Origin of the sequence: Pseudomonas sp. 8 R 14 (assembly GCF_900005955.1) — a bacterium.
Lineage (GTDB): Bacteria > Pseudomonadota > Gammaproteobacteria > Pseudomonadales > Pseudomonadaceae > Aquipseudomonas > Aquipseudomonas marginalis.
In genome coordinates, this window is record NZ_CVTH01000058.1 from 170,848 (window position 1) to 227,677 (window position 56,830).

General features: G+C 61.8%; 52 protein-coding genes and 1 riboswitch (2 of these 53 running past the window's edge). Of the genes, 17 read left to right on the forward strand and 35 right to left on the reverse strand.

All coding sequences use genetic code 11. The annotated features are described in order from the left end of the window. The 11 genes from BFQ01_RS13260 to BFQ01_RS13310 all read right to left on the reverse strand — a co-directional run. Positions 1 to 331, reverse strand: the beginning of a protein-coding gene (locus tag BFQ01_RS13260; RefSeq protein ID WP_027604896.1) for an adenylosuccinate synthase. It extends 959 nt beyond the left edge of the window; 331 of the gene's 1,290 nt are visible here — the first part of the coding sequence; the start codon lies at positions 329 to 331; its stop codon lies off the left edge, out of view. Between the two features lie 54 nt (positions 332 to 385). After that, the gene (locus BFQ01_RS13265) at positions 386 to 1,573 is read right to left on the reverse strand and encodes an ATP phosphoribosyltransferase regulatory subunit (RefSeq protein ID WP_065925624.1); all 1,188 of its coding nucleotides are present in this window, start codon (positions 1,571 to 1,573) and stop codon (positions 386 to 388) included. Positions 1,574 to 1,866: 293 nt separating this feature from the next. Then, positions 1,867 to 2,733: a protease modulator HflC gene (gene hflC / locus BFQ01_RS13270; RefSeq protein WP_010213607.1), complete on the reverse strand. Its 867-nt coding sequence runs from the start codon at positions 2,731 to 2,733 to the stop codon at positions 1,867 to 1,869. Then, positions 2,733 to 3,908, reverse strand: coding sequence for an FtsH protease activity modulator HflK (gene hflK, locus BFQ01_RS13275; RefSeq protein WP_065925625.1), 1,176 nt, complete (start codon positions 3,906 to 3,908; stop codon positions 2,733 to 2,735). Before hflK ends, hflC begins: the two co-directional genes overlap by 1 nt. 96 nt (positions 3,909 to 4,004) lie before the next feature. Continuing rightward, positions 4,005 to 5,306 carry a ribosome rescue GTPase HflX gene (gene hflX, locus BFQ01_RS13280; RefSeq protein WP_027604899.1) on the reverse strand — a complete coding sequence of 434 codons (1,302 nt, stop codon included), beginning with the start codon at positions 5,304 to 5,306 and terminating at the stop codon, positions 4,005 to 4,007. A 12-nt stretch (positions 5,307 to 5,318) separates the two neighbouring features. Further along, positions 5,319 to 5,579 (reverse strand): RNA chaperone Hfq, encoded by a 261-nt coding sequence (hfq, locus tag BFQ01_RS13285; RefSeq protein WP_003171355.1) that lies wholly within the window; start codon positions 5,577 to 5,579, stop codon positions 5,319 to 5,321. 94 nt (positions 5,580 to 5,673) lie between these two features. Continuing rightward, a complete protein-coding gene (gene miaA / locus BFQ01_RS13290; protein WP_065925626.1) occupies positions 5,674 to 6,645 on the reverse strand; it encodes a tRNA (adenosine(37)-N6)-dimethylallyltransferase MiaA in 972 nt (323 codons plus the stop codon). Continuing rightward, complete coding sequence (gene mutL, locus BFQ01_RS13295; RefSeq protein WP_065925627.1) at positions 6,645 to 8,558, reverse strand: DNA mismatch repair endonuclease MutL; 1,914 nt, start codon at positions 8,556 to 8,558, stop codon at positions 6,645 to 6,647. Before mutL ends, miaA begins: the two co-directional genes overlap by 1 nt. Beyond that, on the reverse strand, positions 8,558 to 9,979 hold the full coding sequence (locus BFQ01_RS13300) for an N-acetylmuramoyl-L-alanine amidase (RefSeq protein ID WP_027604902.1): 1,422 nt from the start codon (positions 9,977 to 9,979) through the stop codon (positions 8,558 to 8,560). The genes mutL and BFQ01_RS13300 overlap by 1 nt, the downstream gene beginning before the upstream one ends. 15 nt (positions 9,980 to 9,994) lie before the next feature. Beyond that, positions 9,995 to 10,465, reverse strand: a complete 471-nt coding sequence (tsaE, locus tag BFQ01_RS13305; RefSeq protein ID WP_065925628.1) for a tRNA (adenosine(37)-N6)-threonylcarbamoyltransferase complex ATPase subunit type 1 TsaE — start codon at positions 10,463 to 10,465, stop codon at positions 9,995 to 9,997. After that, the gene (locus tag BFQ01_RS13310; protein ID WP_065925629.1) at positions 10,453 to 11,313 is read right to left on the reverse strand and encodes an NAD(P)H-hydrate dehydratase; all 861 of its coding nucleotides are present in this window, start codon (positions 11,311 to 11,313) and stop codon (positions 10,453 to 10,455) included. Before BFQ01_RS13310 ends, tsaE begins: the two co-directional genes overlap by 13 nt. A gap of 63 nt (positions 11,314 to 11,376) precedes the next feature. On the opposite strand from BFQ01_RS13310, the gene queG reads away from it, so the two are divergent. Next, a complete protein-coding gene (gene queG, locus BFQ01_RS13315; RefSeq protein ID WP_065925630.1) occupies positions 11,377 to 12,441 on the forward strand; it encodes a tRNA epoxyqueuosine(34) reductase QueG in 1,065 nt (354 codons plus the stop codon). Here the strand turns inward: queG and BFQ01_RS13320 are convergent. Together BFQ01_RS13320 and orn are read right to left on the reverse strand one after the other, a co-directional pair. Then, a complete protein-coding gene (locus tag BFQ01_RS13320) occupies positions 12,438 to 13,055 on the reverse strand; it encodes a trimeric intracellular cation channel family protein (protein WP_175403002.1) in 618 nt (205 codons plus the stop codon). The genes queG and BFQ01_RS13320 overlap by 4 nt on opposite strands. A gap of 172 nt (positions 13,056 to 13,227) precedes the next feature. Then, on the reverse strand, positions 13,228 to 13,770 hold the full coding sequence (orn, locus tag BFQ01_RS13325) for an oligoribonuclease (RefSeq protein ID WP_010213620.1): 543 nt from the start codon (positions 13,768 to 13,770) through the stop codon (positions 13,228 to 13,230). Between the two features lie 108 nt (positions 13,771 to 13,878). Here orn and rsgA point away from each other — a divergent pair, with 108 nt between their 5' ends. Further along, positions 13,879 to 14,910 carry a small ribosomal subunit biogenesis GTPase RsgA gene (gene rsgA / locus BFQ01_RS13330; protein WP_065925631.1) on the forward strand — a complete coding sequence of 344 codons (1,032 nt, stop codon included), beginning with the start codon at positions 13,879 to 13,881 and terminating at the stop codon, positions 14,908 to 14,910. 286 nt (positions 14,911 to 15,196) lie between these two features. After that, on the forward strand, positions 15,197 to 15,592 hold the full coding sequence (locus BFQ01_RS13335; RefSeq protein ID WP_065925632.1) for a type II toxin-antitoxin system PemK/MazF family toxin: 396 nt from the start codon (positions 15,197 to 15,199) through the stop codon (positions 15,590 to 15,592). 62 nt (positions 15,593 to 15,654) lie between these two features. Here BFQ01_RS13335 and motB read toward each other — a convergent pair whose 3' ends face one another. Together motB and motA are read right to left on the reverse strand one after the other, a co-directional pair. Further along, positions 15,655 to 16,671 (reverse strand): flagellar motor protein MotB, encoded by a 1,017-nt coding sequence (gene motB / locus BFQ01_RS13340; protein ID WP_065925633.1) that lies wholly within the window; start codon positions 16,669 to 16,671, stop codon positions 15,655 to 15,657. Between the two features lie 3 nt (positions 16,672 to 16,674). Then, entirely contained in the window at positions 16,675 to 17,526 is an 852-nt protein-coding gene (motA, locus tag BFQ01_RS13345) for a flagellar motor stator protein MotA (protein WP_053139364.1), read from the reverse strand. 167 nt (positions 17,527 to 17,693) lie between these two features. Between motA and BFQ01_RS13350 the strand changes: the two genes are divergently transcribed. Genes BFQ01_RS13350 through asd form a run of 3 tightly spaced genes read left to right on the forward strand, consistent with a single transcriptional unit; the run spans position 17,694 to position 20,980 of the window. Beyond that, the gene (locus BFQ01_RS13350; protein ID WP_065925634.1) at positions 17,694 to 19,229 is read left to right on the forward strand and encodes an HDOD domain-containing protein; all 1,536 of its coding nucleotides are present in this window, start codon (positions 17,694 to 17,696) and stop codon (positions 19,227 to 19,229) included. A 58-nt stretch (positions 19,230 to 19,287) separates the two neighbouring features. Further along, complete coding sequence (locus BFQ01_RS13355; protein WP_065925635.1) at positions 19,288 to 20,103, forward strand: rhodanese-like domain-containing protein; 816 nt, start codon at positions 19,288 to 19,290, stop codon at positions 20,101 to 20,103. 16 nt (positions 20,104 to 20,119) lie between these two features. Then, a complete protein-coding gene (gene asd / locus BFQ01_RS13360) occupies positions 20,120 to 20,980 on the forward strand; it encodes an archaetidylserine decarboxylase (protein WP_003171334.1) in 861 nt (286 codons plus the stop codon). A 49-nt stretch (positions 20,981 to 21,029) separates the two neighbouring features. Here the strand turns inward: asd and serB are convergent, their stop codons facing one another. Continuing rightward, on the reverse strand, positions 21,030 to 22,244 hold the full coding sequence (serB, locus tag BFQ01_RS13365; RefSeq protein ID WP_065925636.1) for a phosphoserine phosphatase SerB: 1,215 nt from the start codon (positions 22,242 to 22,244) through the stop codon (positions 21,030 to 21,032). Positions 22,245 to 22,377: 133 nt separating this feature from the next. Here serB and BFQ01_RS13370 point away from each other — a divergent pair, with 133 nt between their 5' ends. After that, positions 22,378 to 23,910 carry an AhpA/YtjB family protein gene (locus tag BFQ01_RS13370; RefSeq protein ID WP_027604913.1) on the forward strand — a complete coding sequence of 511 codons (1,533 nt, stop codon included), beginning with the start codon at positions 22,378 to 22,380 and terminating at the stop codon, positions 23,908 to 23,910. 118 nt (positions 23,911 to 24,028) lie between these two features. Here the strand turns inward: BFQ01_RS13370 and BFQ01_RS13375 are convergent, their stop codons facing one another. From BFQ01_RS13375 to BFQ01_RS13395, 5 genes are all read right to left on the reverse strand, one after another. Further along, complete coding sequence (locus tag BFQ01_RS13375; protein ID WP_027604914.1) at positions 24,029 to 24,739, reverse strand: PqiC family protein; 711 nt, start codon at positions 24,737 to 24,739, stop codon at positions 24,029 to 24,031. A gap of 173 nt (positions 24,740 to 24,912) precedes the next feature. Then, the gene (parC, locus tag BFQ01_RS13380; RefSeq protein WP_065925637.1) at positions 24,913 to 27,177 is read right to left on the reverse strand and encodes a DNA topoisomerase IV subunit A; all 2,265 of its coding nucleotides are present in this window, start codon (positions 27,175 to 27,177) and stop codon (positions 24,913 to 24,915) included. 73 nt (positions 27,178 to 27,250) lie between these two features. Continuing rightward, a complete protein-coding gene (locus BFQ01_RS13385; RefSeq protein WP_065925638.1) occupies positions 27,251 to 28,246 on the reverse strand; it encodes an esterase-like activity of phytase family protein in 996 nt (331 codons plus the stop codon). After that, positions 28,246 to 30,150 carry a DNA topoisomerase IV subunit B gene (parE, locus tag BFQ01_RS13390; RefSeq protein WP_027604917.1) on the reverse strand — a complete coding sequence of 635 codons (1,905 nt, stop codon included), beginning with the start codon at positions 30,148 to 30,150 and terminating at the stop codon, positions 28,246 to 28,248. Before parE ends, BFQ01_RS13385 begins: the two co-directional genes overlap by 1 nt. 54 nt (positions 30,151 to 30,204) lie before the next feature. Then, positions 30,205 to 30,813, reverse strand: coding sequence for a YqiA/YcfP family alpha/beta fold hydrolase (locus BFQ01_RS13395; protein WP_065925639.1), 609 nt, complete (start codon positions 30,811 to 30,813; stop codon positions 30,205 to 30,207). 154 nt (positions 30,814 to 30,967) lie between these two features. Here BFQ01_RS13395 and BFQ01_RS13400 point away from each other — a divergent pair, with 154 nt between their 5' ends. The 3 genes from BFQ01_RS13400 (at position 30,968) to BFQ01_RS13410 (ending at position 34,470) form a co-directional block, all read left to right on the forward strand. Further along, entirely contained in the window at positions 30,968 to 31,876 is a 909-nt protein-coding gene (locus tag BFQ01_RS13400) for a LysR family transcriptional regulator (RefSeq protein WP_065925844.1), read from the forward strand. Positions 31,877 to 32,094: 218 nt separating this feature from the next. Beyond that, positions 32,095 to 33,411 carry an MFS transporter gene (locus BFQ01_RS13405; RefSeq protein ID WP_065925640.1) on the forward strand — a complete coding sequence of 439 codons (1,317 nt, stop codon included), beginning with the start codon at positions 32,095 to 32,097 and terminating at the stop codon, positions 33,409 to 33,411. A gap of 75 nt (positions 33,412 to 33,486) precedes the next feature. After that, positions 33,487 to 34,470 (forward strand): M14 family metallopeptidase, encoded by a 984-nt coding sequence (locus tag BFQ01_RS13410; RefSeq protein ID WP_065925641.1) that lies wholly within the window; start codon positions 33,487 to 33,489, stop codon positions 34,468 to 34,470. A 10-nt stretch (positions 34,471 to 34,480) separates the two neighbouring features. On the opposite strand, the gene cpdA is transcribed toward BFQ01_RS13410, so the two are convergent. The 3 genes from cpdA to BFQ01_RS13425 form a co-directional block, all read right to left on the reverse strand. After that, positions 34,481 to 35,293: a 3',5'-cyclic-AMP phosphodiesterase gene (gene cpdA, locus BFQ01_RS13415; protein ID WP_065925642.1), complete on the reverse strand. Its 813-nt coding sequence runs from the start codon at positions 35,291 to 35,293 to the stop codon at positions 34,481 to 34,483. Between the two features lie 97 nt (positions 35,294 to 35,390). Next, entirely contained in the window at positions 35,391 to 35,840 is a 450-nt protein-coding gene (locus BFQ01_RS13420; protein WP_017526444.1) for a DUF1249 domain-containing protein, read from the reverse strand. After that, on the reverse strand, positions 35,831 to 36,448 hold the full coding sequence (locus BFQ01_RS13425) for an NUDIX domain-containing protein (RefSeq protein ID WP_027604920.1): 618 nt from the start codon (positions 36,446 to 36,448) through the stop codon (positions 35,831 to 35,833). The genes BFQ01_RS13420 and BFQ01_RS13425 overlap by 10 nt, the downstream gene beginning before the upstream one ends. 193 nt (positions 36,449 to 36,641) lie before the next feature. Here BFQ01_RS13425 and BFQ01_RS13430 point away from each other — a divergent pair, with 193 nt between their 5' ends. Beyond that, the gene (locus tag BFQ01_RS13430; protein ID WP_027604921.1) at positions 36,642 to 37,388 is read left to right on the forward strand and encodes an RsiV family protein; all 747 of its coding nucleotides are present in this window, start codon (positions 36,642 to 36,644) and stop codon (positions 37,386 to 37,388) included. Here BFQ01_RS13430 and cytX read toward each other — a convergent pair. Continuing rightward, on the reverse strand, positions 37,357 to 38,634 hold the full coding sequence (gene cytX / locus BFQ01_RS13435; protein ID WP_065925643.1) for a putative hydroxymethylpyrimidine transporter CytX: 1,278 nt from the start codon (positions 38,632 to 38,634) through the stop codon (positions 37,357 to 37,359). The two genes, BFQ01_RS13430 and cytX, sit on opposite strands and share 32 nt — an antisense overlap. Positions 38,635 to 38,723: 89 nt before the next feature. Next, the gene (gene thiC / locus BFQ01_RS13440) at positions 38,724 to 40,628 is read right to left on the reverse strand and encodes a phosphomethylpyrimidine synthase ThiC (protein ID WP_065925644.1); all 1,905 of its coding nucleotides are present in this window, start codon (positions 40,626 to 40,628) and stop codon (positions 38,724 to 38,726) included. A gap of 149 nt (positions 40,629 to 40,777) precedes the next feature. Then, a riboswitch (TPP riboswitch) is annotated at positions 40,778 to 40,883 on the reverse strand. A 196-nt stretch (positions 40,884 to 41,079) separates the two neighbouring features. Here thiC and BFQ01_RS13445 point away from each other — a divergent pair. Continuing rightward, entirely contained in the window at positions 41,080 to 42,519 is a 1,440-nt protein-coding gene (locus BFQ01_RS13445) for a TolC family outer membrane protein (RefSeq protein ID WP_027604924.1), read from the forward strand. Positions 42,520 to 42,580: 61 nt separating this feature from the next. Here the strand turns inward: BFQ01_RS13445 and waaA are convergent, their stop codons facing one another. Both waaA and BFQ01_RS13455 read right to left on the reverse strand, forming a co-directional pair. Then, positions 42,581 to 43,858 carry a lipid IV(A) 3-deoxy-D-manno-octulosonic acid transferase gene (waaA, locus tag BFQ01_RS13450; RefSeq protein WP_065925645.1) on the reverse strand — a complete coding sequence of 426 codons (1,278 nt, stop codon included), beginning with the start codon at positions 43,856 to 43,858 and terminating at the stop codon, positions 42,581 to 42,583. A 23-nt stretch (positions 43,859 to 43,881) separates the two neighbouring features. After that, positions 43,882 to 44,772, reverse strand: a complete 891-nt coding sequence (locus tag BFQ01_RS13455) for a LysR family transcriptional regulator (protein WP_065925646.1) — start codon at positions 44,770 to 44,772, stop codon at positions 43,882 to 43,884. Between the two features lie 102 nt (positions 44,773 to 44,874). Between BFQ01_RS13455 and BFQ01_RS13460 the strand changes: the two genes are divergently transcribed. The 4 genes from BFQ01_RS13460 (at position 44,875) to BFQ01_RS13475 (ending at position 48,334) form a co-directional block, all read left to right on the forward strand. Further along, positions 44,875 to 45,210, forward strand: coding sequence for a DMT family transporter (locus BFQ01_RS13460; protein WP_027604927.1), 336 nt, complete (start codon positions 44,875 to 44,877; stop codon positions 45,208 to 45,210). Positions 45,211 to 45,345: 135 nt separating this feature from the next. Further along, positions 45,346 to 46,515 (forward strand): NAD(P)/FAD-dependent oxidoreductase, encoded by a 1,170-nt coding sequence (locus tag BFQ01_RS13465; protein ID WP_065925647.1) that lies wholly within the window; start codon positions 45,346 to 45,348, stop codon positions 46,513 to 46,515. Further along, complete coding sequence (locus tag BFQ01_RS13470; protein ID WP_065925648.1) at positions 46,512 to 47,324, forward strand: aldo/keto reductase; 813 nt, start codon at positions 46,512 to 46,514, stop codon at positions 47,322 to 47,324. Before BFQ01_RS13465 ends, BFQ01_RS13470 begins: the two co-directional genes overlap by 4 nt. A 41-nt stretch (positions 47,325 to 47,365) precedes the next feature. Then, positions 47,366 to 48,334: a metal ABC transporter ATPase gene (locus BFQ01_RS13475; protein ID WP_065925649.1), complete on the forward strand. Its 969-nt coding sequence runs from the start codon at positions 47,366 to 47,368 to the stop codon at positions 48,332 to 48,334. 126 nt (positions 48,335 to 48,460) lie between these two features. Here the strand turns inward: BFQ01_RS13475 and BFQ01_RS13480 are convergent, their stop codons facing one another. The 6 genes from BFQ01_RS13480 to BFQ01_RS13505 form a co-directional block, all read right to left on the reverse strand. Continuing rightward, positions 48,461 to 49,396 carry an NAD-dependent epimerase/dehydratase family protein gene (locus BFQ01_RS13480; protein WP_065925650.1) on the reverse strand — a complete coding sequence of 312 codons (936 nt, stop codon included), beginning with the start codon at positions 49,394 to 49,396 and terminating at the stop codon, positions 48,461 to 48,463. Further along, on the reverse strand, positions 49,389 to 50,813 hold the full coding sequence (gene hldE / locus BFQ01_RS13485) for a bifunctional D-glycero-beta-D-manno-heptose-7-phosphate kinase/D-glycero-beta-D-manno-heptose 1-phosphate adenylyltransferase HldE (protein ID WP_065925651.1): 1,425 nt from the start codon (positions 50,811 to 50,813) through the stop codon (positions 49,389 to 49,391). The genes BFQ01_RS13480 and hldE overlap by 8 nt, the downstream gene beginning before the upstream one ends. A gap of 103 nt (positions 50,814 to 50,916) precedes the next feature. Further along, positions 50,917 to 51,525, reverse strand: a complete 609-nt coding sequence (cysC, locus tag BFQ01_RS13490) for an adenylyl-sulfate kinase (protein WP_065925652.1) — start codon at positions 51,523 to 51,525, stop codon at positions 50,917 to 50,919. Further along, a complete protein-coding gene (locus tag BFQ01_RS13495; protein ID WP_065925653.1) occupies positions 51,518 to 52,222 on the reverse strand; it encodes a sulfotransferase family 2 domain-containing protein in 705 nt (234 codons plus the stop codon). Before BFQ01_RS13495 ends, cysC begins: the two co-directional genes overlap by 8 nt. A 153-nt stretch (positions 52,223 to 52,375) precedes the next feature. Beyond that, a complete protein-coding gene (gene msbA / locus BFQ01_RS13500; RefSeq protein WP_065925654.1) occupies positions 52,376 to 54,184 on the reverse strand; it encodes a lipid A export permease/ATP-binding protein MsbA in 1,809 nt (602 codons plus the stop codon). Positions 54,185 to 54,193: 9 nt separating this feature from the next. Continuing rightward, positions 54,194 to 55,372: an O-antigen ligase family protein gene (locus BFQ01_RS13505; protein ID WP_027604936.1), complete on the reverse strand. Its 1,179-nt coding sequence runs from the start codon at positions 55,370 to 55,372 to the stop codon at positions 54,194 to 54,196. A gap of 148 nt (positions 55,373 to 55,520) precedes the next feature. Between BFQ01_RS13505 and BFQ01_RS13510 the strand changes: the two genes are divergently transcribed. After that, positions 55,521 to 56,087: a hypothetical protein gene (locus BFQ01_RS13510; protein WP_027604937.1), complete on the forward strand. Its 567-nt coding sequence runs from the start codon at positions 55,521 to 55,523 to the stop codon at positions 56,085 to 56,087. On the opposite strand, the gene BFQ01_RS13515 is transcribed toward BFQ01_RS13510, so the two are convergent. Then, positions 56,076 to 56,830: the 3' portion of a glycosyltransferase gene (locus BFQ01_RS13515; protein ID WP_065925655.1), read on the reverse strand. The gene runs 343 nt beyond the window's last position; only the last 755 of its 1,098 coding nucleotides appear in the window; its start codon lies beyond the right edge, outside the window — the gene reads right to left on this strand; its stop codon occupies positions 56,076 to 56,078. The genes BFQ01_RS13510 and BFQ01_RS13515 overlap by 12 nt on opposite strands.

Genomic DNA, 56,830 nt, shown 5'->3' on the forward strand with positions numbered 1-56,830 from the left:
GGAAGGACAGGATCAGCGGGCAGGACGGGCTGATACGCAGGCGCTCGCGCACCGGTACGCCTTTCTCTTCCAGCTTGGTGATCTCGCGCAGCAGGGCATCCGGTGCAACCACGACGCCGTTACCGATCAGGCACTGCACGCCTTCGCGCAGGACACCCGACGGGATCAGGTGCAAGACGGTTTTTTCGCCGTCGATGACCAGGGTGTGGCCAGCGTTGTGACCGCCTTGGTAGCGCACTACGGCGGCAGCATGTTCGGTCAGCAGATCAACGATCTTGCCTTTGCCCTCATCACCCCATTGGGTGCCCAGGACTACGACATTCTTACCCATAACACTTGTCCTCATTCGCGCAAACTTGGTGCCGGCGATGGCCGGCAGGAAAACTCAAGAAGCCAGTGGCGATACTTGCCAAAGCCCGTTCTGCAGAATCAATTGCCGGTCGCAGTCCGCTTCACGGGCGGCGGCCAATGGCTGCCCAGGCAATGCCTGGACAACACGCTGACCCTCACTGCGCAACTGGCAAACCTGCTGCCAGAGTGCTGCGTCCGTACTGTCGGGCATCCAGATGCCGCCAGACGGCAGCTCGACCTCAGCACGCCCCAGGGTCACCAGGGTTTTCAAATCGGTGGAAAAGCCGGTGGCCGGACGCGCACGACCGAAGTCGGCGCCGATGTCGTCGTAACGTCCACCTTGGGCGATGGCCTGACCAACACCCGGTACAAACACCGCGAACACCACACCGGTGTGGTAGTGGTAACCGCGCAACTCGCCCAGATCAAAATACAGCGGCAACTGCGGGAACCGCGCCGACAACCGCTCAGCAATCGCCAGCACGTCATCCAGTGCAGCCAATACCGGCGCCGGCGCCTTGACCAGGCGTTCACGTGCAGCCACCAGCACTTCACGGCCACCACACAGGTTGACCAGTGCACGCAGCATCTCGGCCAGATCCGCAGGCACGCCAGCGGTCAAGGCGATGACTTCATCGATCGCCTTGCGCTGCAGGGCATCGAACAGCTGTTGCTCGGCCTCACCGGACAAACCGGCCGCACGGGCCAGGCCACGGTAGATACCCACGTGACCGAGGTCCATGTGGACATCTGGTACATCAGCCAGTTGCAGCATGGCCAGCATCAGGCTGATCACTTCAACGTCGCTGCTCGGGCTGGCATCACCGTACAACTCCGCGCCCAACTGGATCGGGCTGCGGGAAGACGACAAGGCACGCGGTTGAGCATGCAGCACGCTGCCGGCGTAGCACAGGCGGCTCGGGCCTTCGCGGCGCAGGGTGTGCGCATCGATGCGCGCCACTTGCGGCGTGATGTCGGCACGGAACCCCATTTGCCGGCCCGATTGCGGGTCGATGACCTTGAAGGTGCGCAGATCCAGGTCCTGGCCCGCGCCGGTCAGCAGGGATTCCAGGTACTCGATATGGGGGGTCACGACAAACTCGTAACCCCAGCTCTGGAACAGATCCAACACCTGGCGACGCGCTACTTCAATGCGCGCAGCTTCTGGTGGCAGTACTTCTTCGATGCCATCTGGCAGCAGCCAGCGGTCTACCGTTGCCATTACGCCATTCCCCTATGATCCGGGCGGCCAGCCCTCGGCCGAGCCTTGAGTGAAGCAGAAAATACCCGCCCCCTGCATAAACCACGCGCAAGAGCGACGTGACGAACGACCTGTTAACGGCCTCGTCGGGCACTTTCCTCGAAAAACCTGTCACGCCTGCCGAATCAAACATGCAGACGCAAAAAAGCCGGGAATTTCCCGGCTGCCGCATCATACACCCGTTTTCTGAAAGGATCACCCCGCCAGGCGTTTTAGCCGCCCGACGGAGTGCGCCCTACAAAATCACGGGCTGGTTACTTGGACTTTTCCAGGTAGCGGAAGAAGTCGCTGCTTGGGTCCAGCACCATGACGTCGGTTTTGTTCGCGAAGCTTTCACGGTAGGCACGCAGGCTACGGTAGAACGCGTAGAACTCCTGGTCCTGTCCGTAAGCCTTGGCGTAGATCGCCGCGGCTTGAGCATCACCATCACCACGGGCCTCTTCAGACTCGCGATAGGCTTCTGCCAGCAGTACACGGCGCTGACGGTCGGCATCCGCACGGATACCTTCAGCCAGCTCGTTACCCTTGGCACGGTGCTCACGGGCCTCACGCTCACGCTCGGTGCTCATGCGCTCGAACACGCTGCGGTTCACTTCCTTCGGCAAATCGATGGCCTTGACCCGAACATCGACAACTTCGATGCCCAGCTCTTTTTCCGCCATCGTGTTCAACGAACGGGTGATATCCGCCATCAGCGCATCACGTTCACCGGACACCACCTCGTGCAGGGTGCGCTTACCAAACTGGTCACGCAGGCCCGACTCCAGACGGCGCGACAAACGCTCGTCGGCAATCTGCTTGAGGCCGGAGGTCGCAGTGTAGAAGCGCTCGGCGTCCTTGACGCGCCACTTGGCGTAGGCGTCAACCATCACGGCTTTCTTTTCCAGGGTCAGGAAGCGCTGTGTCGGTGCATCCAGGGTCATCAGGCGGGCGTCGAACTTGCGCACCTGGTTGACGTAGGGGACTTTCACATGCAGGCCCGGCTGGACATCCGCCTGGACCACGCGACCGAATTGCAGCAGCACCGCACGCTCGGTCTGAGCCACGATGTAGAAGCAGTTCCAGGCAGCGATGACCACGACGACGCCCACAATCAGGGCGGTCAGCGATTTATTGCTCATCAACGACTCTCCCTGGTACGTGTTTGCTGTTGCAGCAAGTCAGCGGCCGCACGGGCGCTCGCTTCATTGGCAGCGGCATTGGAACCGGTGGACGGTGCACTGGAGCTGCTGCGACCACCTTCGATCATCTTGTCCAGCGGCAGGTACAGCAGGTTGTTCTGCCCACCCTTGCTGCCGGTCACGAGGACCTTGCTGGTATTGCTGAAGACTTCCTGCATGGTGTCCAGGTACAGACGCTCACGCGTCACTTCAGGCGCCTTGCGATACTCGGCGACCAGCTTGGTAAAGCGATCCGCTTCACCCTTGGCACGGGAGACCACTTCGTCACGGTAACCATTGGCATCCTCAAGGATACGCTGGGCCTGGCCACGGGCTTCCGGCACGACGCCGTTGGCATAGGTTTCAGCCTGGTTGCGCGAACGCTGTTCGTCTTCACGGGCGCGGATCACGTCGTCGAACGCTTCCTGCACTTCACGCGGTGCCGCTGCGCTCTGTACGTTCACCTGGGTGACGGTGATACCGGTGCGATAGGTATCGAGGAACCGTTGCAGGCGCTCCTTGATTTCGCTGGCCATCAGTTCACGGCCTTCGGTCAGCACCTGGTCCATGGCGGTGGAACCCACCACGTGGCGCAGGGCGCTTTCGGTTGCGTGTTGCAGGCTGATTTCCGGCTGATCGACATTCAGCACGAAGTCCTGCAGGTTGCTGATCTTGTACTGCACGGTCAGCGGCACTTCGACGATATTCTCGTCTTCGGTCAGCATCTGGCCCTGCTTGGTGTAGGCACGCTCACGCGTGACGTTCTCCATGTACTTCTTGTCGATCGGCGGGAAATAGATATTCAGGCCAGGACCGACAGTCTCGTAGTACTTGCCGAAGCGCAGCACCACGGCTTGCTCCTGCTCGTCCACGACGTATACGGCGCTGTACAGCCATACGGCCGCCAGCACGACAAGACCCAGGCCCAGCAGGCCGTAGCCGCCGCCCTTGCTGGTGCGACCACCTTCATCACCACCCCGTTTTTTTCCACCACCGAACAACCCATTCAGGCTTTCCTGCAGCTTTCGGAAGGCCTCGTCGAGATCTGGTGGCCCCTTGCGGTCGCCATTATTGCGGCGCTTACCACCCCAAGGATCCTGATTATTCGAGTTGCCACCCGGCTCATTCCAAGCCATAGCGCTCTCCATCTGATAAAGCAAAGACGCACCCACGGCGCGCCGACCAATGCTACAGAATGCCTGCTACTGCGGCACAACCGCTTTCTGAGGCTTTTATTGCAAAGTGTGTTGTTCGATGAACTCTGTCGGTACTACGCCTTCACGGCTGACCAGCCGATTGAGCTCCGAGCGCGGCAATCGAACGGCCAGCAAGCTGACACCTTCTTCGTCGTGTTCTTCTTTCTGTACCGCGCCCAGCTCGAAAAACTGTGCACGCAGTCGAGCAAAACGCTGAGGCAAGCGCAAGGTGCCGACGAACAAATCGCTGCCGAGCAATTCGGCAATGGCTTGTTCAAGCAGCTCCAAACCACTGCCATCGCGCGCCGACAGCCAGACCCGCTGGGGCTTGCCGTTCTCGTCGCGCTGGATTTGTGGCTCAACGCCTTCAAGCAAATCGAGTTTGTTATAGACCTCGAGGATCGGCAAGTCCTGGGCACCAATCTCACCCAGCACGACCATCACCTGTTCAATCTGCAACATGCGATCCGGTTCGGCCGCATCGATCACGTGCAACAACAGGTCGGAATTGCTCGACTCTTCGAGCGTAGACCGAAATGCCTCGACCAGCTTGTGGGGCAGGTGCCGAATGAAACCCACGGTGTCGGCCAGGACAATCGGCCCCAGGTCGTCAATATCCAGACGGCGCAAGGTCGGGTCGAGGGTAGCGAACAGTTGGTCAGCCGCGTACACGTCCGATTTGGTCACGTTGTTGAACAGCGTGGACTTGCCGGCGTTGGTGTAGCCCACCAGCGATACGGTAGGAATATCGGCACGCGAACGGCCACGTCGCGATTGCTCGCGCTGGCTGCGCACCTTCTCCAGTCGGCCCTTGATCTGACGCAGGCGAACCCGCAGCAGGCGTCGGTCGGTTTCCAGCTGGGTTTCACCCGGGCCCCGCATGCCGATACCGCCACCCTGACGCTCAAGGTGAGTCCAACCGCGAACCAGCCGGGTGCTCATGTGGTCAAGCTGGGCCAGTTCTACCTGGAGCTTGCCCTCATGGGTACGGGCGCGCTGGGCGAAAATATCGAGAATCAGGCCGGTGCGGTCGATCACGCGACACTCGAATACACGTTCGAGGTTACGTTCCTGACTGGGCGTGAGGGTGTGATTGAAGATCACCAGATCGGCTTCTTCGGCATGGACCAGGTCGCGCAATTCCTCGACCTTGCCGCTGCCAATCAGGAATTTGGCGGTTGGCCGATGACGCGGCACGTTAAAAAACGCAACGGTCTCGGCGCCGGCCGAATTTGCCAACTCCTGAAACTCCTGCGGATCTTCGCGCGCCTCAGGGTCCTGTCCATCCAAGTGAACGAGGATGACTCGCTCACCACCACCGTGGCGCTCAAAGAACAAAGGAGACTCCTATCAGGCGTTACCTGGCTCAGCGTCAGCTGCATCATCACCGGCGGCGCTAGGCAGACGGATTGGACGAACTGGAACCACTGTCGAGATAGCGTGCTTGTAGACCATCTGGCTGACGGTGTTTTTCAGCAGGATCACGAACTGGTCGAACGACTCGATCGTGCCTTGCAGCTTGATACCGTTGACCAGATAGATGGAAACCCCCACTTTCTCTTTACGTAAAGTATTCAAGTAAGGGTCTTGTAGCGAATGCCCTTTTGACATGTGCCGCACTCCTTTAAGGATCAATAATAAAAAATCGGAAAATAGATAGCTTATGGCCGTCACACCCCCAAGGATAGACGGCAATTGCAAGGACTCAGCTCAATATGGAGACCGTTCCCAAGTATTTCAAGGCGCGTGACAGATTGTCGCTGTCCAGGCTGTCCAACCAGTGCAAATCGCTCCAGCTGCGCAGCCAGGTGAACTGGCGCTTCGCTAATTGGCGCGTGGCAATGATGCCGCGCTCCTGCATTTCGGCTGACGTCAGCTTGCCATCCAGATGATCCCAGACTTGGCGGTAGCCTACAGCACGTATCGAAGGTAACCCTGGATGCAGGTCACCTCTTGACCGCAGTGCTACGACCTCGTCCACAAACCCCTGTTCCAACATAATTGTGAATCTTTGTGCAATTCGTTCATGCAGCACCTGGCGATTTGCCGGAGCGATGGCCAGATTCGCCACAGTATAGGGCAATTGTGACTGTCCAGATGCGCCTGCATCAGCACTTTGCGCAGTTTGTTTCAGCCGCAGTTCAGTCATGGTCTGCCCGCTGACCCGCCAGACTTCCAGAGCGCGGCTGAGGCGCTGGGGATCATTGGGGTGAATACGCGCGGCAGATACCGGATCAACCACTGCCAACTGGTCGTGCAGGGCTTGCCAGCCAAGGCGTGCAGCCTCTTCTTCGAGTTCAGCGCGCACCTGGGCATCGGCGGGCGGCATGTCGGCCAGCCCTTCCTGCAAAGCCTTGTAGTAGAGCATCGTGCCACCCACCAGCAAGGGGATGTTGCCCCGCGCGGTGATTTCCGCCATGGCGGCCAGGGCGTCAGTGCGGAAATCCGCTGCGGAATAGCTCTCGGCCGGGTCGATGATGTCGATCAACCGGTGCGGATGCTGCGCCAGCAGCGCTTTGGAAGGCTTGGCGGTGCCGATGTCCATGTCCCGGTAAACCAGGGCTGAGTCGACACTGATGAGCTCGCACGGCAGCACCTTGGTGAGCTCGATGGCCAGATCGGTCTTGCCGGCGGCCGTGGGGCCCATCAGGAAGATTGCGGGGGGCAAGGCACTCATCAACGGCCGCGCAAGAACAGTTTGTCCAGATCGTCCAGGCCCATCTGGGTCCAGGTCGGACGGCCATGGTTGCACTGGCCGCTGCGTTCGGTGTTTTCCATGTCGCGCAGCAGGCCGTTCATTTCCGGCAAGGCCAGGCGGCGATTGGCGCGGATGGCGCCGTGGCAGGCCATGGTGCCGAGCAGTTCGTTGATGTGTGCCTGGATACGGTCACTGGTGCCGTACTCCATCAGGTCAGCCAATACATCGGCCACCAGCCGGTTGGCTTCGGCCTGCTTGAGCAGCGCGGGAATCTGGCGAATCGCCAGGGTCTCAGGGCCCAGGCGCTGCAACTCGAAGCCCAGTTTCTGGAACACACCATGATGTTCTTCAGCGCAATCGGCCTCACGCTGGCTGACGGCCAGGGATTCCGGCACCAGCAACGGCTGGCCACTCAGGCCTTCGCTGGCCATGGCGATCTTCAGGCGCTCGTACATGATCCGCTCGTGAGCGGCATGCATGTCCACCAGCACCAGGCCATGGGCATTTTCCGCGAGGATGTAGATGCCCTTGAGCTGCGCCAACGCGTAGCCCAGGGGTGGGATATCACCGCCACCTTCCGGCAAGGCCACGGCGCCCGGCTCGGCACCTGGCAGCGGCGCAAAGAACTCACGATAGGCAGCCTGCGCTTCGGCGACCGGCACGGCCGATTGCGGACGCGGTGTGTATTGGTACTGATAACCCGCTCCCGAGCCAGAGCCCGGCGCCGTATAGCTCGGCTGGGGTTGCGGCGATTGCAGCAGGTTTGCCGCCAGGCTCATTTCGCCCTGAGGGCCAAACTCGCCCGCTTCGGGGCCGCTCGGCCGCACCACCGCCGTCACGATGGGCGCAGACAACTGGTCATCCGGGCGCACATCGCCCAGGGCACGGTGCAAGGTGCCATAGAGGAAGTCATGCACCATGCGCCCGTCACGGAAGCGCACTTCGTGCTTGGTCGGGTGCACATTGACGTCGACTACCGAAGGGTCGACCTCGAAAAACAGCACAAAGGTCGGATGCCGACCGTTGAACAACACATCGCGATAAGCCTGGCGCACCGCGTGGGCCACCAGTTTGTCGCGTACCGCCCGGCCATTCACAAAGAAATACTGCAAGTCCGCCTGGCTACGGGAAAACGTCGGCAAACCGACCCAACCCCACAGCCGCAGGCCATTGCGTTCGACTTCAATCGGCAGCGCCTGCTCCAGGAACCCCGCACCGCACACTGCCGCGACACGGCGAGCACGCGCGGCGTCGTCGTTGGCTTCGTGCAGGCTGAGGATGGTCTTGCCGTTGTGGCGCAGGTGAAACGCCACATCGAAACGCGCCAGGGCCAGGCGCTTGATGACTTCTTGCAGGTGATCGAATTCAGTTTTTTCGGCCTTGAGGAATTTGCGCCGCGCCGGGGTGTTGAAGAACAAGTCGCGCACTTCCACAGAGGTGCCCACCGGGTGGGCAGCCGGCTGGACCCGAGGCGCCATGTCGCGGCCTTCGGTCTCCACCTGCCAGGCTTGCTCGGCATCACGGGTGCGCGACGTGAGGGTCAGACGGGCCACGGAACTGATGGAAGCCAATGCCTCACCGCGAAAGCCCAGGCTCATCACCCGCTCCAGGTCTTCCAGGTCGCGGATCTTGCTGGTGGCGTGACGGGCCAGGGCCAGCGGCAGGTCATCGGAGGAGATCCCGCTGCCATCGTCGCGGACACGCAGCAGCTTGACGCCGCCCTGCTCCACATCGACATCGATGCGTCGGGCGCCGGAGTCGATGCTGTTCTCCAGCAACTCCTTGATCACCGATGCCGGCCGCTCAACGACCTCGCCCGCCGCAATCTGGTTGGCGAGGCGCGGGCTGAGCAATTCAATGCGCGACCCGCTGTTCAAGACTGATTCGCTCATTACTGTGCCGCCAATTCAGTGCCGGGGATGGTCAATACCTGGCCGATTTTCAACTCATCGCTCTTCAGGTTGTTGGCGCTGCGCAGGGACGCGGCCGAGACCTGGAAACGCACGGCCAGCATGGCCACGGTGTCGCCGGGCTGCACGCGATGGTCGCGCGGGCCCTGGGCGATTTTGCCGGAGTCGCGCAGCCAGGCAATGTAGGTGCCCGGCGGCGGGTTCTGCTGGAAGAACTGGCGCACGCCAGCACTGATGGAGCGCGCCAAGGCCTGCTGGTGGCTGGCACTGGCCAGCTTCGAGGCTTCGTTGGCGTTGGAGATAAACCCGGTTTCCACCAGGATCGATGGGATGTCCGGCGATTTCAACACCATGAACCCGGCCTGCTCCACGCGCTGCTTATGCAACGAGGTCACCCGGCCGATGTTGCTCAACACCTTCTGGCCGACGTTCAAGCTGGAGGTCAGCGAGGCCGTCATCGACAGGTCAAGCAGTACCCCGGCGAGCATCTTGTCCTTGTCATCGAGGGACACGTTGCCGGCCCCGCCGATCAAGTCGGAACGGTTTTCACTGTCGGCCAGCCAGCGCGCGGTCTCGGACGTGGCGCCGCGATCCGACAGGGCAAACACCGAGGCACCGAAGGCCGCCGTCGAAGGCGCGGCGTCCGCATGGATCGAGACGAACAGGTCGGCGCCCTTCTTACGGGCGATTTCGGTACGGCCGCGCAACGGAATGAAGTAGTCGCCGGTACGGGTCAGTTCGGCGCGGTAGCCTTTCATGCCGTTGACCTGGCGCTGCAGCTCACGGGCGATGGCCAGCACCACGTCTTTCTCATGCTGGCCGCGCGAACCGGAGGCGCCCGGGTCTTCACCGCCGTGGCCGGCATCGATCACCACGATAATGTCGCGCTTGCCGGCCGGCGCTGGCGGCGGCGGTGGCAGCTTGACCTGGGGTTGGGACGGGTTGACCGGTACGGCCGGCACTGTCGCCACGGCCGGGGTTGGCGCCGGCGGCGGCGCGGCATCGGCGGCGTTGTCGAACAGATCGACCACCAGCCGGTTGCCGTATTGGGCGTTTGGCGCCAGGGAGAAGCTTTTCGGGGTCACGACCTTTTTCAGGTCGATTACCACCCGCAGGTCGGTCGGCGTGCGCTGCGCCGAGCGCATGGCGGTAATCGGCGTGTTGGCGGTGGACACGTTCAACGGCGCGGCCAGGGTCGCACCATTGATGTCGATCACCAGGCGATCGGGCGCCGTGAGGGTAAAGACACTGTGCTGGACCGGGCCAGACAGGTCGAACACCAGTCGCGTGTTATCCGGCGCTCGCCACAGGCGAACACTCTTCACCTGTGAAGCAGCCAGAGCATTGACAGTCATTGCCGCAAGCAACACCCCTACGACAGCAACCAACGCGCGAAAGCGCATACCTAACCCCACCAATTATTTGAATTCCAAAGCCAGAGCGGCGCACCACGACTCACCGCGCGCGCCCTGGGGCAACAACTTCAGCTGACGTCCGTGATCATGCGGCGTAATGGTAATGGTCAGGTCCGGCTTTGGCAAAAAGCCTGTGCCTTTATCTGGCCACTCAATCAGGCACAGCGCGGCTTCATCGAAGTAATCACGGATGCCCATGAATTCGAGTTCTTCGGGATCCACCAGGCGGTAGAGGTCGAAATGGAAAGCCCGCACTGCGCCGATCTCGTAGGGTTCAACCAGGGTGAACGTGGGACTCTTGACCGCCCCGGTGTGGCCCAGACCGCGAATGATCCCCCGGGACAGCGTGGTCTTGCCCGCCCCCAGGTCGCCTTCAAGAAAGATCAGGCCTGACCCGGCCGTGACCTGGGCAATACGCTGACCTAACGCCACCATGGCCTCTTCATCGGCCAGGAAAAGAATTACTTCAGACACGGCGACTGTTCCTCCAGCAATTGACGAATGGCGGGTATCAGGTCGCTGGCGGCCAGCCCGCGACCAAAGCTGCCCTGGCGATCCCCTGCCGTGGCGTGCAACCAGACGGCCAGGCAGCTGGCTTCATAAGCCGGCATGCCCTGGGCCAGCAGCGCACCTACCAGGCCGGCCAAAACGTCACCGAGGCCCGCCGTCGCCATCGCCGGATGGCCTTGGTCACAGCGTGAAACGCGCCCGTCCGGGCTGGCAATCAAACTGCCAGCACCCTTGAGGATAGCCACTGCATTGAATTTCTGGCTCAACGCGCGCGCCACCTTAAGACGATCGGCCTGAACCTCGGCTGTCGAAATACCCAACAAGCGCGCCGCCTCCCCAGGATGCGGAGTGATCACGCAATGGGCCGGCAGGCTCACACTGCCAGTCGCCAGTTGATTGAGTGCATCGGCATCCCAGACCTGCGGCTGCCGTGCATTGGCTGCAACAGACAACAGGCTTTTACCCCAGGCGGCTTCGCCCAGGCCGGGGCCAATGACGATTACCGAGATTTTTTCCAGCAAGCCCATCAACTGGTTGGCCGAGCTCACGCCGACGCTCATGACTTCCGGCAAACGGGCCAGCGCGGCCGGCACATGCTCAAGTCGAGTGGCCAGGGACACCATGCCCGCGCCACTGCGCAGGGCACTTTCGGCACTCAACAGCGCGGCACCGCCAAAGCCCCGGTCGCCGCCAATCATCAACAGGTGGCCGAACTGGCCTTTATGGGCGTCCGGGGAACGCGCAGCCAGTTGCGGCAAATGGCCGTGCAACAAAGGCTGAACGTCGGTTATTTCGTGTTTTGTCTGCGGCATGCGTCTTCAAGCTCCGATGTCTGGCAGAATTATACGCATCTAACCTGTGGTTTCCCGTGTCTCATGCCCGCTATTACCTCCGATCTGCCCGCCCTCGCCCAATCGATCAAGGACTGGGGCCGCGAGCTGGGCTTTCAACAAGTCGGCATCAGCGGCCTGGACCTGGCCGAGCATGAACAACATCTGCAACGCTGGCTCGACGCGGGCTACCACGGCGAGATGGACTACATGGGCGCCCATGGCAGCAAACGCTCGCACCCGGACGAACTGGTGCCGGGTACCCTGCGCGTGGTGTCGCTGCGCATGGATTACCTGCCCGGCGATACGCAGATGGCGCAACTGCTGGCAAAACCGGAAAAAGCCTACATCTCGCGCTATGCCCTGGGCCGCGACTACCACAAGCTGATCCGCAAGCGCGTGCAGCAGTTGGCCGACCGCATCCAGGCGCAGATCGGCCCTTTCGGCTTTCGCGCCTTTGTCGACAGCGCGCCCGTGCTGGAAAAGGCCATTGCCGAACAAGCCGGCCTTGGCTGGATCGGTAAAAACACCCTGGTGCTCAATCGCAAGGCCGGCAGTTATTTCTTCCTCAGCGAACTGTTTGTCGATTTGGCGCTGCCCGTGGATCCACCCCACGCCACGGAGCACTGCGGCCGCTGCACCGCCTGCCTGGATATCTGCCCCACCAACGCGTTTGTCGGCCCCTATGTGCTGGACGCCCGGCGCTGCATTTCCTACCTGACCATCGAACTCAAGAGCGCCATCCCTGAAGACCTGCGCCCGCTGATCGGCAATCGGGTATTCGGCTGCGATGACTGTCAGATCGTTTGTCCGTGGAATCGTTTCGCGCGACCCACTGCCGAGAGCGATTTCACGCCACGGCACAACCTGGATAACGCAGAACTGGCGGAGCTGTTCATGTGGGATGAGGATAAATTCCTCAGCAGTACCGAAGGCTCACCGTTGCGCCGTGCCGGTTACGAGCGCTGGCTGCGCAACCTGGCGGTGGGCCTGGGCAATGCGCCGTCGAGCATTCCGGTGCTGGAAGCCTTGAAGGCACGCCGGGATTACCCGTCGGAGCTGGTGCGCGAGCATGTGGAATGGGCGCTGAACCAGCACGCATCGCGCTAGTGCACGTCGTCGTTGTAGACGAACTTGGGCATTTCCCAGTGAAACCGGATCGCCAGCAGGCGCAATAGAAAGCCGCTGAACAGGGTCAGTAGAATCGCCTGCTCGCTGGGCAGTTCCAGGTAGAGGCACAGCAGGTAAAACCAGGCGGCGAGGAATGACACGCTGGCGTACAGTTCACGGCGGAAGATCAGCGGAATGTCGTTGCAGAAGATATCCCGCAGAATGCCGCCGAAGACGCCGGTGATCACCCCGCTGACCGAGGCCACCAGCATGCCGTGGCCCATTTCCAGGGCGGTCATGCAGCCGATCAAGGTGAAAGCAACCAGGCCCACGGCATCCAGCGCGAGGAACAGCGAGCGCAGGCGACGCATCAAGGGTGCGATAAAGATCGTCACCAGCGCCGCGATGGAGGTCAGCACCAGGTATTCCGGATGCTTGACCCACGTCAGCGGGTAGTGGCCGAGCAATACATCACGTACCGAGCCGCCGCCCAACGCCGTCACGCAGGCGATCAGCACCACACCAAACCAGTCCATGCCGCGCCGGCCGGCGGACAACGCGCCGGTCATGGCTTCGGCGGTGATGGCGATGAGGTAGAGCATCAGCAGCATGATGGCGATCCTTGTAGTGAGCGGGCTTGCCCCGCGCTGGGCTGCGCAGCAGCCCCAAATACTTGGCGATGATATCTATAGGGAGAAATGCGGCAACGGCAGTGGGGCCGCTACGCAGCCCAGCGCGGGGCAAGCCCGCTCACCACAGGAAGCCCGGACACGGTAAGAAACCGTTTCAAGCCTTGATGAAATGCTTGCGGTAATGCTGCAGCTCGGCGATCGACTCGCGAATATCATCCAGCGCCAAGTGCGTGCTGCCTTTATGGAAGCTGTCCTTGACCTCCGGCGCCCAGCGCGCAGCCAGTTCCTTGAGCGTGGACACATCCAGGTTGCGGTAGTGGAAGTAGCTTTCCAGCGCTTTCATATGGGTATAAAGGAAGCGACGGTCCTGACAGATGCTGTTGCCGCAGATCGGCGACTTGCCCTTGGGCACCCACTTCTCCAGGAAGGCAATGGTTTCGGCTTCGGCTTCGGCCATGCTGATGCGGCTGTCACGCACACGCTGAGTCAGGCCGGAGTTGCCGTGGGTGCGGGTGTTCCACTCGTCCATGGTGGCAAGCACGGCGTCGCTGTGGTGGATGGCGATCACCGGACCTTCGGCCAAGGTGTTGAGGTTGCTGTCGGTGACAATGGTCGCCATCTCGATGATGACGTCGGTGTCAGGGTTCAGACCGGTCATTTCCAGATCGATCCAAATCAGGTTCTGTGGGTTTTGCATGGCTTGATTCTCTTGGCACCTTGGCGTAGCTGCGCAGTTTAGCAGGCGGGGCCGTGCTAGACTCGCGACCGTTTTACCCAACCTTTGCATTATCGACACGGAACACCAATGGCCAAACGCCAGCTCAATCGTCGCCAAAACTGGCGCATCGAAAAGATTCAAGGTGAACGCGCCGCCCGCGCCGCCAAACGTGAATCCTCCGCCGTGGAAGCGCTCGAGGGCGGCGACCTGGGCCCCGAACAGACGGGCCTGGTAATTGCGCACTTCGGTGTGCAGGTCGAAGTCGAGGCGCTGGAAGGCGAACTCGCGGGCCTGGTGTTCCGCTGCCACTTGCGTGCCAACCTGCCTGCGCTGGTCACCGGCGACAAGGTGGTATGGCGCGCCGGCAACCAGGGCATCGGCGTGATCGTCGCCCAACTGCCGCGCAGCACCGAACTGCGTCGCCCCGACAGTCGTGGCCAGCTCAAGCCGGTAGCGGCCAACGTCGACATGATCGTGATCGTGTTTGCACCGCTGCCCGAGCCCCATGCCAACCTGATCGACCGCTACCTGGTGGCAGCCGAGCATGCCGGCATTCGCCCGTTGTTGCTGCTGAACAAATTCGACCTGATCGACGAGCAGAATGCCCCCGCGCTCAACGCGCTGCTGGCGGTCTACCGCACCCTGGGCTACCCGGTGCTGGAAGTCTCGGCCCATCACGGCAATGGCATGGAACAGCTGCAACAGCAGTTGGACGGACGTATCAGCGTCTTTGTCGGCCAGTCGGGCGTGGGCAAATCCTCGCTGGTCAATAGCCTGCTGCCGGAAGTCGATACCCGCGTGGGCCCGCTGTCGGAGCTGTCCGGCCAGGGCACCCACACCACTACCACGGCGCGGCTGTTCCACTTCCCGGGCGGCGGTGAGTTGATCGACTCCCCGGGCATCCGTGAATTCGGCCTCGGCCACGTCAGCCGCAGCGACGTGGAAGCTGGCTTTATCGAATTCAACGACCTGATCGGCACCTGCCGCTTCCGCGATTGCAAACACGATCGCGAGCCGGGCTGCGCCCTGCTCAAGGCCCTGGAAGACGGCCGCGTGCAGCAGCAGCGGATGAACAGCTATCGGTCGATTATTGCGAGCTTGCCGGAAAGCAGTTATTGAGCAGGCATTTCCTGATACATATAAATGGAGACGTAAAGCACCCTGCTCCATTGATTTAGCGGGAGCTGGCATCAAGAATTCGGCACAACTGGGTGGCTCACCGACGCAAGCCAGCTTGAATTCGACATTCCTGATGCCCATAATCGCTCCGTCACCAGCGCAGGCTGGCAGGAGTCTGGATCCTTTTCGGGGTTGATCCAGCGGCGCAGAAGGGGCGATGCAAGCTCCACTGCGTGTCGAATGAAGCCGCCTTCGGGCGGCTTTGCTTTTTGTGGGGAATTGACGATTGACTCTCTACTATCATCCCAAACAAGGCGATGTGCTGCTTTGTGACTTCACCCGCGGCTTTGTGGCCCCGGAGATGCTCAAGATCCGCAAGGTGGTGGTGATATCCCCTACAGCCACCCACAAGCGCAAACTCTGTACCGTTGTACCGATCTCCTCTACCGCGCCGGAGATCCAGTACGACTGGCATCACCTGCTTCGTACAAATCCACTTCAATCCGATGGCTACAAAGAGCTGTGGGTGAAGTGCGACATGATTTATACCGTCAGCTTCGAGCGCCTCGACAAGCTGCATAGAAAGACCCGATCCAAAGGACGAGAATACTTCGTGCCACGCTTGGGCACCGACGACATGCAAGGCGTGATCAGCGGGGTCAAGGCCTATCTACCACTCTGAGTAGAAATGAAAACGCCCCGATCAGTCGGGGCGTTTTCATTGGTAGACAAGCTGTATATGGCTTAGGACCCCGTCGCCGGCGCCGTGGGGTCTTTCACGCCGCCATCATCAAACAGGTTCAGCTTCTGCCGCAGCTCATGGGCCGGCAATGGCTCCTGGCCGGGCGGGATGGCATGTGGGTCGGCCGGCACTTCACCCGGCGCACCTGCTCCCGGGGTCGGTTGTGGTGGCGGCTGATCGCCTTCAATCGCACGCTGGGCCTTTTTGGTCAGCACCACGATATCGATGCGGCGGTTGATCGGGTTGAACGGATCCTTCGCATCAAACAGTTGCGAGGACGCAAACCCCACCACCCGCGCCACTTGCGGGTCGGGATAGCTGCCGGCCACCAGCGCACGACGCGCGGCGTTGGCACGGTTGGCGGAAAGCTCCCAGTTGCCGAAGTCACCCTGGCCCGCGTAAGGCTTGGCATCGGTGTGGCCGCTGATGCTGATCTTGTTCGGCACCGCCTTGATAGTGTCGGCCATGGCCAGCAGGATGTCTTCAAAGTACGGTTTCAAGCGTGCGCTGCCAGAGTCGAACATCGGCCGGTTGGCGGCGTCGGTGATCTGGATACGCAAGCCATCCGGGGTGATCTCGAACGAAATCTGATCCTTGAACTTCAGCAGTTGCGGGTTTTCCTCCACCTTGTTTTGCAACTCTTGCAGCAACAGCTCAAGACGTTCCTGCTCGACCTGCTCGGCCATGGCTTCGACGGTATCGCGCTCGATCGGGATTTTTTCCTGCGGTGCTTCGGTCTTGACTTCCGGGTTGATGGTGCGCTCAGGCGCCAACTGCGGCGAACCGCCCAGGTCGATCACAAAGGGCGTGCCGCTTTCCGAGAAGCCAATCGGGTCTTTGAAGTAGCCGGCAATGGCGATCTTCTGTTCGGGCGTGGCGGTGGACATCAGCCACAGCACCAGGAAGAACGCCATCATCGCCGTGGCAAAGTCGGCGAAAGCGATTTTCCAGGCGCCGCCATGGTGCCCCGCAGCGAAGCGCTTGACGCGCTTGATGATTATCGGCTGGTTGTTTTCCATGGCTTAGCGACCGCGAACCGCTTGTTCCAGCTCGGCGAAGCTTGGGCGATGCTTCGGGTACAGCACCTTGCGACCGAACTCCACCGCCAACGAAGGCGGCATGCCGGAAGCGGACGCCACCAGGCTGGCCTTGATCGATTCGTACAGGTTGATTTCTTCCTTGGCATCGTGGGCCAGGGAGGTCGCCAGCGGGCCGAAGAAGCCGTAGGCCGCGAGAATACCGAAGAAGGTACCCACCAGCGCCGCACCTACGTGCATGCCGATAGCCGCCTGGTCACCTTCCCCCAGGGAAGCCATGGTTACCACGATACCCAGCACCGCCGCGACGATACCGAAGCCGGGCATGCCGTCGGCTACACCGGTCACGGCATGGGAAGGATGCTCCAATTCTTCCTTGAGGCTGAACAATTCCATGTCGAACAGGCCCTCAAGCTCATGGGGAGCCATGTTGCCGGAGGACATGATGCGCAGGTAGTCACAGATGTAGGCGGTCATGCGCTCATCTTTGAGCACGGCCGGGTACTTGGCGAAAATCGGGCTGGCCGCGGCGTCCTCGATGTCGGCCTCGATGGCCATCATGCCTTCGCGGCGGCTCTTGTTGAGGATCTCGTAAACCAGGCCCAACACTTCCAGATAGAACGTGTGGGTGAAACGCGAACCGAACATGCCCAGCGACTTCTTGATCACGTGCATGGTCATGTAGCCGGGGTTCGCCTGCAGGAAGGCACCCAGTGCCGCACCACCGATAATCATCACCTCGAAAGGCTGGATCAGTGCCGCAATTTTACCGTGGGACAGGACGTAGCCGCCGAGCACGCTCGCGAAGACGACGATAATGCCGATAATTTTAGCCATAGGAGATGAGTACTTGCGCCGTCGGGTTCATGGACATATTTGGGGGAACTGGAAAACTCTTGTTCTACTTATCGGCAAAACTGCGCCAGACTATAGCCCGTTAAGGCGAAAAGCCAGTTCGGCCCGCTCCGGGTGTGTTGACCGCAAGTGATGATCGCGCCCCAATCATGGCTAATGAAACGACAGTCCCAACTGCAAAACCTGCTTCTCTAGCCGCTTGGATCAAGCGCCTGGACGAAGTGCTGCTGCCTGTTCCACAGGCCAGCCATGACCGCGTGTGCAAAGCCATCCGCGATAGCCGCAGTTCGTTGCGAGATATTGCCGAGCTGATGCAAAACAGCCCGGCCCTCGTACTCAGCGTCATGCGCGAGGCCAACAGCCACACCCATGGCAGCCTGACGGCGCCGGCGGAAAACCTCGAAGTGGCGCTTAACCGCCTGGGCCTCAAACGCGCCGAGGAACTGCTGGCACGCCTGCCGTCAGTGCCGGCCCATGAAATTCCCGTAGCGCTGCGCCAGTTGCTGCTGGTCAGCCAGCACGCCTCGCAACAAGCCAATGGATTGTTCGGCAGTCGCCTGGCGCGGCTGTGGCAGGACATTCATTGGGGCAGCCTGCTGTTTCTTTCACCGATGTGGCCGATGGCCGTTGCCTACCCCAAGCTCCTGGAAGAATGGGAACTGCGGGTCATCCACAAGGGCGAGTCGGCACGCAAGGTCGAACAGGCATTGTTCGGCGTGCGCCTGCTGGACCTGTGCCTCGGCCTGACCGAGACCTGGCACCTGCCGATCTGGGTGTCCCAGGGGTATACCTTGCTGCGGACCGAGCAGCGCTTGCTGGTCAAGGCCCTGCACATCGCCCGCGAAGACGACCCTCTTCGTCACCAGCAACTGCTCGACGCCGATCCCAACCTGCGCCGCTGGTTGAATCAGCCGGCCAATACGGTACTGCTGGCCAACGGCCTGGCGATGTCGGCCCAGGAGTCCTGGACCTGCCCGCACACCCAGCGCTGGCAATACCTCACCGCGTTGTACCTGCAACAGCCCCTGGGCGAAGTGCAGCAACAGGTCCACCAGCAAGCCGTCACCAGTGCCCGCGACACCTTGATGCCCGATCTCTGGCACCCGGCGCTGTCGCTGATCTGGCCGTGGCATGTACACAAGATTCATCGCGGCCTGTTACCGGCACCACCGCCCACCGCCGAAGCCCTGGCCGTCTGGCGCAAGCGTTGTACCGAACTGCTGGTGGAGCCGAGCCGTTTTGCCAACGCCATGCATTTGACCACGTGCGCCAAGGAAGCCCTGGTGGCCAGCGGCATGCAGCGCGTCCTGTTATTTATGGCCGATCGAGCCCTGAGCACCTTGCGTGTGCATCAGGCCGACGGCCTGCCGAAGGACGCCGCCAACCTGAGCCTGGAAGTGGTCAACAGCACGCTGCTGCAGCGCCTGCTGGAAAAGTCCGCCCAGGTGCGCCTCACACCGGAAAACCACGCCCAGTTCTCGGCACTGCTGCCGCCGATCCTGCGCCGCCTGTTCACCGGCGAGCACCTGTTGTTGCGCTCCATGAGCTGCAACGGTCGGGTGGTGATGGTGATGGTCGCCGACCAGGGCGGCGGGCCATTCTCGGAAACCACCGTGCAGGCCTTCGGTAAAACTGCCCAATGCATCGAGAAAGCCCTGCACAGCTTTACCAACCGCAGCGCTTGATGCTTGCGCTACAATCGCCGTCCTTTAATCGCCAACATTTGTGCCCAGGAGACCTCACATGCCTGACTTCTCTGGCTTGCCGCTGGTGATCGAGTCCAGTGACCTGCTCGCTCAACTGGATGCCGAACACCTGATTCTGGTGGACCTCACCAGTGCCGCCCGCTACGCCGAAGGGCACATCCCCGGCGCGCATTTCGTTGACCCCAAGCGCACCCAGCTGGGCCAGGCGCCGGCACCCGGCCTGCTGCCCGGCAAGGCCGAGCTTGAGAAACTGTTCGGCGAACTGGGCCACACGCCCGACGCCACCTACGTGGTCTATGACGACGAAGGCGGTGGCTGGGCCGGGCGTTTCATCTGGATGCTCGATGTGATCGGCCACCAGAAATACCACTACCTGGATGGCGGCCTGCTGGCGTGGCTGGAGGGCAAGCACCCGCTCTCCACCGACGTGCCCTTCCCGGCCGGCGGCCCGGTCAGTCTTACGCTGCACGATGGCCCCACCGCCACCCGCGAATACCTGCAAAGCCGTCTTGGGGCTGCCGACCTGGGCATCTGGGATGCGCGTGGCCCGCTGGAATACTCCGGCGAGAAAGTCCTCGCGGCCAAAGGCGGCCACATCCCCGGCGCGGTGAATTTCGAGTGGACTGCCGGCATGGACAAGGCGCGCAACCTGCGCATTCGCCGCGACATGCCGCAGATCCTCGAAGACCTCGGGCTGACCAAAGACAAAGAAATCATCACCCACTGCCAGACTCATCATCGCTCTGGCTTCACCTACCTGGTGGCCAAGGCGCTCGGTTATCCGCGAGTCAAAGGTTATGCCGGTTCCTGGGGCGAATGGGGCAACCACCCCGACACCCCCGTCGAGATTTAAGGTTTAAGGACAGTCAATGAAAAAGCAGTTGTTTATCCTCAGCCAGTACCTGCTGCCGCACCACCTGCTGTCGCGGTTGGCCGGCTGCATCGCCGAGTGCCGCGTGCGCTGGTTCAAGAATGCCTTCACCACGTGGTTCGCCAAGCGCTATCAAGTGGACATGTCCCAAGCCCTGGTAGAAGACGTGACCGCTTACGAGCACTTCAACGCCTTCTTCACCCGCGCCCTGAAAGACGGTGCTCGCCCACTGGACCAGACCCCTGGCGCAGTATTGAGCCCAGCCGATGGCGCAGTCAGCCAGCTTGGCCCCATCGAGCACGGTCGTGTGTTCCAGGCCAAAGGCCACAGCTTCAGCGTGCTGGAACTGCTGGGCGGCGATGCAGCGGTCGCTGCGCCGTTCATGGGCGGCGATTTCGCCACCATCTACCTGTCGCCGAAGGACTACCACCGGGTGCATATGCCACTGGCCGGTACCCTGCGTGAAATGGTCTACGTACCTGGGCGGATTTTCTCGGTGAACCAGACCACCGCCGAAAACGTGCCGGAGTTGTTCGCGCGTAACGAGCGTGTTGTCTGCCTGTTCGACACCGAACGCGGCCCGATGGCCGTGGTATTGGTCGGTGCGATGATTGTGGCGTCGATTGAAACCGTATGGGCCGGCCTGGTGACTCCGCCGAAGCGCGAGCTGAAAACCTTCCGCTATGACGAAGCTGCGCGCGCGCCGATTCACCTGGAGAAGGGTGCGGAACTGGGTCGCTTCAAGTTGGGCTCCACTGCGATCGTGCTGTTCGGGCCGGATCAGGTGAAGTGGGCAGAAGAACTGGTGGCGGGTTCGCCGGTGCAGATGGGCCAAGGCATCGCTTTACCTAAAGCCTGACGCCGAACCCAATGTGGGAGGGGGTTTGCTCCCTCCCACATTTAGTCAGTTACAACTGACCGTCGCGGTCGCGAAAGCCCAGCAGATACAGCACGCCATCCAACCCCAAGGTCGAAATCGCCTGCTTGGCCGATTGCTTGACCAATGGCTTGGCGCGGAACGCCACCCCCAAACCAGCAATTGCCAGCATCGGCAAGTCGTTGGCGCCGTCACCGACCGCAATGGTCTGCTCTAGACGCAAACCTTCCTTGTGGGCCAATTCCTTCAGCAGGTCCGCCTTGCGCTGCGCATCGACAATCGGCTCGACCGCGACGCCGGTCACCTTGCCATCCACCACTTCCAATTCGTTGGCGAACACATAGTCGATGCCCAGCTTGGCCTGCAATTGCTTGGCGAAGTAGGTGAAGCCACCCGACAGGATTGCCGTCTTGTAGCCCAGGCGCTTGAGTTCGGCAAACAGGGTTTCGGCGCCTTCGGTCAGGCGCAGCGACGCGCCGATGGAGTCCAGCACGTTCACGTCCAGGCCCTTGAGCAAAGCCAGGCGCTCCTTGAAGCTGGCGCGGAAATCCAATTCCCCGGCCATGGCGCGCTCGGTGATTTCGGAAACCTGCTCACCCACGCCGGCCGCCTTGGCCAACTCGTCGATAACTTCGGCTTCGATCAGCGTGGAGTCCATGTCGAACACCGCCAGGCGGCGATTGCGACGGAAGAGAGAGTCTTCCTGGAAGGCGATATCGACATTCAGCTCCTGGGCCACGCTGAGGAATTCGGCGCGCAGGGCTTGCGGGTCGGCAGGCTCACCGCGCACGGAGAACTCGATGCAGCCCTTGCCCTTGTCGGCCGGGGTGTCCAATGGCATGCGCCCCGACAGACGGTCGATATGGTCGATGTTCAAACCATACTGCGCGGTAATAGAGCTGACGCGCTGCAGCTGTTCGGCGGTGACCTTGCGGGTCAGCAGCGTCACGATATGGCGCTTCTTGCCCTGGCCGGCCACCCACTGCTGGTAATCCGCTTCGGACACCGGGGTGAAACGCACCTGCTGATCGAGCTTATACGCCGTAAACAGGATGTCCTTGAGCACCGATGAGGCCTGCTCGGTGCTGGGGATTTCCACCAGGATGCCGAACGACAGCGTGTCGTGGATCACCGCCTGGCCGATGTCGAGAATGTTCACACCACCTTGGGCCAGAACGCCGGTAATGGCTGCGGTAAGACCTGGGCGGTCTTCACCAGTGATGTTAATCAGGACAATTTCGCGCAAGGCGCACCCCCAGGCTGGAAAAAAACCGCATTCTACCCACTTTCAGTGACCATCGGGCACAGCCAGCGCTTTGCCGGTCTTGGGCCTGTCGCTATACTGCGCGTCAACTTCACGGACCAAGAGCCGAGCTCAAGTGAACCGGCCCACGCCAGTAAAAACCGACAACTTCTTCCTGCTGATCTTCCGGGCACTGCGCCACCGCCGTGTACCGATCGCATTACGCATCGCCAGCCATAACGTGATCCTGGTCGCATTGGCCCTGGTGATCTACGCCTGCGTGATGGGTTTGCAATTCAAGCAGGCCATGCACGAGCAGGCCGACGCCCTGGGCGAGAGCCTGACCACGCAGACCGCCACTTCGGCGACTGAGCTGCTGGTGTCCAACGACATCCTCAGCCTCAACGTGCTGCTCAACAACCTGACCAAGAACCCGCTGGTGGCCCATGCTGCCATCTACAGCGTGGACAACCGCATCATGGCCGAAGCCGGGCAGCGCCCGAAAAACGGCCTGTTGGGCGAAGCCGAAGGCCTGTACCAGAGCAATATCACGTTTCAGGATGTGAAGGCCGGCCAACTGCGTATCAGCCTCGACATGCAGCAGTTCCAGCAGCCGATGACCATCAGCCTGCAAAGCATGGGCATCCTCAGCGCCATCCTGCTGGCATTGGCCCTGGCCCTGAGCCTGCGCCTGGGGCGGCATATCTCCACGCCGCTCATGCAACTGCGCATCTGGCTGCGGGACATCGACGAGCACACCCCGGCAACCGACCGCCAGGATGAAATCGGCGACCTTGCCCGCCAGCTGCACGCCAGCTTCGCCCCGGAACCGGTGGTGCCCGAGGTCGAGCCAGAGCCTGAATACGACGACACCGATTACGACGAAGAGCCCGAGTTCGAAGTGCGCAACCTGCGTGACCCGGGCTTCGACGAGCGTCCGCCGGTGGCGGGCCTCAAGCCGGCACCGCGCCATGCCTTCAAGGCCGAAGAAGACGAGCTGGACGATGAAGACCCCTTCGCCGACCTGCGCGATACGTCAGCCGACAGCCCCGCAATCGCCCCCAAGGCGGCGCCGGTACGCAGCAGCGAGCCGCAGTACAGCGCTGTGCTCGCCGTGCAATTGGGTGCCCAGGACCAATTGCGTCGCCTGCCCCGCGCACGCCTGACCGAACTGCTGGAGCGCTACCGCGACTGCCTCGACCAGGCCGCCTCGCTGTACCAGAGCGAACTGCACACCCTGAACGACGGCAGCACGCTGATGCTGTTCCACAGCGAAGACAGCGGCGAAGATTACCTGACCAATGCGATTTGCTGCGGTGAGTTGCTGCGCGCCCTGGGCCATGAATTGCAGATCGAAGTCGCCGACAGCGGGATCACCCTGCAACTGCAACTGGGCCTCACCGTGGGCGACGACCTGTTCGGCATGAGCCAGATCGACCTGCTGCTGACTGAAAACGCCCAGGACGCACTGGCCTTGTCCCAACACAGCCGCAACCTGCTGCTGGTCGAGCGCAAGATCAGTGAAGACACGCTGATCCGCCAGCGCGCGCGTATCCGCCCGATTGCCAGCCCTGAGGGGGCAAGCTGCGTGGAGCGGTTGATGGAGCCGTATCCATCGATGCTGGAGCGGCAGTTGGCACGGATGCATGAGACCCGCTCCAAGCCCTGAAGTAATGTGGGAGGGGGTTGCCCGCTCCCATATTTGGATCTCCACAAACCTCAAGTAAATCGCACACAAACAAAAGGCCCGCTGATTCAGCGGGCCTTTTGTTTGTGTGGCATTCAGATCAGAACCTGAACACTTCCATATCCGTACGGATCGGCGTAGCCATCGGCATCTTCGGCTTTTGCGGCTCTGCCGGCTTGGCCTGTACCGGGGCCGACTTACGGGGCGCCTCGGCGATGGGGGGCTGGTTGGCCAGGGGCTTGAGGGCCACCGACAACTGCTGCGCCAATTGCTGCAGCAGCACGCCCTGGGCCTGAACCTGGGACGCGGTGGTGCCGGCATGTTCTTCCTGCAGGTGCACGATGCGGTTATCACGCACCTGGCCGCGACGGTCGATCAAGCGCCATTGCGCATCGAGGATCGCCGGTTGCGATTTACCGGAGTCGAGCCGGGTAATGGTCAGCAAGACCTGCACATCCGGGCTGAAGCCGGTTGGTGCGGGCGCCAGGACCACACGCTGGCTGTCCAACTGACCGGCCACCTGACGCAACATCAACTGGTTGATGTCAGACGATAAACTGCCTGCCCAACGACCATCGGTGGAACCTTGCAGGCTTCCATCGTTCTGACGTTGCAGCAGGGTTTCGCGTTGCAGGTAGTCGGCGACGACCACCGGCCCGAGCAAAACGGCCATGCCAGCGGTCTGGGCTGGCTGAGCTGGACTTCCGCTGTCCAGCTGGTACAGCGACACAGGCTGGTGTGTGCTGCAACCCGCCAACCCCAAAAGGCCAGCGAGCATCAAAAATAGAGGAACGCGTGGAGCAGTCATCATCCCATCCAGGTGGCTGCCACAAGGCGAACCACAATGTAATACTAAAAATAACCTAAACACGCTCGGCCACGCCGGCGCTGGAAAGGCCATATCATCCGTGAATATGCGCCATGACTCCAGCGCCAAAGCGTCGATCTACGCTTTAAATCGTAGATCGAGGGCTCTAATACGCCTTAAACCGGCGTTTCCACCAGCAAAGCATCCACACGCTGGAAGCCGCGAGGCAGTTTATTACCGCGACGACCACGCTCGCCCTTGTAGTGTTCGAGGTCGTCGGGGCGCAATGACAACGTGCGCTTGCCGGCCTGGAGCACCAGGGTGGCACCTTCCGGGATCACCGCGATGTCGGTCACGTACTCTTCGCGACTGGCCACCCGCTCGCCGGGAATACCAATAATCTTGTTGCCCTTGCCTTTGCCCAACTGCGGCAGATCGCTGATCTTGAACACCAGCAAGCGCCCTTCGGTGGTCACCGACGCCAGCCAGTTGCCTTCGCGGTCTTCCACCGGACGCGGCAGGATGACCTTGGCGTTGTTCGGCAGGCTCAACAACGCCTTGCCCGCCTTGTTCTTGGCCTGCAGGTCTTCACCCTTGACCACGAACCCGTAACCCGCGTCGGAAGCGATCACATACAGAGAATCGTCATCCGGCAGCAGCACACATTCAAAATTCGCCCCAGGTGGCGGCGTCAGGCGACCGGTCAACGGCTCGCCCTGCCCCCGCGCCGATGGCAAGGTATGGGCCGGCACCGAATAACTGCGCCCGGTGGAGTCAATAAACACCGCAAACTGGTTGGAGCGCCCGGCGGCGGCAGTCTTGAAGCCATCACCGGCCTTGTACGACAAGCCAGTGGCGTCAATATCATGCCCTTTGGCTGAGCGAACCCAACCCTTTTCCGACAGAACGACGGTAATTTTCTCGTTCGGCAGCAGTTCGGTCTCTGTCAGGGCCTTGGCTTCGGCACGTTGCACGATTGGCGAACGGCGGTCGTCGCCATAGGTTTCGGCGTCCTTGATCAACTCGCTGCGCACCAGCTTCTTCAGCTTGGCTTCGCTGCCCAGCAGGGCTTGCAGCTTGGCTTGCTCCTTGAGCAGCGCGTCCTGTTCGTCGCGCAGCTTCATCTCTTCCAGGCGTGCCAACTGACGCAAGCGGGTGTCGAGGATGTAGTCGGCCTGGATCTCGCTCAGCTCGAAGCGCGCGATCAGCTCAGCTTTCGGGTGCTCCGCGGTACGGATGATGTGGATCACTTCATCCAGGTTGAGGTAGGCAATCAGCAAGCCGTCCAACAGGTGCAGGCGCCGTTCGACCTTGTCGAGGCGGAACTGCAGGCGGCGGCGTACGGTTTGTATCCGGAACTCCAGCCACTCGACCAGCAGGTTGCGCAGGTTTTTCAACTGCGGCTTGCCGTCCAGGCCGATGATATTGACGTTGACCCGGTAGCTGGACTCCAGCTCAGTGCTGGCAAACAGATGCTGCATCAGCACTTCGTGGTCGACCCGGCTGTTGGTCGGGATGATCACAATACGGCATGGGTTTTCGTGGTCGGACTCGTCACGCAAGTCAGCGACCTGGGGCAATTTCGACGGCTTGGCCTGCATCAGCGCGGCAATCTGTTCCAGCACCTTGGCACCGGACACCTGGTGCGGCAGGGCGGTGACGATAATGTCGCCGTCTTCGATGTGATACACGGCGCGCATGCGCACCGAGCCTTTGCCGGTTTCGTACATCTTCAGCAGGTCGGCGCGCGGCGTGATGATTTCCGCTTCGGTCGGGTAATCCGGGCCCTGGATATGCTCGCACAGCTGCTCGACCGTGGCCTTGGGCTCATCCAGCAAGCGTACGCAGGCGGTGGCGACTTCGCGCAGGTTATGCGGCGGTACGTCGGTGGCCATGCCGACCGCGATACCGGTGGTGCCATTGAGCAGGATATTCGGCAAACGTGCGGGCAACACCAGGGGTTCGTCGAGAGTACCGTCAAAGTTCGGTCCCCAGTTCGCGGTACCCTGGCCCAGTTCGCTGAGCAACACTTCCGAATAGCGCGACAGGCGCGCCTCGGTGTAACGCATGGCCGCGAAGGACTTGGGATCATCCGGCGCACCCCAGTTACCCTGGCCGTCGACGAGGGTGTAGCGGTAGCTGAACGGCTGGGCCATCAGCACCATGGCTTCGTAGCACGCCGAATCGCCGTGGGGGTGGAACTTACCGAGCACGTCACCGACGGTACGCGCCGACTTCTTGTGCTTGGAATCGGCGTCCAGGCCCAACTCACTCATGGCGTAGATGATGCGCCGCTGTACGGGCTTGAGGCCGTCGCCGATATGCGGCAATGCACGGTCCATGATCACGTACATGGAGTAGTTGAGGTAGGCATTTTCGGTGAAGTCAGCCAGCGACCGGCGTTCTACGCCATCTAAGCTGTCTGCGAGGATGTCACTCATGCGGGCCTCATCATTGTTTGGTAAGGCGCAGCGGAAATGCCGCCGCGCCGGATCGATTCAAAAAAGTAGCGGCTCATGGCTGGGCGCTCCAGCCGCCAGCGGGGGCGGCAAAACGATAGACCATGGGGCGTTTTTCACCATCGGCGCGGGGGCCGAAATTATTGTCGATGCCCAGCCAGGCACCGTCTGCGTCCAGCACCAGGGCTTCGGCCAGGCCATAGGGCTGGGCGTAACGCCGCTCGGGCGTCAGGGTTTCGTCGGCGAACGACCAGCACAGCTCGACCTTGGCCGTGACCGTATCGCGCCGGCAGATCTGGAACGCATTGCGCTCCAGGGTAAACAGCTTGCCGTTGAACAGTGACAGATCGGCGAAATCCTTGGACACCGCCTTGGCACCGACGAACTTGGCCGGCTGCATCTCCTGGCCGGCCTCGCTCAGCAACACGCAAGGGCCGTCGCAATCCCACAGGCTTTGCGGGCGCTTGATGGAGATGAGGCCGCGCCGCTCACGCTCCGCAGCCAGCCAGATCTGATTGCCCTCGGGGTTGATTGCCAGGCCTTCGAACAACGCATTGAAGTGCAGCAACATGCCACTGGCCCGGGCTTCACGCACCATGCCCGGGGCGATCTTCAACCATTCAGGCGCACCGCTCACCGGTACTTGCAGCACCGCCGCATGGGCTTCGCTGACAATGTAGCGATTGCCGGCGGCATCGCAGGTGATGCCTTCGAAATCCAGGTCGCCGCCGCGAATGAACGACGCAGCCTTGGTGCGCGAACGCAGCCCCCAGGGCAGCCCGGATTCCGGCACCGGCGGCACATCGATGCTTACCGCTTCGGCTTGCCAGGTCGGCGCACGGGTATCGAGACGGTAGATCTGGTCGTCATCACGATCGGAAACCGTCCACAGCTCTTTGCCACACAGCGCCAGGCCCGACAGGTTCCCGCCGCGCATGCCGTCCACCGGGTGTTCGGACACCAGCTTGAGCTCAGCCACGGGCGCGGCAACTACCGAAGTGGCCACCAGCCCGCTCAACATCAGGATCGCCAGGGCGACACCTGTGCGCATCAGCCCAGGACCTCAGCCAGGTTGCCCTTGGATTCCAGCCAGGACTTGCGGTCCGGCGCGCGTTTCTTCGCCAGCAGCATGTCCATCATTTCCGAGGTGGCGGCGAAGTCTTCCAGGGTCAACTGCACCAGGCGCCGGGTGTTGGGGTCCATGGTGGTCTCACGCAGTTGCGGCGGGTTCATTTCACCCAGGCCCTTGAATCGGGTGACCTGCGGCTTGCCACGCTTCTTCTCGGCCACCAGGCGGTCGAGAATGCCATCGCGCTCGGCTTCGTCCAGGGCGTAGAAAATCTCCTTTCCCAGGTCGATCCGGTACAGCGGCGGCATGGCGACGTAGACGTGACCGGCATCCACCAACGGACGGAAGTGCTGCACGAACAACGCGCACAGCAGGGTCGCGATGTGCAGGCCGTCGGAGTCGGCGTCGGCGAGGATGCAGATCTTGCCGTAGCGCAGCTGGCTCATGTCGGCTGCGCCTGGGTCGACGCCGATGGCCACGGCAATGTTGTGCACTTCCTGGCTGGCAAGGACTTCGCTGCCATCGACTTCCCAGGTATTGAGGATCTTGCCGCGCAACGGCAGGATCGCCTGGAATTCCTTGTCCCGCGCTTGCTTGGCGGAACCACCGGCGGAGTCACCTTCGACCAGGAACAGCTCGGAGCGCATCGGGTCCTGCCCGGCGCAATCGGCCAACTTGCCCGGCAATGCCGGGCCCTGGGTAATGCGCTTGCGCTCGACCTTCTTGCTGGCCTTGAGGCGACGGCCGGCGTTGTTGATCGCCAGTTCCGCCAGGGCCAGGCCCAGTTCCGGGTGCTCGTTGAGCCACAGGCTGAAAGCATCCTTGACCACACCGGAGACAAACGCCGCCGCTTCGCGGGACGACAGGCGTTCCTTGGTCTGGCCGGAGAACTGCGGCTCTTGCATTTTCATCGACAGCACGAACGCAATGCGCTCCCACACGTCTTCCGGCGCCAGCTTCACGCCACGCGGCAGCAGGCTGCGGTATTCGCAGAATTCGCGCATGGCATCCAGCAGGCCCTGGCGCAGGCCGTTGACGTGGGTGCCGCCCTGGGCGGTGGGGATCAGGTTGACATAGCTTTCCTGCACGCTGTCGCCGCCTTCGGGCAGCCACAGCAGCGCCCAGTCGACGGCTTCCTTGTTGCCGGCCAGGCTGCCGCAGAACGGCTCGTTGGGCAGGCGTTCGAAATCACTGACGGAGTCTTCCAGGTAGGAACGCAGGCCGTCTTCGTAGTGCCACTCGACTTTCTCGCCAGTGCCTTTGTCTTCAAAGGTCACCAGCAGGCCCGGGCACAATACGGCCTTGGCCTTGAGCACGTGCTTGAGGCGGCTGATGGAGAATTTCGGCGAATCGAAGTACTTAGGGTCCGGCGCGAAGTACACGCTGGTGCCGGTATTGCGCTTGCCGACGGTACCGATGACCTGCAGGTCGGTGGCTTTGTAGCCATCGGCGAAGGTCATCTCGTACTCGTTGCCGTCGCGCTTGACCTTGACCCGCACCAACGTGGACAGGGCGTTGACCACGGAAATACCCACACCGTGCAAGCCACCGGAGAACTGGTAGTTCTTGTTGGAGAACTTGCCGCCGGCGTGCAGCTTGGTGAGGATCAGCTCGACGCCCGACACACCCTCTTCCGGGTGAATGTCCACCGGCATGCCGCGACCATCGTCGGACACTTCCAGGGAGTGGTCGGCGTGAAGAATGACGTGCACCGACTTGGCGTGCCCGGCCAAGGCTTCGTCGACGCTGTTGTCGATGACTTCCTGGGCAAGGTGGTTCGGCCGGCTGGTGTCGGTGTACATGCCGGGGCGTTTGCGCACCGGGTCGAGGCCCGAGAGGACTTCGATGGCGTCGGCGTTATAAGAGCTAGCGCTGGGAGTGGCCATGGGGTCTCGTCGTGAGTCGTTCGATTAAAAAGTAACCTGCAATTTCCAAGGCAATTACAGTGCCGAGAAATCGAAGGATTGATACTGATCTGCGCCAATGCCGGCAAAACTCAACAATGCCGGTAATTGCCGGGCAAACCCCTGGTAACCATGGTCGCCACCGGCCTGGATGCGCAAGGCACAGGCCCGGTAATACTGCTGGGCGAGGCGATAATCCAGTGTTTCATCGCCGGTCTGCAACCACACCTGGTAACGCGCGGCGTCCTGGGGCGCCGGTACTTCCAGCTCGGCCAGCGCCGTGACATGGTCGTGGGTCAGTTCCCAGGTTTCATCGGTGTAGAGGTTCTTCTGGGTGCCCAGGTAACCGTCGAACATCCGATGGGGGCTGACCGCCGGGTTGACCAGGAGTGCCTTGAGGCCATGGCGCTCGGCAAGATGAGTTGCATAGTAGCCGCCGAGCGAGCTGCCGACCAGCAGCGGCCGCCCCAGCTGGGCAATGGCTTCCTCCAATTGAGGAATTGCCTGACGGGGATGGTGATGCAGGGCCGGCACGCGCAATTGATCAGCCAGGCCCAGGGTGTCCATCACGGTAACCAGCTGGCAGGCCTTGTTGGACGCGGGCGCACTGTTGAAACCGTGGATATACAGGATCGAAGCGGACATGCCGGGGCCTCGCTGGGGCTGCCAAAGAGGCGCAGTTTACAGGGAACAGGGGGCTTGTGGGTGCAGCCGATCGCCGCTGACGGTACTATCTGCGGCTCGGGAACCCGGATATATGGCCGGAGGCCAGTGGCCCGACTTCAAGCGGGGAAACACCATGCAACTTGAATGGCTTGAGGATTTTGTCGAACTGGCGCGCACTCGCAGCCTGTCGCGTGCCGCCGAAAATCGCTGTGTCACGCATCCAGCGTTCGGTCGACGTATCCGGGCGCTGGAAGAATGGGTCGGCACGCCATTGATCGAGCGCAAGCAACCCCTGTCACTGACACCCTGCGGCCTGCTGTTCCTTGATGCCGCCACTCAATCGCTGGAATTGCTGGGCACTGTCAGAGCGCAGTTCAAAAATGACACCCTCAGCCGCGACGAACCGGTGCGCATCGCCACCGGCCGGACCCTGGCTTGTGACTTTTTCCCCGATTGGTACGAGTCATTGCACCCGAAACTGGGCAGCTTTGCGGTGTCATTGCTCACCAGCGGTGCGCAAGAAGCGATCAGCCGGTTGTCCGCCGGCGAGGTTGATCTGCTGCTGAGTTTTTCCAGCCCGCTGACCCAGACGCTGTTGGACCCGGAGCACTTCGACTCCCGAGTACTGGCCAAGGAGGAACTGCTACCGGTCAGCGCCCCGAGCGCCCCTGGGCAGCCGCAACTGCAGATACTCGCCGACAGCAACGCCCTGCCCATCCCTTGGCTGGCCTTCTCACCCACTCTGACACTGCGCAGCGTACTGGCCCGGCATTTGGATCGACTGCCGCAGCGCCTGGCGCTGCGAATGGTTTACCAAGCGGACTCCTATGACGCCATTCTGGAAATGGCCAAGCGTGGCCGGGGGCTGGCGTGGTTGCCGCGCATGGTCGTCAACGACGCGCTGGCATCGGGCGAGCTGCTGATGGCGGGGGGCGCCGAATTTTGCGTCAGTTTCGACGTTTCGCTGCATCGCCTGCGCGCCAACCGGAGCGAGATGGTGATGAGGATATGGACAGCCTTGACCCCCTCCACCACCCAGTAGCCGGATTTACGCGCTCTATCACCGCTGCCGGCAACAACCTGCCGGGTCGTGCCGAAACAGCTCAAATCTGTGCCGAAAGAGCAATTGCCGTTCTGCCGCCTTTGGTTCACTTTCATCCGGGCTTTCACCCATAACAATTAACGCCTTCGATGTCGCCAGGCCGCGCTGCGGTTCGGAGAGTCCGTAGGCCAACAGTGAAACAAACCCGGTGCACACTCATGACAACTCAATCATCCGCCTTATCATCGGCCCGAGCTCCCACCCGGCGCGGCCCATGGAAAGAGATCATCGCTGCCAGCGTCGGCAACGCGCTGGAGTTCTATGACTTACTGATCTATGGCTATTTTGCAGTCGTCATCGGCAAACAGTTTTTTCCGTCCGATAACGAAACCACCTCATTGCTGCTGGCCGTAGGCTCGTTCGGCATTTCCTTTTTGATGCGCCCGCTGGGCGCCATTGTGCTCGGTTCATACACCGACAGAGCCGGACGAAAGGCGTCATTGACGCTGTCGATCATGATCATGCTGGTCGGCACCGCAATGATTACGTTCGCCCCGACCTACGAGCAGATCGGCCTGGCGGCGCCGCTGCTGATCATCGTTGCCCGCATGCTCCAGGGGTTTTCCACGGGCGGCGAATTTGGCGCGGCGACCGCGTTCATGGTCGAACACGCCGACGCCGGGCGACGGGGTTTCTTTGCCAGCTGGCAATTGTCTACCCAGGGGCTGGCAACTGTGCTGGCGGCGGGTGTCAGTGCGATCCTCAGCTATGCGCTGTCGGATGTGCAGTTGAACGATTGGGGCTGGCGTGTAGCCTTCGGCTTCGGCCTGCTGATCGGGCCGGTAGGCTTTTACATTCGCAGACAAATCGATGAAACGCCGGACTTCAAGAAAAACGTAGCCAACGTAGCGGTCAAGACCCCACTGCGGGATGTCCTGATCAAAGGGCACGTCAGCCTGTTGCTGGCTATCGGCGTGGTGGCGGGCGCGACCGCATTCAATTACGTGCATAAGCTGTACATGCCGATCTACGCCTTTAAACAACTGAGCATCACTGCCACGTCGTCCTACCTGGGGGCCCTGATGACCGGCATTACGTTGATGCTCATGGCCCCGATTTTCGGTGGGCTTTCCGATCGCCACGGGCGATTCCGAGTGTTGACCATCGCCTTGTCGATTACCGGACTGTCGTCTTATCCGATGTTCCTGCTGCTCAATATCTTCCCCAGTTTCTCCACGCTGCTGGTCGTGCAAGCGCTTGTCGGCGTATTGATTGCGGCCTGCCTGGGGCCAATCCCGGCAATGCTTGCCGACATCTTCCCAACCAGCATTCGCGGTACTGGGCTGGCGCTGAGCTACAACTTTTCCGTGACCCTGTTTGGTGGTTTCGCCCCGTTGATCGTGACCTGGATGATCGAGGCAAGCGGCAGCAAACTGGCGCCGAGCTTTTATGTGATGGCAACCATTTTGATCAGCGTACTGGCGATCGCCTGCCTGGGCCGGCGCATGCGCAGCGCCCATCCCTGCGCCAGTTAAGGGCCGCGAGTCCCCCCTGCTTGTCGCGGCTCGCCCCCGCGACAAGGTACCCACCTTGAGCCCTCGGAGGCAGACATGAAAACCCTTGAGCAGGTTCGTGCATCACTGACACCGTACCCTGTGGAAGTCGAGTTCCCCGATCTCAGCCAATGGAAAGCCGGCAACTGCGGGATCGACTATGTCCACAGTTTTGACAGCGGCACGCCTGGGCCACATGTGCTGGTCATGGCACTGACCCATGGCAATGAAGTCAGCGGAGCAATCGCAGTAGACGCCTTGCTGCGCAGCGGCGTGCGCCCTCGCAAAGGCCGTTTGTCACTGGCGTTCGGCAATATCGAGGCCTATCACCGCTTCGACCCACACGACATTGACGCCACCCGTTTTGTCGACGAGGACATGAACCGTGTCTGGCTACCATCAACACTGGACGGCGACCGAGACTCCGTGGAACTGCGTCGCGCACGTGAGCTGCGACCGCTGATCGACAGTGTCGACTTGCTGCTCGATATCCATTCGATGCACGAAGAATCCCCACCACTGATGATGTGTGGGGCCTGCGCCAAAGGCCTGAAATTCGCAAAATCGTTAGGCGTACCGGCAACCGTGGTGGTCGACGCCGGCCACGCCAATGGCCGGCGTATGCGTGACTATGGTGGGTTTGGCGATCCCGCCAGCCAAAAAAACGCACTGCTGATCGAGACCGGCCAACATTTTTCTAAAAAAAGCCAACACGTCGCCCTCGATATTGCCGCACGCTTCCTGATGGCGACTGATGCAGTCGCCGAGGCCGACGTCTTGAAGCTCCTGAGCCAGGAAAAGCCGGGGCCCCAGCAATGCCTGCAAGTCACTGAACCGGTGATCGCCCACAGCATGGACTTCCGTTTTACCGATGACTTCCGCGGCCTTGAGCGCATAGCCCAGGCTGGAACAGTGATCGCTCGGGACGACCGGCGCGAGATCGTCACACCCCATGACGACTGCGTGTTGATCCAGCCCTCGCTGCGGCAGTTGGGTCCAGGGGTTACGGTAGTGAGGCTGGCGAAGGTTCTGGATATTTAGCCGCCGAGAGTCAATAGCCGTCACTGCCGTAGTCCACCTGGAAGGCGAAGCCTTCGACCCGCTCCACCCCGGTCTCCAACCGTCCGTCGGCATACAGGCGCAACCAACGATAACCCGGCGCTTGCTCGCTGACCTTGAAATCCTCGCTGCCCGGCGCGAACTGGATGCAGGTGGACGGCGAAGCCAGCAGGCGCACGCCGTTGCGCTCGCGGTCGATCTCCTGGTGCACGTGGCCCCAGAGCACTGCCCTCACCTGCGGAAAACGGTCCAGCACGGCAAACAACGCATCGGGGTTGCGCAAGCCGATAGGTTCCATCCACGCACAGCCGATGGGCACCGGGTGATGGTGGAAACACACCAGATGATGGCGGTTCGGGGCTTCGCTCAAGGCTTGAGCCAGCAATTGCAGCTGCGAATCCTGCAGGTAGCCCGGCACCGAGCCCGGCACGGCGGAGTCGAGCAGGGTGATACGCCAGTTGCCGACGTCCACTACGGGCTCCAGCAGGTCACTGTGCGCGGCGGCGTGCACCATAATCTGCGGTTCGTCGTGATTACCGGGAATCCAGCGCGCCGGGGCCTTGATCTGCTGAGTCAGGTCACGAAATGCCTGGTAAGACGCCAGCGTACCGTCCTGGGACAAGTCCCCCGTGGCCACTACCAGGTCGATGTGCGGCTGTTGCTGGCGCACCAATCCAATCACCCGCTGCAGGCTCTCACGGGTGTTCATGCCCAACAGCAGGCTGTCGGCCTCGGCAAACAGGTGGCTGTCGGACAGCTGCACCAGCAGCGCAGCATCTGGGTTCAAGGTGGATACGCTCGGCAAGGCGCTCTCCCAAGGCAATCACAGGAATATAGAGTTGGAGCGATTATGCTGGGGCAGGGCGCAAAGAGGAAACCCAGGAAGCAGACGCAGTTCACATCTACCGCACGACTTCGAACTCGTGGCCCAGGGCCAGGCAGTGGCTCAACCATTCACCGAGGAACACATTGAGCTGTGCTTTCTCATCGGGCTGGTGCATGAACACATTCGGGTAAGGATAAATGCTGCGAAAGCGCCGCGCATGTTCGGCGCTGATCACTTCGGCCATCCGCGCATCGTGGTACACCTGCACTTCCAGCTGCGGCACCGGCAGCCACGGCAGGCTGTGTTCCTGGCGCACCCGCAGGGTGGTGGTGTACGGGCAATTGACGATGACTTCCAGGGCCAGCACGCCCAGCATCTGGTCGCCATGAGTCACGCCGATGCGGCGCGCCTCCGGGGTGTGGCGCATGTCGGGCAACAGGCGCATCAGCCGCGCATAGTTGGCCTCGCAGGCGGCTTGCAGCCCGATCAGGTCGACTCGATAACGTTCCCGTGCCTTTACTGCCATAACCCCCTCACTTCCGCGCGATTAAGCGCAAGCCATTGCAGGGCGATAATGCTGGCTGCGTTGGAAATCCTGCCGTCGCGCACGGCTTGCAGGGCGTCTTCAAAAGCCCAGACCGTGACGCGGATGTCTTCTGCCTCTTCTTCCAGTCCATGGACACCACCGGCCCCCGAGCTGTCGCAGCGACCCAGGTACAAGTGGACAAATTCGGTACTGCCACCGGGCGACGGGAAATACTTGGTGATCGGCCACAGTGCGGAGAACGTCAGCCCAGCTTCCTCCTCGGCCTCGCGGTGTGCAACCTCCTCCGGCTGCTCATCCCTGTCGATCAGGCCGGCGACCATCTCGATCAACCATGGATTGTCGGTACGGCCCATGGCACCCACGCGAAACTGCTCGTTGAGCACCACTTCATCACGCTGCGGATCGTAGGGCAGAACACACACGGCGTCGTGACGGACGAAGACTTCGCGATTGATCACTCGGCTCATGCCGCCAGCGAATTTTTCGTGGCGCAATTGCACGCGATCGAGCTGGTAGAAGCCCTTGTAGGCATTGTCGCGCTGAACAATCTCGATCGTGCTCGGCGTCGATTTCGCAATGTCTGTCATACCCTTCCTCATCATGTCCGGTGCAATTCGCGCCATCCTAACGCGCTCGTGCCCCTTGGTGCAGCCCCTTTGCGGTTGCCGGGCCAGACGGAGGAGGTCAAACTCACGCTCAATCAGCTTAGTGGCGAACTGACTGCCTTGCTGGTAGTCGAAGCTGCACAATTTCGCTCTTATCGATAGACGAAGGACATCCATGTCGCTTTTAAAAATCGCCTCCGTGGCCTGCATCGCCCTGACCCTCGGCGCCTGCCAAAGCCTGTTCCAACCCAGCTATCGCACACCGCTGGAAGCCACCCGCGACGCCAGCGAGCAGAGCAAGCCGGGCTGCGCCGCCAGCGATTGCCCGCTGGTGAATATCGACACCGTGCACTTTGCCAAGGAACCCAAGCTGGATGCCTTGATCGAACAACGCCTGCTGGAAATGACCCGTACCAACGCGGGCGACCCGCTGCCGTCGAGCCTGGAGTCCTATCGCGAGCAATTCCTCGGCACCGCCGCCCCACGCAACAGCATGTACTTGCAGGCCAAGGTACGGGAGCAGCATGACGGTTTGGTAATCATCGAGCTGTCCAGCTACCTGGACCAGGGCGCCACCCACGGCGAGCCTGGCCGCGCGTTCATCAACTATTCGCGCCAGCAGCAAAAGGCCCTGTGGCTGAGCGATATGCTGCTGCCAGGCAAGGAAGACGCGTTCTGGAAAGCCGCCCAGGTGGCCCACAACAGCTGGCTGATCAGCACCCGCCTGAGCCTGGAACCGGAGTTCGTGAAAACCTACCCGTTCCAGAAAACCCCGAACGTGGCGCTGACCTACGGGGGCGTGATCCTCAAGTACCCCACCAGCACCATCGCGCCGTACGCCCTGGGCCATGTCGAGTTGCAGATCCCCTACTCGCGCCTGGAAGGCATCCTCAAGCCTGAGCTGGTGCCCGCGCGCCGCTGAAGGCCCGTCCCAGGATGAACTGCAACAACCCTGCCAGCACCAGCGCCGGCAGGGTTGCGCCAATGCCCGGGTACAGGTTGGCCAACAGGTGATACGTGCCGATGCCACCCAGCCAGGCCAACAGTGCCGGCCAACGCAGGCCGGCGAGCGTGCCATGAGCACGACGGCGCAGGATGAAATGATCCACCAGCACCACGCCGAACAACGGCGCAAACACTGAGCCGATCAGCAACAGGAAGTTCTGGTATTGCGCCAACGGGGCAAAACAGGCGATCAGGGTGCAGATCACACCAATGGCCAGGGCCAGGTGCTCGACCTTCACGCGCAACAGCATCCCACTGGACACCGCCGCCGAGTGAATATCGGCAAAGGCGTTTTCCGACTCGTCCAACAGGATCAGCAACAGCGGAATCCCCAGGCCAGCCCCGGCCAGCGCCAGCAACAGCGCATTCACTTCACCACTGGGCGCAAACGCCAGGGTGTAGGCCACGCCCAGGCTCATCAGCCAGAAATTGCCGATAAAGAAGCCCAGCGCCGTGCCGCCAAACACACTCTTGGCGCGCTTGCCGAAGCGTGAGTAATCGGCAATCAGCGGCAACCACGACAGCGGCATGGCGATGGCGATATCAAAGCCGACGGCAAAGGGCATCGAACCGTCACCGGCCTGGGCCCAGAGTGCGGCGAGATCGGCCTTGGCGAACAGATTCCAGGTCAGCCACAGGCAGGCCGCCAGCAGCAGCCAGATCCCCCATTTGCGCAGGATCTGGCGTACGAACGTCAATGGCCCGCTGACCGCCAGCAAGGTCGCCAAACCACCGAAGAACAGTGTCCACAGCAACGGGCTGGCCAACAGGCTGCCGTCGCTGAACGTGCGTGCGCCCAACAGGCTGGCGGCATCGCGCATCACAATGATCTCGAACGAGCCCCAGCCAATCAGTTGCAACAGGTTCAGCAACGCCGGCAGGCTCGCACCTTTGGCCCCGAGGCTGAGCTTGAGGGTGGCCATGGCGGACAGCCCGGTGTCGCTGCCGATCACACCGACGGCAGCCAGCAACAGCACGCCGACCAGGGTGCCGAGGAAAATCGCCAGCAAAGAGCCAGACAAGCCCAGGCCCGGCGCGAGCAAGGCACCGGTCTGCAGGACCATCAGGCCGATGCCAAGGGAAAACCACAGGGAGAACAGGTCGCGGGCGCCGAAGACACGCTTGTCGGAGGTGACCGCGATGTCAGGGGAATAAGTGTTCAAATCAGAAGTCTCAAGAGAACATGGTTACGAGCCGCAAGCCGCAAGAAAAAGCAGATTCAGCTTTTAACTTGTAGCTTGCCGCTTGCCGCTTAAACTTTCTTGTACAACTGACTGCCTTCCTGCTTGAACCGCTCCGCCTGCTCCGCCAAGCCCTTGGCCACGTCCACATCCACCGCGTCAATGCGCTGATTGGCCGCGTACTCGCGCACTTCCTGGGTGATTTTCATCGAGCAGAACTTCGGCCCGCACATGGAGCAGAAGTGCGCGACCTTGGCCGAGTCCTTCGGCAGGGTTTCGTCGTGGTACGAACGCGCGGTGTCCGGGTCCAGGCCGAGGTTGAACTGGTCTTCCCAGCGGAACTCGAAGCGTGCCTTGCTCAAGGCGTTATCGCGGATCTGCGCGCCCGGATGCCCCTTGGCCAAGTCCGCCGCATGGGCGGCGATCTTGTAGGTGATGATCCCGGTCTTCACGTCATCCTTGTTCGGTAGGCCCAGGTGTTCCTTGGGCGTGACGTAGCAGAGCATGGCGCAACCGAACCAGCCGATCATCGCCGCACCGATGCCGGAGGTGATGTGGTCATAGCCCGGCGCGATGTCAGTGGTCAGTGGGCCGAGGGTGTAGAACGGCGCTTCGTCGCAGCATTCGAGCTGCTTGTCCATGTTCTCCTTGATCAACTGCATCGGCACGTGGCCGGGGCCTTCGATCATGGTTTGCACGTCGTGCTTCCAGGCGATCTTGGTCAGCTCGCCAAGGGTTTCCAGTTCGCCGAACTGCGCGGCGTCGTTGGCGTCGGCAATCGAGCCTGGGCGCAGGCCGTCGCCGAGGGAGAAGCTGACGTCATAGGCCTTCATGATTTCGCAGATTTCGTCGAAATGCGTGTAGGTGAAGTTCTCTTTGTGGTGCGCCAGGCACCACTTGGCCATGATCGAACCGCCACGGGACACGATGCCGGTGACGCGCTTGGCGGTCAGCGGCACGTAGCGCAGCAGCACGCCCGCATGGATGGTGAAGTAATCGACGCCCTGCTCGGCCTGTTCGATCAGGGTGTCGCGGAACAGCTCCCAGGTCAGGTCTTCGGCCGCGCCGCCGACTTTTTCCAGGGCCTGGTAGATCGGCACGGTACCGATCGGCACCGGCGAGTTGCGGATGATCCACTCACGGGTTTCGTGGATGTGCTTGCCGGTGGACAGGTCCATCACGGTGTCCGAGCCCCAGCGAATGCCCCAGGTGAGTTTCGCCACTTCTTCTTCGATGGACGAACCCAGGGCGCTGTTGCCGATGTTGCCGTTGATCTTCACCAGGAAGTTACGGCCGATGATCATCGGTTCCAGTTCGGTGTGGTTGATGTTGGCCGGGATGATTGCGCGGCCACGGGCGATTTCTTCACGCACGAATTCAGGGGTGATGATTTTCGGCACGCTGGCGCCGAAGCTGTGGCCGGCGTGTTGCTGGTCGAGCAGGCCACTGGCTCGGGCCTCTTCCAGCTTCATGTTTTCGCGGATGGCGACGTATTCCATCTCCGCAGTAATGATGCCTTTGCGCGCGTAGTGCATCTGCGTGACGTTGGCCCCGGCCTTGGCGCGGCGCGGGTTTTTCACGTGGGCGAAACGCAGCGCAGTCAGCTCCGCGTCGCTCAGGCGCTGTTGGCCAAAGTGCGAACTCAAGCCCGACAGGCGCTCGGTGTCGCCACGCGCTTCGATCCACGGCGAGCGCACATCGCCCAGGCCTTTGCGCACATCGATGATCACATTCGGGTCGGTGTACGGGCCGGAGGTGTCGTAGACCACCACGGGCGCATTGATTTCGCCGCCGAAGTCGGTGGGGGTCACGTCCAGGCTGACTTCGCGCATGGGTACGCGAATGTCCGGGCGAGTGCCCTGCACGTAGATTTTTTGCGAGCGGGTAAACGGCTGCACGGAGCCGGAGTCGACCTTGGCCGATTCACTCAAATGCACGGTGTTTTTCAGTTTTGTACTTTTTATTTCTGTGCTCATCACGGGCTCTCCAACTATCCAGGCGGTGGATTTTTTGTCGGAGCGAACCTGTGACGGACGGATGCACTGAAACCAGTGCTGTGCTTGGTGCACGAGGGTTGTTCGAAGGTCGAACAACATCCCGGACGAAGCACAAGAGGACTCGCCGGGGGACGAGAAATCTTGTTCCCTACGCAGGCGTTAACCTGATCAGGTTCAACGGGATCCGGTATTTACCGATCTCAGCCTTCCAACAAGGCACCCCGACAAGAACTCGGCCAGTCTAGACCATGCCGTGGGCAAATTGCCAATAGCGGTGCATTCAGCGTGATGAATGGCGTGATTGCGGGATTGTTGCGCCGAGTCAGCGCCACTACACTCGATTGCCGCCACAATGCTTGACGCCAGGAATGGCCCGTCTTAGCCTTGGGCGTTAAATTATCACCGTAATATTCACACTAGGGATCGCCTCATGCTGCGCAAACTCTCACTGGCTCTCGCCGTGTCTTGTGCGACCAACGGAATGGTCTGGGCAGCTGAAGCGCCCTTGTCCGCCAAAACTGACCTGGTCAGCGTCTATCAGGAAGCGGTGGATAACAACGCCGACCTCGCTGCCGCCCGCGCCCAATATGGCGCGCAGAAAGAAGTCGTGCCCCAGGCCCGCGCGGGGTTGCTGCCGAACCTGTCGGGCGGTGCCGACATCAATAACGTGCGCACCCAGATCGACACACCCGCCGCCACGGCCAACCGCGACGCCCACTCCTGGCGCGCGACCCTGAGCCAGCCGCTGTTCCGCGCCGATCGCTGGTTCCAACTGCAAGCCGCCGAAGCCACCAACGAACAGGCGGCGCTGCAACTCTCGGCCACCGAACAGAACCTGATCCTGCAAAGCGCCGAGAGCTACTTCGCCGTGCTGCGCGCCCAGGACAACCTGGCCTCGACCAAAGCCGAGGAAAATGCCTTCAAGCGCCAGCTGGATCAATCCAACGAGCGCTTCGACGTGGGCCTGTCGGACAAGACCGATGTGCTGCAATCCCAGGCCAGCTATGACACTGCACGGGCCAACCGGATCCTGGCCCAGCGCCAGGTGGACGATGCCTTTGAAGCGCTGATTACCCTGACCAACCGCCAGTACAACTCGATCCAGGGCATTGTCCACACGCTGCCGGTGTTGCCACCGCTGCCCAACGACGCCAAGGCCTGGGTCGAGACCGCCGGTCGCCAGAACCTGAACCTGCTGGCCAGCAACTACGCCGTCACGGCCGCCGAAGAAACCCTCAAGCAGCGCAAGGCCGGCCACGCGCCGACCCTGGACGCCGTCGCACAGTATGAAAAAGGTGACAACGACGCCCTTGGCTTCAGCAACCCGAATGCCTTCGGCACGCCGTACCGTGGCGATGTGGAGCAGCGCACCATCGGCCTGCGCCTGAACATCCCGATCTACAGCGGCGGCCTGACCAGCTCGCAGGTGCGGGAGTCGTATTCGCGCCTGGGCCAGACCGAGCAGCAACGCGAAGGCCTGCGTCGCCAGGTGGTGGAAAACACGCGCAACCTGCACCGCGCGGTAAACACCGATGTGGAACAGGTCCAGGCGCGCCGCCAGTCGATCATCTCCAACCAGAGCGCAGTGGAAGCCACGGAAATCGGTTACCAGGTGGGTACGCGCAATATCGTCGATGTGCTGGACTCACAGCGCCAGCTCTACGCGTCGGTGCGCAACTACAACAACAGCCGCTACGACTACATCCTCGACAACCTGCGCTTGAAACAGGCGGCGGGCACCTTGAACCCAGGGGACCTGCAGGACCTGACGCGCTACCTCAAGGCCGACTACAACCCGGATCGCGACTTCCTGCCGCCGGACCTGGCCAAGGCCGCCGCCGAGCAGCTCAAGGCCCGCCCGGGCTACTGAGCACACCACAAAACCAATGTGGGAGGGTTCTACACCCTCCCACATTGGTAACGGTGTTAAGTCAGTGAGCTATCAGTCTATCCAAACCATCCAGCAAGCGCTTAAGCGCCCCCTGATTAGCCTGCATCACCTTGAGCCCCGCCTGCGCCATGCGGCGTGCATCCTGCGGCAGTTCGAACAGCTGGCGTACGGCCTCGGCCAGCCCTTCTGCGTCCTCCACCTCTCGCAACGCCCCCGCTTCGCGCATCATCGCGGTGATTTCGAGGAAGTTGAACACATGGGGGCCCATGATCACCGGCTTGGCCAGCGCCGCCGGTTCCAGCGGGTTGTGCCCGCCGGTCGCGACCAGGCTGCCACCGACAAAGGCGCTGTCGGCCAGGGCATAGAGAAACAACAGCTCGCCCATGGTATCGCCGAGCAGTACCGAGGTTTGCGCGGTCACCGGCTCGCCGCTGGAGCGACGCACCGTGGCAAACCCTTGTTGCGCGCACAACTCGAACATCGGGCCGAAGCGCTCCTGATGACGCGGCACCAGGATCAGCAGCGCGTTGGGATAGCTCTCGAGCAGTTGCCGGTGGGCCGCCAGCACCACGTCATCTTCGCCTTCGTGGGTACTGGCAGCGATCCACACCGGGCGCTCAGCGGCGCCCCATTGCTCGCGCAGGACGGCGGCACGCAGCGGCAGCTCGGGGTCGATGGTCAGGTCGAACTTGATCGAGCCGGTGACTTCGACGGTTTCCGGGCGTGCGCCCAGGCTCAGGAAACGCTGGGCCTCAGTCTCGGTCTGTACCGCGAACAGGCTCATTTCCGATAGCATCGGCGCCGTCAGCCTGGCAAAACGCGCATAGCCCTTGGCCGAACGCGCCGACAGCCGCGCATTGGCCAAGGCCACCGGAATACCGCGCCGGGCGCAGGCGTGGATATGGTTGGGCCACAACTCGGTCTCCATGATCACCGCCAGCCGGGGCTGTACACGATCGAGAAAACGCTTGGCTGCACAGGGCAAATCGTAAGGCAGGTAGCAATGCTGGATGCGCGGCTCGTTGGCGAACAACGCCTGGATGCGCTCGGAACCGGTGGGCGTCATGCAGGTGACGGTGACCGGCAGCTGTGGATAACGCGCCAACAAGCCGCGGATCATCGGCGCCGCGGCAATGCTTTCGCCCACCGACACCGCATGCACCCAGATCCCGCCCGGCTGCATCGCCGGCAAGCCATAGGAAAACCGCTCGCCGACGCGCCGGGCATAGGCCGGCGCCTTGCGTGCACGCAACCAGAGACGTAAGGCCACCAACGGCAGCGCCAAGTAAAACAGACAGCTGTAGAGAGTTCTATTCATGGCGGCGGAGTTTATCGGCTTTTTCAGTCGATCGCCTGCAAGCACTCGGCAAAACGTTTGGCGAGAAAGCGCGCGGCGGGGCCCAGGTGCTCGTCGCGCCGCCAGACCAGCTCCACCACCAGGGCCGGTGGCGTCCATTCGCTGTCCAATTCCACCATCTGCTGCTGATAGGTCGGGTATTGCACGATATGCCGTGGCAGCCACGCCCAGCCCAGGCCGCTCATCAGCCATTCGGCCAGTACGTAGAAACTGTCGGCACGCCACACCAGCGGGCTGGCCGCTTCGCTGCCGGGGTAGACACTGGTCTGGGTCGACATCAACAACTGGCGAAACTGGGCCAAGTGCTGGCACGTCACGTAGGGCTCCTTGGCCAACGGGTGGTTCACGCCGCACACCGTGACCATCTCCACGCTGCCTACCACCCGCCGCTCCAAGGCTTCGGGGATCTGGTCGTGATAGAACAGCAGGCCCAGGTCGGCCTGGCGCTCCACCAACTTGCGCGCCACATCGCCCTGGGCGGCGCTGGACAGTTGTACTTCCAGCAACGGGTATCGCCCCGCCAATGCCTCAAGGCTGTCGAGTACCGGCTGGAACAACATCGCTTCATCCTGGGCCAGGCGCAGGCAGGCTTCTTCACCGCGGGTCAGTGACAGTGCCCGGCCATTGAGGCGCTCACATTGGCGCAGCACTTCGCGGGCCTCCTCCAGCAACACACTGCCGGCTTCGGTGAGGCTGGGCTGGCGGCCGCTGCTACGCTCGAACAGGCTCACGCCAAGGTCGGTCTCCAGCATCGCAATCGCGTTGCTGACTGCCGATTGCGCCTTGCGCTGCCCGCGCGCCACCGCTGAAAACGAACGCTGCTCGGCGACGCTGACAAACAAACGCATCTGTTCCAGGTTCCATTGCATGCTCATCCCACAACCCATCTGAATTTCGGATAGGTAATGACTTTACCCCATCTGATAAAACTCTAGAATGCCGGCCTTATCAGATTGCTTTACACCGAGGACTCACCCATGAACGCCGCCTACTGCTACCTGGCTATTGCCATCTGCTCGGAAGTGATCGCTACCGTTTCCATGAAAGCCATCAAGGGCTGGAGTACTCCCATCCCGCTGTTGCTGGTGATCGTCGGCTACGGCGTGGCGTTCTGGATGCTGACCCTGGTGGTGCGTACCGTGCCCGTCGGCGTGGCCTATGCGGTATGGGCCGGGATGGGCATCGTGATGGTGAGCATTGCCGCGCTGTTTATCTATGGGCAGAAGCTCGATGTGCCGGCGATGCTGGGGATGGGCCTGATTGTGCTGGGCGTGGTGGTCATCCAGCTGTTCTCGAAAACTGCAGGGCATTAAAAGCAGCAGTAAGTTGCGAGCGACAAGCGGCAAGAAAGAGCGCCGCGAATCGCTTCTAACTTGCCGCTTGCAGCCGATAACTTGTCGCTGCGCGCTATACTGCACGCCCTTTTCTATCCACGAGGTCTCGCGCGCATGCCTATTTCCACCGACGTCCTGATTGTCGGCGCCGGAGTTGCCGGCCTCTGGCTGAATGCGCGCCTACGCCGCCAGGGGTTTTCCACGGTGCTGGTGGAAAACGCCACATTAGGTGGCGGGCAAAGCGTGAAATCCCAGGGGATTATCCACGGCGGTGCCAAATACGCCCTGCACGGCGCCCTCACCGGCGCCTCCGAAGCGATTGCCGATATGCCGCGTCGCTGGCGTGAAGCCCTGGCCGGTGACGGCGAGCTGGACCTGTCCGGCGTGCGCGTGCTCTCGCAAGCCCATTACCTGTGGTCCCCAGGCACGATCGCCGGCAACCTCACCAGCTTTTTTGCCAGCAAGGCCGTGCGCGGCCGCGTCGATCAGGTCAAGGGCGACGACCTGCCGCCAGCCCTGCAAGACCGTGGCTTCAAGGGCAAGGTCTATCGCCTGGCCGAACTGGTGGTGGACGTACCCAGCGTGATCGAACGCCTGGCGCAACTGGCCGGTGACGGCTTGCTCGCCGGGCAGCATATCGCCCCCCTTTACGAAGGCGACACCTTGGTGGGCTTGAACGTCGATGGCCGCGAAATCCGCGCCCAGCGCATCGTCCTGAGCGCCGGTGGCGGTACCGCCGAACTGCTCGCCGCCCTGGGCCTGAGCCAGCCGGCCATGCAGAAACGCCCGTTGCATATGATCATCGCCAAGGGCCCAGGCCTGAAGCCGCTGTACGCCCACTGCCTGGGCGGCGGTACCAAGCCGCGCATCACTGTCACCACGCACCCGGCTGCCGATGGCAATTGGGTGTGGTACATGGGCGGCGACATTGCCGAGGCCGACGGCGTGGCACGCACACCCGAAGAACAGATCGCCACCGCCCGGAAAGAGTTGGCGCACCTGCTGCCCTGGATCGATATGAGCCAGACCCACTGGGCCACGCTACGGGTCGATCGCGCAGAACCCCTGCAATCGGGCCTGAGCCGGCCTGACAACGCCTTCGTCGCCGAAGAGGGCCGCCTGCTGGTGGGCTGGCCGACCAAGCTGGCGCTGGCGCCGGATTTCGCCGATCGCGTGATCAACAGCCTCGAACGCGACGGCATCCGCCCAAGCGCATCGGAGCCTTTGCCCGACCTGCCAAAACCCGCCATCGGCGTACCAGCCTGGGAGCAACTGTTGCCATGAGCCTGCCGACCCTGCACGACCTGCACCGCCCCTTGGGCAGCACCGGCCTGCTGGTGTCGCCGCTCGGCCTCGGCACCGTCAAGCTGGGCCGCGACCAGGGTGTGAAGTACCCCAGCGGCTTCACCATTCCCGATGACGACGAAGCACGGATGTTGCTGCGCCAGGCCCGCCAGCTGGGCATCAACCTGATCGATACCGCACCCGCCTACGGGCGTAGCGAAGAACGCCTGGGGCCACTGCTGCGCGGCCAGCGCCAGGACTGGGTGATTGTCAGCAAGGTCGGCGAAGAGTTCGAAGAAGGCCTGTCCCGCCATGATTTCAGCGCTGCCCATACACGGATGTCGATCGAACGCAGCTTGAAACGACTTGAAACGGATTTTATCGATCTGGTGCTGGTGCACTCCGATGGCAACGACCTGCACATCCTCAACGACTGTGAGGTGTACCAGACCCTCGCGCAGCTGAAACAAGAGGGCAAGATTCGCGGTTTCGGTTTCTCCGGCAAAACCGTCGAAGGTGGCGTGAAGGCTCTGGAAGAAGGTGATTGCGCGATGGTCACCTACAATCTGAACGAACAGGCGGAAAAAGCCGTCATTGAGTATGCGGCGGCCCATGGCAAGGGCATCCTGGTCAAAAAGGCGCTGGCCAGCGGCCACGTCTGCCTGGAACCGGGAATGGATCCAATACACGCCAGTTTCATGCTGTTGTTTGCGCAAACGGGCGTCGCCAGTGCTATTGTCGGGACCATCAATCCGCTGCACCTGGCCCATAACGTGGCGACCGCTGCCAAGGTCATTCGTCAACTCTGATGCCGCCGACGCGGCCGACCCCGTCGCAAGAAGGAGCCGACATGCCGCGAACGCTCATAAGAAAAAACCCCAGCAACTTCAAGACACTGCCCCTGCACGTCGAAGCCACCCCCGAAGGCCTGATCTACCAGGGCGTGGGTATGCCGCTCAACTTCGCCCAGACCCTGCAACGGCGCAAGCCGGTAGAGGTGCCGGATGCCGAACGCTTCGCCCTGGAACTGGCCAACCTCGGCGTATCGGTGCGCCTGACCCTGCACTGGCAAAACAAGGATTACTGGGTGTTGGTGCGCCAGCGTCGCCAGGACCGTGGCGATGTGGTGCTCAAGCTGATCTCCGGCTACGTGCCCGCCCATGAACTGAACCTGCCGCTGCACACCGCCATCCAGGAGATTGCCGAGGAATGCCTGTTGGAGACCCCGGAAGGCTGGCTCGGCGGGCGCTTCAACGACACCTGGTTGCCTGCCCCCTACTCCGCCGCGCTGCATTACCGTGAAGCCTTGCCGTTTCGCTTGAGCCCTTTGTCAGGGGCCGCACGCCCGGTACGTTGCGCAACCACCCAACTGATCGAGCGCCCGCGGGCCTATGTGCATGTGCCGACCGCGTCGCTGCAACTGATTTATGACTTGCGCCTGGAAGTGCCGAAGGAAGCCAAATCCCTGAGCCTGTTCCATGTAGATGAGCGGCTTGAAGGCGACCAACTGGTGGCACGCCTGGACCGCCAGCGCCCGGACCTGTACCTGATGCCACTGAAAGACGGCCAACCGCTCGCCGAGCTCTACACCGTCAAGAAAGACCAGCTCTACCCCGCCAGCACCCGCGGTCTATACCTGGCGGAAAGCTTCGCCCAGCAGGAAGGTTGGCTGGTGCGCGACGAGCGCATTCGCTGGAAGGATTGGCTTCGCCAGCAAGGCCTGGCAGAGCCTGAGAAAGAATCGAAATTGAAGCGCCTGACCGGCAAGGCACGCCAGATGCTGCGCAAGATCGTGCCAAATAAAAAAACCAGCCGCTGAGGGCTGGCTTCGATAACTGTAGGAGCGAGCTTGCTCGCGAAAAACTCAAGGGCGCCGCTTTTAATCAGGATACCCGCGTTATCGTTGACGAGCTTCGCGAGCAAGCTCGCTCCTACAGGTGAACAGTCAGCCTCTGAGCAACCGCGCCAGGCCAACCGTCAGCGGGGTCGGCTCAGGTAGCTTGAAGCTGGCCAGCAAACGCTGGTTATTCGCCCGCGAATGCCGAATGTCTCCCGAGCGTGCCGGGCCGTAAGTCACGGCAGGCAACGTACCAATGGCCTTTTCCAGTGCCTGCAGCACCTGCTTGAGGGTAGTCGTGCGGTTCCAGCCGACGTTGATCGCCCCCAACGGCGCGTCCGGGGCTTCGATGGCCTGCACCAGCACGTCCACCAGGTCTTCCACGTACATGAAGTCGCGGGTCTGCTCGCCATCGCCGAACACGGCAATCGGCAGGCCTTGCTGAGCCCGTTCGCTGAAGATGCTGATCACGCCGGAGTACGGCGATGACGGATCCTGGCGCGGGCCGAAGATATTGAAGAAGCGGAAAATCACCGGCTCCAGGCCATGCTGGCGCCGGTAGAAGTCGAAGTAATGCTCGCCGGCCAACTTGTCCGAGGCATAGGGCGTCAACGGCGCCTTGGTGGTCTCTTCGTCAATGGAAGCGCCTTCGCCGTTGTTGCCATACACCGCCGCGCTGGAAGCGAATACCACCCGCTTCACACCGGCTTTGCGCATGGCTTCGCAGACATTCAGGGTACCGACGAAATTGCTCTGGTGCGTGCTGACCGGGTCATCCACCGAAGCCTGCACCGAAGCTACCGCCGCCAGGTGCACCACCGCCGTCGCGCCGACAGCGGCACGCGCCACCAGCCCGGCATCGGCGACATCCCCCTCGAGCAGCTCGACGCGCGGGTTGTCCAGCGGCAGGTTGCTGCGTTTGCCCGTGGACAAGTTATCCAGCACTCGCACTGCGTAGCCCTTGGCAAGCAGCGCGTCGACCAGGTGCGAGCCAATAAAGCCCGCGCCACCGGTGATCAGGACCAACGGATCAGCCTTACTCATTGTTGCGGATCTTCTCGACAATGGCGGTGGTCGAGCTGTTCTCAACCAGGCCCAGCACTTTTACCTTGCCGCCGTAGGCACTGACGATGTCGGCACCGACCACCTGGTCGACGGAGTAGTCGCCGCCCTTGACCAGCACGTCCGGCTTGACCTGGGCCAGCAGGTTTTCCGGGGTGGCTTCAGGGAAGCTGATCACCCAATCCACCGCGCCCAACCCGGCCAATACCGCCATGCGTCGGTCGACGCTGTTGATCGGACGGCCAGGGCCTTTCAGGCGGCTGACCGACGCGTCATCGTTGACCGCGACGATCAGCCGATCACCTTGGGCGCGAGCCTGCTCCAGGTAGGTCACATGGCCGGCGTGCAGGATGTCGAAACAGCCATTGGTGAACACAATGCTTTCGTTGTGGGCACGGGCATCGTCAATCGCCAGCAGCAATTGCTCGATGCTCAGCACACCACGTTCCGAACCTTCGGAGCGCTGGATCGCACGGCGCAGTTCAGGCGCGCTGATCGCGGCAGTACCCAGCTTGCCGACCACAATGCCCGCCGCCAGGTTGGCCAGGGCCACGGCGTGGGGCAACTCTTCGCCGGCCGCAATGGAGGCCGCCAGGGTGGAAATCACGGTGTCACCGGCACCGGTGACGTCAAACACTTCACGGGCACGCGCCGGCAGGTGCATCGCCGGGTGACCGGGACGCAGCAGGGTCATGCCGTGCTCGCCACGGGTCACCAGCAAGGCGCCGAGGTCAAGGTCGGCCATAAGTGCCGCGCCTTTGCTCACCAGGTCGTGCTCATCGGCGCAACCGCCGACGATGGCTTCGAACTCGCTGAGGTTCGGTGTGATCAGGCTGGCACCTCGATAAATCGAGAAGTCCTTGCCCTTGGGATCGGCCAGTACCGGAATGTTCCGCGCCTTGGCGGCCTGGATCAGTTCCTGGTGGTTCTTCAGGGCGCCTTTGCCGTAGTCGGACAACACCAGCACCTTGATACCTTCGAGCAACGCGTCGACCTGGCCACTGAGAGCCAGGGCGTCGGTGGCGAAGGGTTCTTCGAAATCGATACGCAGCAATTGCTGGTGACGGCTCATCACCCTCAGCTTGACGATGGTCGGCTGATGGGCAATGCGCTGGAACAGCGCGCGCACGCCGGCGCCGCGCAGGCTGTTGGCCAGGCTGTCGGCGGCTTCGTCGTCGCCGGTCACACCGACCAGGGAGGCCGGGGCGCCGAGGGCGGCAATATTGAGGGCAACGTTGGCAGCGCCACCTGGACGGTCTTCGATTTGCTCGACCTTGACTACCGGTACCGGCGCCTCAGGGGAAATCCGTGAGGTACCGCCATGCCAGTAACGGTCGAGCATGACATCGCCGACCACCAAGACAGGGGCTTGATCGAATCGCGGCATGGACAACTTCATGGAGCAACCCACATACAAAATGAACAGGGGCGCGATATTAGCACAGGGTGAGCGCCGCCTAGTTCGAGAGCTTTATCCGCGATGCATCAGGCACTGAAACTGATCACTTTTTAAACAGTGCCGCCAGGATCTGCTCCACGGCTTCGGCCAACTCAACCTCATCGGTATTGATTTCGCAGTCGGCCGTAAGCGGTGCCTCATAGGGGCTGTCCAACCCGGTGAAGGCCTTGATGCGCCCCTCCAGTGCGGCGCGGTACAAGCCCTTGGGATCGCGCCGGGCACATACGTCAAAGGGCGTGCAGACATAAATCTCAAAGAACTGCTCCGGCCCGAACAGCGCCCTGGCGCGCGCCCGATCGACGCTGAACGGCGAGATCGCCGACACAATGACAATCAAGCCGGCGTCCACCATCAGGCGCGCCACTTCGCCGATACGCCGGATATTTTCCTTGCGCGCCGCGTCGCTCATGCCCAGGTCATTGCACAGCCCCGCGCGCAAGTTATCGCCATCAAGCACGAAGGTGTGCCGCCCCTGCTCGTTGAGTTGCACCTCCAGGGCATTGGCCAGGGTCGACTTGCCGGACCCGGACAGCCCCGTCAGCCATACGCAGCAGGGCTGCTGATGCTTGAGCGCCGCCCGTGCGGCCACGGACAGCGATAGGGAAAAGGGACGGATGGCAGCGCCACCGCCGGTCAGCAACTGGCTATTCATAACCCAACACCTCGTAGTCACGTTGATAGGCACGCCTGACCAATCGGCGCGTGCGCGAGGAGCAAAAGTCCCTGACCGCCTCGTGGCGACGCCCCAGGGAAACATTCAGATGTGGCAGGGATGAGTCCACGCCGAGGCGTTCGCACAGGTGCAGGAAGTCTTGCTGCAAAGACTCCTGGCGCCCGAGGAAGTCCATGGCCATCTGGCCCATGTGATCGACCAGGAAGTCGGTCTGGGGAGCAAAGTGCAATTGACGTCGCAGGTTATCCGGGTGCAGCCAGCCGGCAATGAAATGGTCGAAGTCGCGGTAGCTGGAAACGAGCGACTGGGCTTGCAGGTCGCGAGCGCCCATAGGGTTGCCGCGCAAGTAGGTATAGGCCGAGTAAGCGCGCTCCAGCGGGTCGCGTACGAAAGCGAATTTGAAGCTGCGCTCGCAGTGTTGGGGAAATTGCTGCTCATACCAGTAATACGGCAGATGCCCCGGCCAGCGCCCCTCGAGAAGTGCCGAGCACACGCTGCTGCCGGCGCATTTGGGCACATGGATAAACACGCACTGGTGTCGTTCGAAAGCCGGGTTAAGCGTTGCTACCCCAGACAGGGATTTGTTCACCGCCTGGCGATCCACCACCGACAAACGCCCCAGCAGAAACACCCTCTGGTGTTTGGGAAGCAGCTTCCACAGTAGACGTTGCAACATTCCAATACCCACGCAAGAAGGTTAGCCCTCTCGTTCGTCATTCGAATCGAGAAGGCCAACATAACAAACGACAAGCGCTGGATTATTTGGCTTTGGTCAAGCCCTGTAACGGGCCTGATACAAACACCGGGGCGCATTGCGCGCCCCGGCTGGTCAGGTGATGTTTGCCGTGGCCGGCTCGTCCAGCCCCATGGCGTGCAGGCGCGAGTAATAGCCGCCCATGGCCAGCAGTTCGAGATGTGTCCCGCGCTCGACAATTTCGCCGTGGTCCATCACCAGAATCAGGTCGGCTTTCTCGATGGTGGACAAACGGTGCGCAATCACCAGGGTGGTGCGACCTTTCATGACCTTGTCCAGTGCAGCCTGGATATGCCGCTCGGACTCGGTATCCAGGGCCGAAGTGGCCTCATCGAGGATCAGCAGCGGGGCATTTTTCAGCAGGGCCCGGGCGATCGCCAGGCGCTGACGTTGACCACCGGAAAGCAGCACGCCATTTTCACCGACTTCGGTGTCCAGGCCTTTTGGCAGCTCGGAGATGAAGTCCATGGCGTAGGCGTCGGCGGCGGCTTTCTCGATGTCGGCACGGGGTGCATCGGCCAGGTCGCCGTAGGCGATGTTGTTGGCCACGGTGTCGTTGAACAAGGTCACATGCTGGGTCACCTGGGCCACGTGACGACGCAGGTTACGCAGGCGGTAGTCTTCGATCTCGACCTCGTCCAGCAGGATTTCCCCGGTTTCATGATGGTAGAAACGCGGGATCAGGCTAGCCAGGGTCGACTTGCCGCTGCCCGAGCGGCCGACCAGGGCGATCATCTGCCCAGGGGCTGCGCTGAAGCTGATGTTCTTGAGCACCTCACGCTCCGTACCCGGGTAGGTGAAACTCAGGTTGCGCACGTCCAGGCGACCGCTGACGCGATCACGCTCCACAGTGCCGCTGTCGACTTCGGGTTCTTCATCCAGTTGTTCGAAGATGCTCTCGGCACCGGCCACGCCTTTCTGGATCGTCGAGCTGACTTCCGACAGCTGGCGAATCGGCTTGGGCAGCAGGCCCGCCGCAGTAATGTAGGCCACCAGGTCACCCGCCGTGGCTTCACCGCGCAACAGCAGCACCAGGAACATCAACGCGGCCATGGCCGTGTAGATCACCAGTTGCAGCATCGGCGTATAGACCGCACCGGTCTTGTTCATGCGCAGCTGCTTGTCGGTATTGCCCTGGCTGGCGGCGGCAAAGCGACGCTCCTCGTAGCTTTCGCCACCGAAGCTGCGCACCACGCGGTAACCCTGGATGGTTTCCGAAGCGACGTGCGTCACATCGCCCATTGCCACCTGGATCTTCTTGCTCTGCTTGCGGAATTTCTTGCTGGTGCTGCCGACCATGATCGCGATCAGCGGCAGGATCGCCAGCATCACGAGGGTCAGCTTCCAGTTCATCCACAGCAGGTAGCCGAACAGGAACACCACCGTCAGGCCTTCGCGGATCACCACCTTGATTGCATCGGTGGCCGCACCGGTGACCATGGTCACGTTGAAGGTGATACGGGAAATCAGGTGCCCGGAGTTGTGGGTATCGAAATAGCGGTTAGGCAACACCAGCAGCTTGTTGAACAACTGGACCCGCAGGTCATGCACCAGCCCCAGGGAAACCTTGGCCAGGTAGTAGTTGCCCAGGAACGACCCCAGCCCCTGCCACGCGGCGATCAGGATGATCAGCAGCGGCACGGCCATCAGCAACTTCAGGTCCTTGAACAACGGGATATTGGGCAGGAACACCACATCGGGGTTGCTCAAGCCATCGACGAAGTACTTGAGAATCCCGGCGAGCATTGGCTGGGTCGAAGCGAAGATCACGAAGCCCACGATACTCAGCAGGAACATGCCGAGGTACGGTTTCACATAGCCCAGCAGCCGGAAATAGATTTTCAGGCTGGATTCCTGGTCCGCTTTGGGCGGTGCGTCACTCATGTGTCGAGCTCACTGATTGGGTAGGACGCGAACTTTATCACACGCGTCGGGTTTGGCCCGAGCCCAGACCAAAACACTGGCCAGGGCAATCGGCAGCCAGGAGATAAACCACTCGGCCCGCGGCGTGCCGGTCAGGCTGGCGGCATCGAATTGCATGGCCAGGAACGAAAACACCCACATGCCGATGATGCCCTTGCCATAGAGCGTGTCGCGGGCCTTCCAGGCCTGCCACAGCACACCGAACCACAGGCCGCACCACAGCAGCAGGCCGGGCAGGCCCAACTCGATGCTCACGTGGGTGAACAGGTTGTGGGAGTGATCGAAAAAGAGGTTATCGGCAAATACCTTGTAGTCCCCGCCCAGCCCCAGGCCGGTCCACGGGCGCTCACTGATCATCTGCACAGCGGCCATGAAGATCTGCGGTCGGTAAGACACACCCCGGGCCAGCACCAGGGACTGCATGGCGAAGAACACCGCCAGCGCCGCGATGACCGCACCAATGGCAATCACCGTGCTACGGCGGTCACGGCACCAGGCCGGCATTGCCACGACAGTCAGCAACAACGCCAGTGCGGCGCCGCGGCTTTGACTCAGCACCACGAACAACCCAAGCAACGCGATGGACACTGCCCATGCCACCTGCATCCAGCGACCGCGCGGCAGCCAGTGCAGCAACCACACGGCGGCCAGGCCGATCACATAGGCACCCAGGATCGGATGGCTCAACTGGCCCAGGCCTTCGAGGCGCGCATACCAGTCGTTATGCTCAAAGCCATAAAATTTGATGATCGCCAGGAGCGACGACAGGGCCAGGCCGAAACCACCCCATTGCATCACGCGGATCACCTGCTCGGTCCGGCCACAGGCGAGTACCGGGAAAAACAGCAGGAACACGCCGATGTACAGCAGACGCTTGGCTTCGCGCGAAGGGTCCTCGGCATTGGTCCACGTCAGGCTGATCGCCCCCCAAGCTGCCAGCAACCCGACCATCACGCAGAGCCAGCGCTGTTCGCGCCAGACCTCCATGAGACGCTCACGGGCCGACCAGGCAAACACCATCGCCGGCAACCACAGGAACAGCGTCAAACCCTGTTGATAAATCTTATTGGTCGGGGCAAAAGCAATCGCCAGCAAAAACCAAAGTAACCCGAAAATCATCCATACCTGCGCCCAACGACTTGCTTGCATCACCCGCTCCTGAATACGTTCAACCCGCCAACCCGGCATGGTTAAAACCCAAAACTTTCGGCATTATTACCGATCACTGTGCCCGCGACTCCCACAAGGCTTTCCGACGATGCAATGTTCAAGGCTTTCCCAAGCCGATTTAACCGCGATGATTGAAGGTGCCAGAATCCTGGAACAGGACAGCTACGGGCCCAAAGTCTACCTGCTGACCGACGGGAACATCCTCAAGCTGTTTCGCCGCAAGCGCCTGCTGTCGTCCGCGCTGTTCCGCCCGTACTCCAAGCGTTTCATCGACAACGTGGCGCAGTTGCAACAACGGGGCATCCCGACCCTGACCGTGCTCGCGTTCTTTCAACTGACGGCGCCCGGCATGACCGCCGTACTCTACCGCCCCTTGCCGGGCGAAACGCTGCGCCAGATTTCCAACCGTGAAGGCTTTGACTGGCACACCAACCTCGACCCGCTGGTGGCCCTTATTCGCCGCCTGCATGGCGCGGGCATCTACTTCCGTTCGTTGCACCTGGGCAATATTGTCGTGACACCGGACAATGAAATGGGCCTGATCGACGTGGCCGACATGCGTTTCCTGCGCGCGCCCCTGAACCCGGAACTGGCAAGGCGCAACCTGCAACACTTCGCCCGCTATATTGCGCGCGAGAAGCTGAACGAACACTTTCCAATGCAAGCACTGGAGCAAGCGCTGCTAGCGGCATGAGAACAGCCGCCGGGTGGTTTCAGTGAAATCGTTCCAGGCCTGCTCCGGCGCCAACGCCCGCGATTGAGCCTCGACAACCTGCACGCCTGAACTCACGAACGCGCGTGCCAGGAGTTGCCCCCAGGACGTGGCGCTGTCTACGGGCGCGTACCAGCCGGCATCACCCAGTTGTTCGCGGAACACTGCCAGCTCGCTGGTCAGTACAGGCACGCCGGCCATCACCGCCTCTTGCAGGATCAACCCCAGGCCCTCTTCCGTCGACGGAATGGCGACCCAGTCAAACGCCCGATAAAGGGTCGCCGCCTCAGGAAGATGCCCCGGCAGGTACACCTTGTCGCGCAAGCCAAGCGCCTCGATACGCGCCTCAAGCCTGGGCCTCGCCGGCCCCTCGCCGATGATCACCAGGCGCGCATCCGGCCGATCGGCCGTCGCACTGGCAAAGGCCTCCAGCAAACAGCCAAACCCCTTGCCGTCGACCAGTCGACCTACCGCCCCCACTGCCGGCGAGCCATCCAACGGCAGCCCCAGGCGGGATCGAGCCGGCTCACGGGCAAGCGCGGCGGCACGAAACACAGCAGGATCGAAGGCACTGCGCAGCACCGCCACGGGCCGTTGCAGGTAACGCTCAAGGGAGCCGGCGAGGGTTTGCGACACGGCCGCCAGCGTCAGTTGCGACGCAGGGAGTTGCTCGAAGAGCTTGCGATCAGCTTTGCGCAAGCGCGTGACGCCATGAAAAATCACCA

Excerpts from the sequence above, each read along its gene's own strand:
- BFQ01_RS13460 (WP_027604927.1), top strand. The coding sequence starts at position 44,875 with ATGAACGCCGCCTACTGCTACCTGGCTATTGCCATCTGCTCGGAAGTG.
- BFQ01_RS13445 (WP_027604924.1), top strand. The coding sequence starts at position 41,080 with ATGCTGCGCAAACTCTCACTGGCTCTCGCCGTGTCTTGTGCGACCAAC.
- BFQ01_RS13350 (WP_065925634.1), top strand. The coding sequence starts at position 17,694 with ATGGCTAATGAAACGACAGTCCCAACTGCAAAACCTGCTTCTCTAGCC.
- BFQ01_RS13510 (WP_027604937.1), top strand. The coding sequence starts at position 55,521 with ATGATTGAAGGTGCCAGAATCCTGGAACAGGACAGCTACGGGCCCAAA.
- BFQ01_RS13300 (WP_027604902.1), bottom strand. The coding sequence starts at position 9,979 with ATGCGCTTTCGCGCGTTGGTTGCTGTCGTAGGGGTGTTGCTTGCGGCA.
- BFQ01_RS13465 (WP_065925647.1), top strand. The coding sequence starts at position 45,346 with ATGCCTATTTCCACCGACGTCCTGATTGTCGGCGCCGGAGTTGCCGGC.
- hflK (WP_065925625.1), bottom strand. The coding sequence starts at position 3,908 with ATGGCTTGGAATGAGCCGGGTGGCAACTCGAATAATCAGGATCCTTGG.
- waaA (WP_065925645.1), bottom strand. The coding sequence starts at position 43,858 with ATGAATAGAACTCTCTACAGCTGTCTGTTTTACTTGGCGCTGCCGTTG.
- BFQ01_RS13410 (WP_065925641.1), top strand. The coding sequence starts at position 33,487 with ATGAAAACCCTTGAGCAGGTTCGTGCATCACTGACACCGTACCCTGTG.
- hfq (WP_003171355.1), bottom strand. The coding sequence starts at position 5,579 with ATGTCAAAAGGGCATTCGCTACAAGACCCTTACTTGAATACTTTACGT.
- BFQ01_RS13375 (WP_027604914.1), bottom strand. The coding sequence starts at position 24,739 with ATGATGACTGCTCCACGCGTTCCTCTATTTTTGATGCTCGCTGGCCTT.
- BFQ01_RS13400 (WP_065925844.1), top strand. The coding sequence starts at position 30,968 with ATGCAACTTGAATGGCTTGAGGATTTTGTCGAACTGGCGCGCACTCGC.
- BFQ01_RS13455 (WP_065925646.1), bottom strand. The coding sequence starts at position 44,772 with ATGAGCATGCAATGGAACCTGGAACAGATGCGTTTGTTTGTCAGCGTC.
- queG (WP_065925630.1), top strand. The coding sequence starts at position 11,377 with ATGCCCGCTATTACCTCCGATCTGCCCGCCCTCGCCCAATCGATCAAG.
- BFQ01_RS13505 (WP_027604936.1), bottom strand. The coding sequence starts at position 55,372 with ATGCAAGCAAGTCGTTGGGCGCAGGTATGGATGATTTTCGGGTTACTT.
- motA (WP_053139364.1), bottom strand. The coding sequence starts at position 17,526 with ATGGCTAAAATTATCGGCATTATCGTCGTCTTCGCGAGCGTGCTCGGC.
- asd (WP_003171334.1), top strand. The coding sequence starts at position 20,120 with ATGAAAAAGCAGTTGTTTATCCTCAGCCAGTACCTGCTGCCGCACCAC.
- BFQ01_RS13310 (WP_065925629.1), bottom strand. The coding sequence starts at position 11,313 with ATGCCGCAGACAAAACACGAAATAACCGACGTTCAGCCTTTGTTGCAC.
- BFQ01_RS13480 (WP_065925650.1), bottom strand. The coding sequence starts at position 49,396 with ATGAGTAAGGCTGATCCGTTGGTCCTGATCACCGGTGGCGCGGGCTTT.
- BFQ01_RS13430 (WP_027604921.1), top strand. The coding sequence starts at position 36,642 with ATGTCGCTTTTAAAAATCGCCTCCGTGGCCTGCATCGCCCTGACCCTC.
- motB (WP_065925633.1), bottom strand. The coding sequence starts at position 16,671 with ATGGAAAACAACCAGCCGATAATCATCAAGCGCGTCAAGCGCTTCGCT.
- BFQ01_RS13475 (WP_065925649.1), top strand. The coding sequence starts at position 47,366 with ATGCCGCGAACGCTCATAAGAAAAAACCCCAGCAACTTCAAGACACTG.
- BFQ01_RS13355 (WP_065925635.1), top strand. The coding sequence starts at position 19,288 with ATGCCTGACTTCTCTGGCTTGCCGCTGGTGATCGAGTCCAGTGACCTG.
- BFQ01_RS13395 (WP_065925639.1), bottom strand. The coding sequence starts at position 30,813 with ATGTCCGCTTCGATCCTGTATATCCACGGTTTCAACAGTGCGCCCGCG.
- BFQ01_RS13265 (WP_065925624.1), bottom strand. The coding sequence starts at position 1,573 with ATGGCAACGGTAGACCGCTGGCTGCTGCCAGATGGCATCGAAGAAGTA.
- parC (WP_065925637.1), bottom strand. The coding sequence starts at position 27,177 with ATGAGTGACATCCTCGCAGACAGCTTAGATGGCGTAGAACGCCGGTCG.
- thiC (WP_065925644.1), bottom strand. The coding sequence starts at position 40,628 with ATGAGCACAGAAATAAAAAGTACAAAACTGAAAAACACCGTGCATTTG.
- BFQ01_RS13470 (WP_065925648.1), top strand. The coding sequence starts at position 46,512 with ATGAGCCTGCCGACCCTGCACGACCTGCACCGCCCCTTGGGCAGCACC.
- miaA (WP_065925626.1), bottom strand. The coding sequence starts at position 6,645 with ATGAGTGCCTTGCCCCCCGCAATCTTCCTGATGGGCCCCACGGCCGCC.
- msbA (WP_065925654.1), bottom strand. The coding sequence starts at position 54,184 with ATGAGTGACGCACCGCCCAAAGCGGACCAGGAATCCAGCCTGAAAATC.
- mutL (WP_065925627.1), bottom strand. The coding sequence starts at position 8,558 with ATGAGCGAATCAGTCTTGAACAGCGGGTCGCGCATTGAATTGCTCAGC.
- orn (WP_010213620.1), bottom strand. The coding sequence starts at position 13,770 with ATGCAAAACCCACAGAACCTGATTTGGATCGATCTGGAAATGACCGGT.
- parE (WP_027604917.1), bottom strand. The coding sequence starts at position 30,150 with ATGGCCACTCCCAGCGCTAGCTCTTATAACGCCGACGCCATCGAAGTC.
- BFQ01_RS13405 (WP_065925640.1), top strand. The coding sequence starts at position 32,095 with ATGACAACTCAATCATCCGCCTTATCATCGGCCCGAGCTCCCACCCGG.
- BFQ01_RS13420 (WP_017526444.1), bottom strand. The coding sequence starts at position 35,840 with ATGGCAGTAAAGGCACGGGAACGTTATCGAGTCGACCTGATCGGGCTG.
- BFQ01_RS13495 (WP_065925653.1), bottom strand. The coding sequence starts at position 52,222 with ATGTTGCAACGTCTACTGTGGAAGCTGCTTCCCAAACACCAGAGGGTG.
- hflC (WP_010213607.1), bottom strand. The coding sequence starts at position 2,733 with ATGAGCAATAAATCGCTGACCGCCCTGATTGTGGGCGTCGTCGTGGTC.
- BFQ01_RS13425 (WP_027604920.1), bottom strand. The coding sequence starts at position 36,448 with ATGACAGACATTGCGAAATCGACGCCGAGCACGATCGAGATTGTTCAG.
- hldE (WP_065925651.1), bottom strand. The coding sequence starts at position 50,813 with ATGAAGTTGTCCATGCCGCGATTCGATCAAGCCCCTGTCTTGGTGGTC.
- cysC (WP_065925652.1), bottom strand. The coding sequence starts at position 51,525 with ATGAATAGCCAGTTGCTGACCGGCGGTGGCGCTGCCATCCGTCCCTTT.
- BFQ01_RS13385 (WP_065925638.1), bottom strand. The coding sequence starts at position 28,246 with ATGCGCACAGGTGTCGCCCTGGCGATCCTGATGTTGAGCGGGCTGGTG.
- rsgA (WP_065925631.1), top strand. The coding sequence starts at position 13,879 with ATGGCCAAACGCCAGCTCAATCGTCGCCAAAACTGGCGCATCGAAAAG.